34 protein-coding genes (1 of these 34 running past the window's edge) are annotated in these 57671 nt (G+C 64.0%); 24 read left to right on the forward strand and 10 right to left on the reverse strand.

The features are described 5' to 3' along the window. Window positions 1–75: 75 nt before the first annotated feature. Window positions 76–975 (reverse strand): SUMF1/EgtB/PvdO family nonheme iron enzyme, encoded by a 900-nt coding sequence (locus ABD210_RS18140; RefSeq protein WP_344112801.1) that lies wholly within the window; start codon window positions 973–975, stop codon window positions 76–78. Between the two features lie 536 nt (window positions 976–1511). Here ABD210_RS18140 and ABD210_RS18145 point away from each other — a divergent pair. Next, on the forward strand, window positions 1512–2837 hold the full coding sequence (locus tag ABD210_RS18145; RefSeq protein ID WP_344112802.1) for a hypothetical protein: 1326 nt from the start codon (window positions 1512–1514) through the stop codon (window positions 2835–2837). Continuing rightward, window positions 2834–3556, forward strand: a complete 723-nt coding sequence (locus ABD210_RS18150) for an MBL fold metallo-hydrolase (RefSeq protein ID WP_344112803.1) — start codon at window positions 2834–2836, stop codon at window positions 3554–3556. The genes ABD210_RS18145 and ABD210_RS18150 overlap by 4 nt, the downstream gene beginning before the upstream one ends. Before the next feature lie 599 nt (window positions 3557–4155). Here ABD210_RS18150 and ABD210_RS18155 read toward each other — a convergent pair. The 3 genes from ABD210_RS18155 to ABD210_RS18165 all read right to left on the reverse strand — a co-directional run bounded on the left by ABD210_RS18155 (window position 4156) and on the right by ABD210_RS18165 (window position 6313). Further along, on the reverse strand, window positions 4156–5034 hold the full coding sequence (locus tag ABD210_RS18155; RefSeq protein WP_344112805.1) for an SEC-C metal-binding domain-containing protein: 879 nt from the start codon (window positions 5032–5034) through the stop codon (window positions 4156–4158). Between the two features lie 286 nt (window positions 5035–5320). After that, on the reverse strand, window positions 5321–5827 hold the full coding sequence (locus ABD210_RS18160; RefSeq protein ID WP_344112806.1) for a hypothetical protein: 507 nt from the start codon (window positions 5825–5827) through the stop codon (window positions 5321–5323). 27 nt (window positions 5828–5854) lie between these two features. Continuing rightward, the gene (locus ABD210_RS18165) at window positions 5855–6313 is read right to left on the reverse strand and encodes a hypothetical protein (RefSeq protein ID WP_344112807.1); all 459 of its coding nucleotides are present in this window, start codon (window positions 6311–6313) and stop codon (window positions 5855–5857) included. 158 nt (window positions 6314–6471) lie between these two features. Between ABD210_RS18165 and ABD210_RS18170 the strand changes: the two genes are divergently transcribed. Further along, complete coding sequence (locus ABD210_RS18170) at window positions 6472–8466, forward strand: sensor histidine kinase (protein WP_344112808.1); 1995 nt, start codon at window positions 6472–6474, stop codon at window positions 8464–8466. Beyond that, window positions 8463–9128, forward strand: coding sequence for a response regulator (locus ABD210_RS18175; RefSeq protein WP_344112810.1), 666 nt, complete (start codon window positions 8463–8465; stop codon window positions 9126–9128). Before ABD210_RS18170 ends, ABD210_RS18175 begins: the two co-directional genes overlap by 4 nt. Before the next feature lie 67 nt (window positions 9129–9195). Here the strand turns inward: ABD210_RS18175 and ABD210_RS18180 are convergent, their stop codons facing one another. Continuing rightward, window positions 9196–10167, reverse strand: coding sequence for an aldo/keto reductase (locus tag ABD210_RS18180; RefSeq protein WP_344112811.1), 972 nt, complete (start codon window positions 10165–10167; stop codon window positions 9196–9198). Between the two features lie 266 nt (window positions 10168–10433). Here ABD210_RS18180 and ABD210_RS18185 point away from each other — a divergent pair, with 266 nt between their 5' ends. From ABD210_RS18185 to ABD210_RS18200, 4 genes are all read left to right on the forward strand, one after another. Then, on the forward strand, window positions 10434–10742 hold the full coding sequence (locus ABD210_RS18185) for a hypothetical protein (RefSeq protein WP_344112813.1): 309 nt from the start codon (window positions 10434–10436) through the stop codon (window positions 10740–10742). Between the two features lie 48 nt (window positions 10743–10790). Then, window positions 10791–13340, forward strand: coding sequence for an McrB family protein (locus ABD210_RS18190; protein ID WP_344112814.1), 2550 nt, complete (start codon window positions 10791–10793; stop codon window positions 13338–13340). 80 nt (window positions 13341–13420) lie between these two features. Beyond that, complete coding sequence (locus ABD210_RS18195; protein WP_344112815.1) at window positions 13421–14527, forward strand: McrC family protein; 1107 nt, start codon at window positions 13421–13423, stop codon at window positions 14525–14527. A gap of 63 nt (window positions 14528–14590) precedes the next feature. After that, the gene (locus tag ABD210_RS18200) at window positions 14591–15112 is read left to right on the forward strand and encodes an EVE domain-containing protein (RefSeq protein ID WP_344112816.1); all 522 of its coding nucleotides are present in this window, start codon (window positions 14591–14593) and stop codon (window positions 15110–15112) included. 297 nt (window positions 15113–15409) lie between these two features. On the opposite strand, the gene ABD210_RS18205 is transcribed toward ABD210_RS18200, so the two are convergent. The 3 genes from ABD210_RS18205 to ABD210_RS18215 all read right to left on the reverse strand — a co-directional run bounded on the left by ABD210_RS18205 (window position 15410) and on the right by ABD210_RS18215 (window position 17775). After that, complete coding sequence (locus ABD210_RS18205; protein ID WP_344112817.1) at window positions 15410–16489, reverse strand: EcsC family protein; 1080 nt, start codon at window positions 16487–16489, stop codon at window positions 15410–15412. Window positions 16490–16614: 125 nt separating this feature from the next. After that, on the reverse strand, window positions 16615–16980 hold the full coding sequence (locus ABD210_RS18210; RefSeq protein WP_344112818.1) for a hypothetical protein: 366 nt from the start codon (window positions 16978–16980) through the stop codon (window positions 16615–16617). A 393-nt stretch (window positions 16981–17373) separates the two neighbouring features. Then, on the reverse strand, window positions 17374–17775 hold the full coding sequence (locus ABD210_RS18215; RefSeq protein WP_344112819.1) for an FxLYD domain-containing protein: 402 nt from the start codon (window positions 17773–17775) through the stop codon (window positions 17374–17376). Between the two features lie 393 nt (window positions 17776–18168). On the opposite strand from ABD210_RS18215, the gene drmD reads away from it, so the two are divergent. From drmD to ABD210_RS18260, 9 genes are all read left to right on the forward strand, one after another. Beyond that, entirely contained in the window at window positions 18169–21309 is a 3141-nt protein-coding gene (gene drmD / locus ABD210_RS18220; RefSeq protein WP_344112820.1) for a DISARM system SNF2-like helicase DrmD, read from the forward strand. Further along, window positions 21306–25394: an Eco57I restriction-modification methylase domain-containing protein gene (locus ABD210_RS18225; protein WP_344112821.1), complete on the forward strand. Its 4089-nt coding sequence runs from the start codon at window positions 21306–21308 to the stop codon at window positions 25392–25394. The genes drmD and ABD210_RS18225 overlap by 4 nt, the downstream gene beginning before the upstream one ends. Before the next feature lie 17 nt (window positions 25395–25411). Then, window positions 25412–29179 carry a DISARM system helicase DrmA gene (drmA, locus tag ABD210_RS18230; protein WP_344114118.1) on the forward strand — a complete coding sequence of 1256 codons (3768 nt, stop codon included), beginning with the start codon at window positions 25412–25414 and terminating at the stop codon, window positions 29177–29179. Continuing rightward, a complete protein-coding gene (drmB, locus tag ABD210_RS18235) occupies window positions 29176–31080 on the forward strand; it encodes a DrmB family protein (RefSeq protein WP_344112822.1) in 1905 nt (634 codons plus the stop codon). Before drmA ends, drmB begins: the two co-directional genes overlap by 4 nt. A 23-nt stretch (window positions 31081–31103) precedes the next feature. Continuing rightward, window positions 31104–31907, forward strand: coding sequence for a DISARM system phospholipase D-like protein DrmC (drmC, locus tag ABD210_RS18240; RefSeq protein ID WP_344112824.1), 804 nt, complete (start codon window positions 31104–31106; stop codon window positions 31905–31907). Next, on the forward strand, window positions 31907–33859 hold the full coding sequence (locus ABD210_RS18245; protein WP_344112825.1) for an N-6 DNA methylase: 1953 nt from the start codon (window positions 31907–31909) through the stop codon (window positions 33857–33859). Before drmC ends, ABD210_RS18245 begins: the two co-directional genes overlap by 1 nt. Further along, a complete protein-coding gene (locus ABD210_RS18250; RefSeq protein ID WP_344112826.1) occupies window positions 33856–35421 on the forward strand; it encodes a serine/threonine-protein kinase in 1566 nt (521 codons plus the stop codon). The genes ABD210_RS18245 and ABD210_RS18250 overlap by 4 nt, the downstream gene beginning before the upstream one ends. A 1-nt stretch (window position 35422) precedes the next feature. After that, window positions 35423–37513 (forward strand): UvrD-helicase domain-containing protein, encoded by a 2091-nt coding sequence (locus ABD210_RS18255; protein ID WP_344112828.1) that lies wholly within the window; start codon window positions 35423–35425, stop codon window positions 37511–37513. A gap of 951 nt (window positions 37514–38464) precedes the next feature. Continuing rightward, window positions 38465–39664: a GmrSD restriction endonuclease domain-containing protein gene (locus ABD210_RS18260; RefSeq protein ID WP_344112829.1), complete on the forward strand. Its 1200-nt coding sequence runs from the start codon at window positions 38465–38467 to the stop codon at window positions 39662–39664. Window positions 39665–40342: 678 nt separating this feature from the next. Here the strand turns inward: ABD210_RS18260 and ABD210_RS18265 are convergent. Next, window positions 40343–41233: an HNH endonuclease gene (locus tag ABD210_RS18265; protein ID WP_344112831.1), complete on the reverse strand. Its 891-nt coding sequence runs from the start codon at window positions 41231–41233 to the stop codon at window positions 40343–40345. Between the two features lie 618 nt (window positions 41234–41851). On the opposite strand from ABD210_RS18265, the gene ABD210_RS18270 reads away from it, so the two are divergent. Next, window positions 41852–44038 (forward strand): HelD family protein, encoded by a 2187-nt coding sequence (locus ABD210_RS18270; protein ID WP_344112832.1) that lies wholly within the window; start codon window positions 41852–41854, stop codon window positions 44036–44038. After that, window positions 44035–49551 carry a DUF3320 domain-containing protein gene (locus ABD210_RS18275; protein WP_344112834.1) on the forward strand — a complete coding sequence of 1839 codons (5517 nt, stop codon included), beginning with the start codon at window positions 44035–44037 and terminating at the stop codon, window positions 49549–49551. The genes ABD210_RS18270 and ABD210_RS18275 overlap by 4 nt, the downstream gene beginning before the upstream one ends. Window positions 49552–49774: 223 nt before the next feature. On the opposite strand, the gene ABD210_RS18280 is transcribed toward ABD210_RS18275, so the two are convergent. Further along, window positions 49775–50713, reverse strand: a complete 939-nt coding sequence (locus ABD210_RS18280) for a hypothetical protein (protein ID WP_344112836.1) — start codon at window positions 50711–50713, stop codon at window positions 49775–49777. A gap of 163 nt (window positions 50714–50876) precedes the next feature. Here ABD210_RS18280 and ABD210_RS18285 point away from each other — a divergent pair, with 163 nt between their 5' ends. The 5 genes from ABD210_RS18285 to ABD210_RS18305 form a co-directional block, all read left to right on the forward strand. Then, complete coding sequence (locus tag ABD210_RS18285) at window positions 50877–51461, forward strand: OsmC family protein (protein WP_344112837.1); 585 nt, start codon at window positions 50877–50879, stop codon at window positions 51459–51461. Further along, window positions 51458–52687, forward strand: coding sequence for an NAD(P)/FAD-dependent oxidoreductase (locus ABD210_RS18290; RefSeq protein WP_344112838.1), 1230 nt, complete (start codon window positions 51458–51460; stop codon window positions 52685–52687). The genes ABD210_RS18285 and ABD210_RS18290 overlap by 4 nt, the downstream gene beginning before the upstream one ends. Before the next feature lie 38 nt (window positions 52688–52725). Then, window positions 52726–55941 carry an ATP-binding protein gene (locus tag ABD210_RS18295; RefSeq protein WP_344112839.1) on the forward strand — a complete coding sequence of 1072 codons (3216 nt, stop codon included), beginning with the start codon at window positions 52726–52728 and terminating at the stop codon, window positions 55939–55941. 202 nt (window positions 55942–56143) lie between these two features. Then, window positions 56144–57175 carry a LacI family DNA-binding transcriptional regulator gene (locus ABD210_RS18300; protein WP_344112840.1) on the forward strand — a complete coding sequence of 344 codons (1032 nt, stop codon included), beginning with the start codon at window positions 56144–56146 and terminating at the stop codon, window positions 57173–57175. A 139-nt stretch (window positions 57176–57314) separates the two neighbouring features. Further along, window positions 57315–57671, forward strand: the 5' portion of a protein-coding gene (locus tag ABD210_RS18305) for an extracellular solute-binding protein (protein ID WP_344112841.1). It continues 948 nt past the right edge of the window; only the first 357 of its 1305 coding nucleotides appear in the window; the start codon lies at window positions 57315–57317; the stop codon falls past the right edge of the window.

A 57671-nucleotide genomic window follows, 5' to 3' on the forward strand; every position in this document is an offset into this window, starting at 1 on the left:
CCATGACCACCAAGGGGTCAATTTTCAACTGCCGCAACGGGGTCAGTTTTCGGCTACCGTTGACAGAATCAGCTCTCAGAACTCCGGCGCCACACACCGGAATCCCGTGTCATCGTCAAGCATCTTCGATGATGCATCATTGAAGGCAGTTGGCGTCGCCCGAGCGAACGGGCTAGTGAAGGCACCGCCCTTCAGCTCGTACCGTCCAGGGGTGCTTGGGTGACTAGTCCACTCCCAGACGTTGCCGCAGAGGTCATAGACGCCGTACGGGCTGGTACCACTGGGGTAGCAATCCACAGCGGTCGTTTCGCCAGGACCGTTGTCTCGGCAGTTGCACTTGGCTGCACTGGCGCTGGTGCCCCACGGATAGGTCTTGCCGAGGGGACCGCGGGCAGCCTTCTCCCACTGAGCGCTGGTGGGCAACCCTTTGTGGGACCACTCGGCGTAGGCTGCGGCGTCGTGCCAGGTCACGAAGACCACCGGGTGATTACCGAGCCGGGCCGGATACGTTCCATCGGTCCAGCCCTGCGGTGCTGCGTGACCAGTGGCGGCGATGAAGCGGGCATAGTCGGCGTTGGTAGTCGGGTACACGTCGAGGTAGAACGCTGGCAGCCAATGCGGGTCGTTATTGGGGCCCTGCAGAAAGAGGCCCGCCTCAACGAGCACCATCTGCTTGCCGTCAACTGGATGCCGCACCGGCTGCGTCAGATGAATGGTGTCAATGGCCGCGGCATCGCCAGCCAGCAGTACTTCGAACCGACGCCGCACCTCGGCCGAGGATTGTGCCAGCGACGTGTCGAGCGCTGCCTGGTTCACCGGCCGGGGGTGAATCTGCTCCCCTGCAGCCTCCCATTTCGACACCATGCGATCGCTGATCCCAAGGTGGGCAGCAAACTCACGCAGGCTCATCCGCTTAGCATCGCGAAGGGCCCGAACCTCGCGTCCGGACCAACGTTGAACGCTAACGTAACTCATCCGCCGGCCATGGTTGCGGCTGAGACTCGATCTCCAAGTCCGTCGACATGCCGGATCCTTTCGATACCTCCTACTTGTTGGGTGTTGGAACGGCTGGCGCAGAGCGACCTCGCATCGCGGCCGCGCCAGCCGGCCTTTGGGTCCATGTCCGAACCCTCAGGGGATACAGAGTCGGGGAGCTCAGACAGGGACGTGTAATGACGGAACCGGTGCCAGGGCGATGAACTCATGCCGCCCCAGTGAGAGGTGAGGAGCTGCACGGTTCCGTTAGATCAAGGGAGAAGAAATTGCGAGTATGACGCGGGCGCCCGTGGCCCGCTCGAAGGTGCTTCAAGATGAAGCCGAGTAGCAGCGGCTGGGCGTAGTCCGTCACCGATCGCTCAGATCTGCCCGTTTGATTTCATGTGTTCAGTCAAGGCCCTTGCCGCCCAGCGAGCCATGCACTCTCGGTGCACCCAGCCTGCACCTACAGTGCGCGGTGGTTGCTCGGACGGTAGTCTCGACTCACCACATGCAGCGACTGGGGAGCAGCAACTATGGCGGTCGTAGGGACCTGGACCGGGCAGCAGGCCAGCATTCTGCAGGCTGCACTCCGCATGACCAACGAGTCCTTCGCGGATCACCTCGGAGTCGCGCTTCGCACCGTGTCCAAGTGGCGGGAGCAGCCTGGACTGGTCCAAACGGCAAACTTTCAGGCAATGCTTGACACCGCCCTGGAGCAGGCGGACGAGAGCTCGCAGGCTCGCTTCCTCAGCCTGCTAGAAATGAGCCATGTCGCGATCGCGCTGCCGAGCAGCAACAGGTCGGTGAGATTTTATGACCCACAGTCGCTGACCGAGAGAGCAATCGTCATGGCCACAGCCGAAGAGTCCTCCGATCACGGGCGGACCGCGGGCTCAAGCAACGTTGGCGACGCTGAGCTCGCCTGGCTCGAGGGTTCGCTGGATCGCGTGGCGGTCGACCTCATGACCGGGCCTCTGATTCCGTTGGTACTTGAGATGCGACAGATACGCGATCAAGCATTCACCGCGCTTGAAGGACGCCAGTATCCGAGGCAAAGTCGGCGGCTCTACGCCGTTGGTGCTCGGGCCTGCGGGCTTCTTGCGGTCGTCACATCAGACCGTTTCGGCATCTACGAGGCAGCGGCGCGGCACGCCCGCACCGCGTCGGTCGCCGCCAACCTGGCAGAAGAGCCGGCGGTGCATGCGTGGGCATCCTCGCTTGAGAGCACCATCGCGTTCTGGCAAGGTCGCTACCGCTCGGCCGCGATCATCGCCCAGGAAGCACGTATGAACGGACCAGACGGCGTCGAAGCGGCCCGGCTCGCAGCATTCGAGGCACGAGCGTGGGCGAAAGATGGTGACCGCGAGTCAATGATCTCGGCTCTCGAAGCTGCAAAGCGAGCGAGAGAGGCTGATGGTCCCTCTGCTGGAATTGGCGCCATGGCCTACCCCTTGTCCGACCAGGTCAGGATGGCTGGAACGGCTCATCTCTGGATAGGCGACACCGAGAAAGCAGAGGGCGAACTCACGGCAGCTCTGGGACTTCTCGTGGACGAGTACGACTCACTCCCGCATGTCGCTGTGACACGCGCTGACCTCGCTCTGGCGTACCTTAGGTCAGACTCGCTGGATGACGCAGCGGACGCCCTCTCGCCTCTGCTGTCCATGACAGACAGCTACCTTGCGGGGGCGGCACGGCGCGCGACCGATCTCACGGGCGCACTCCAGTCACCACGCTATGCGACCTCGCAGACTGCGCGTCAACTGGTATCCGATATTGAAGCCTTTGTCGCGGCACAGAAGCTTAACGGCGACGTAGCCCAGGCCGGCGCCAGAACTGATCGCGCTTTGCCACAATGACACTTACTATCACCGTGCTCGGCTGCAATACCCCCTATCCGGAGCCGGGCTCGCCGTGCTCGGGATACCTCGTCGACGCGTCCGGAACGTTGATCCTCCTCGAACTTGGCCTCGCCGTCTGGCCAGAGTTACTGCGCCACACAGACCCAGACAAACTTGCTGCGATCTGGATATCGCACCTGCATGCAGACCATTCGGGCGACCTATTGGCCGCCTACCAGTGGGCGGCGAACACCAAAGGTGTTCCACGCATCCCGATCTATGGTCCACCGGGGTGGGCTGCCCGAATCGGCGCCGCGCTGCCGGCGCCAGACGGTTCGGACCAGCTACGACGACTATTCGACGTACGCGAGCACACGACCAGAGAGCAAAAGGTCAACGATGTCACCATCAGGTCGATAGCTGTTCAGCATGGTGTGCCTGCATATGGGATTCGCCTTACCCACTTGGATCACACACTCGCGTACTCCGGTGACACCAAGCTCTGCCCCGAACTCGAGACAATTGCTGCCGAAGCGCACATCTTCCTCTGCGAAGTAGGCGCAACCGCTGTCGGCAGCAAGAACCACTGCACGCCGGAAGACGCAGCACACGCAGGCGCTTCCGCGAAACGCCTCGTGCTCACCCATTTGGCGCGTGACCTCACAACAACTGATGCGACCTGGCGAGCGAGCGGCGCCCAAGTCGCCCAGGCCGGCGCTGTGCTCCATTGTCCATAGCTCGGCCACCGAGGACGGCGTACCTCTGGTAGCTGAGTCGAAATCCGGATCGGAATCCCAGAGAGGGACTCTTCGCTGACCGGCGTGGGTCACGTCGACATGCATGGGACCAACCTCTCCTGGGGCAGCGGAGCGACACCGGGCTATGTCGCAGACTGGGATGCCTTACCCGAGTGGCACCGGGAGACGGACGCGAATATTTTCGAGTGCATCGAGCAAGCCGCGGTTTCTCCTCATTCGGGATGTTCAGCCTGATGGCGTGGAAGTTATCTGACGGTCTGAGCGCGATCGGGAACACCATCGGCAATCCTCGGCCGACCTCCACCGACGTGCAGGAGAAGAAAGACCATCCAGGAGAGGCCGCTCGCCGATGATCTCCTCGGTGCGACCGGTTAGATGGCTGGCCCGTACCCTTTGGCGGTGTCGAGGAGGTTGATGCCCCTCTCATGAGCCGCATCCATGATCGCGTGCGAGTCTTCCACGCTGTCCGGACCTCGACCGCGGCCAGCCAGCTTGGTTTCCCACCTCCGAATGCCTCGCCGGATCAGAGAGTCGGGAGCGACTGCTGCAGTCAGATGCGTCACCTGGTCATTGTGGAGTCAGCGGGTCGGCGCCCCGCAGCATTTCTTGTACTTCGTTCCCGATCCGCACCAGCAGGGCTGGTTCCGCGGTGGCGGCCACTGGCGGTAATGACCCTCGCTGTAGCGGGCATCGAGATAGTCACGTCGGGCGGCCGACGAGTCCAACGGACGTTCGCCGGCTGCGTCGAGGTACGCGGCGAAGCTTTCGACGCTGCAGGGCACGGCACTTACTCTGCGGGCTCCCTCGCTCGCCATGGCGTCCAGCTTGGTCTCGAGATTGCGGTAGTACTGCGCCTGGCTTGCTCCCTGATCGATCGCATCGGGCCATTGCTCGCAGGCCGCGTCGAACTCGGATCGCGGCCAGAACAAGATCCGGACCTCAGTTGGCACACCGCGGTGCGCACGCAGCGTGTCCATGGCCTCTTCGGTGGATGGGAACGGCCGACGGAAGAGTTCCTGGATCTCCTCCTCGGTTGGCACCAGCTGATCGGTGTCGTCGGGGGCCAAACCCATCCCCCTCCGCACGCCACGGCGGCTCCGCACCAACATGCCGGGTAGTGAGGCCCAGCCGGCGTCCTCGCCAAGGGTGGCCAGCTCCTCGGTCGTGAATCGTTCGGTTGCCATGGTGAACCAGACCAGCGCTTCGGCCAGCTCGCCACGTTCTTCGAGCAGCTCCGCCGCGAGCTGCCACCCGCCGCCCGAGGTTCGACGTGTCGCCTTCAACGCCGCCAACTCGGCGCGAGCATTCTCGTCCTGACCTACGCTGAACAGGTATTCCGCAAGGGCCACCCGCGCGTAGTCACTGTCCTCGCCGCCCTCGGCGATCAGGTCACGCCAGACGACGACCGCACGGTCCGGTTCGCCCAGCTCGACCCTGGCGGCGGCGATCTCGAGCAAAATCTCACCGCGCTGATCGGCGTACTCCTCGAGTTCAGCCTCCAACTCCCGGAGCCGCGCCTGTATCTCGTCCGTTGCCATCACAAGTTGGTCCGCCACAGGGCGACACTAATCAGCTGTCCGACTGGATCGCGTGAGCAGTCCCCGGCGTTTCGCGAGTCCGCATTACTCACCCATATCGTGTAGCCGGCGCGTGCGCAGATCGACCTGCTGACTGCTATGCGCTGAGTGGTCGACGAGTGGGGCGGCCACCCAGGCTTCGGTGGCCGCCCGGCGCGTCCTGGTGCTAATCGCAGGTGAAGGTGTCGCGGGAAACCACGACGACACCGTTGGCGTTCATCGTGAACTTCCCCGACAGCCGGAGGGTGATGGTCGAACCGTCGGTGCCTCGGAGCGTGCTTCGCAGCCGGTACTGCGACACGCGTGCGGGGTCGCCCTGCTCTGTAAATGAGGTCACCACCGCGTTCACCTTCTCGCGGTAGGTACCGGAGTACGTCGGCAGCGAGGCGGCGTCCGGGATCAGCTCGACCAGACCGTCGATGACGCCGTTGACGTGGAACTCTCCCGCGACCTGGCCGCCGGGCGCGGTGACCAAGCGGTACCCGCCGGAGCGGACCTCGTGGAACGTCCCCGCCCAGGAGACGCACGGACCGTCGCCAGGTGCGAAGTGTTCGTAGGCGTTGTAGTCCTCGAGGAGGAAGGCGTGTTCGGCCCCGCCCGCCGCGGACGCGGGGCCGGCAGTGACACCGACGAGGGCGAAGGCGCCGAGTAGGGTGGCCAGCTTTTGCTTCATGACATGACTCCTCTGACAACGATCTGTTCAGCCGAGCAGGGAGGTGATGGCGGCCGCGATGAAGGCGATCGCGCCGAGAATGAGTGCGGTCAGGGTGGCGCCGGAGAACGAGCCGATCCGCCGTCGGTGCTCGATGGCGAGTACGACAGCGACCGCGCCGAAGACCTGGGGCCAGCCCGACCAGAAGGCGACAAACGTGGCAGCCGATCCGATGGCCAGACCGAGCGCCGTCCCGGACAGCCGACTGGGCGAGCCTGCACGGGCACGAAGACCGAGCCAGACTGCGATGACGCTCGCCACGAGCACCAACGCGACGTACAGGGCGAATTCCCAAACGCTCGTTGCCGGTCCTGTGTCCGCGTCGGTGTTGAGGTCGAAGACGTCGCCGGCGATCATCGTGAGGCCGAAGGTCGCTGCGCCGGTCGCCGCGGCGATCAGCGGGTGAAGCATGTCGAGTCGGTGCGACGTGGTGCTGATGGCGCTCATGGGTGCCCCCTTATGGGTTGGAATTGAGGCTTCGAGGGCACCACGGTTTGCTGCCAGGACGGATCCATCACGGGACGGGGTTCGACCGGGAGGGCCTCCCGTACGCTCCGGGACGTCTGTCCCGGGACAGTCAGGTCGATCGGGCGCACACTTTGGGCATGGGAGCGGTGCGTGACTACGACCGGGTACGCCGGATCGGCGGCTGGTCGCTCGCTGCGCTCACGCTCGTCCTGTTCGCAACGATCCCGTTCTCGCTCGCGGGCGGTGTCACGTCCCGTCCCGGGGTCGTCGGCCCTGGCCCATCCTGGTGGATCGGCCTTATCGTCGCTGGCTTCGCGCTCTCCGGAGCCGCGCTGATCCAGTTGCGGCCACGGAACTGGATCGGCTGGCTCCTGGTCGCCTCTGGGCTGCTCCAGGCGACCAACGTGGCCGCCGACGCGTACGCCACGCGCACGCTCACCGACCCTGACCACTCCCTGCCGCTGGGCCTTGCGGCGGCCTGGCTCGCCTCGTGGACCTGGATCCCGTCGCTGCTCTTGCCGGTGATCGTGCTCCCGCCGCTCTACCCCACAGGCAGGCCGACGTCCGCCTTCTGGCGGTGGCATGTCCGGGCGGCGCTCGTCGGGATCGGGCTGATCGTACTGACGGCCGCGACCAGCCAGGGCGGCGTCGACGACACCGTTCCCGGGACCCGGCTGCCGTGGGACGCCCCCACCTGGTGGGTGTGGGCGGTCGGGTTGTCGGCGGCAGTCCTGCTGATTTCCACCGTGGCCGTCACCGTGATCGGCACGCTGGTCCGCGCGATTCGCGCCAAGGCCCCCGAGCGGCAGCAGCTGCTCTGGCTGCTCAGCGTTGTCGCGGCGATGTTGGCCACGGTCTTCACCGAGTACCGCCTGTTGTTCGCTCTTGCCTACGGTCTGGTGCCGGTCGCGGTCACGATCGGCGTACTGCGCTATCGGCTGCTCGGCATCGAGGTAGTGCTCCGGCGCACCCTCCTCTATGTCCCCATGACGTTGCTGGTCGCTCTCGTAATCGGCGGGCTCACTACCGTATTCGCCCGGCTGGTGCCCGAGGGACCGCTGCCGCTGCTGGTCGCGTCGGCTGTAGTGGCTGTGCTCGTGGTGCCCGTCGCTGGGCGGTTGCGGATTCTTGTGGATCGGCTGGTGTTGGGGGAGCGCGCCGATCCGCTTACCCTCGTGGACCGGGTCGGCGCCGGGCTCGAGGTCGAGGACGATGATCCGGTCGCCTCGATGCTTGAAGCCGTCGCCTCAGCTGCCGGTACGTCGTACGCCGTCGTTCGGGACGTCCAAGGTGGAGCGATTGCCAAGGTGGGTGATTCGGCCGGCGTGCCGCTCGATCTTCCGCTGCGCCACAGGGGAGTACAGCTTGGCACGTTGGCGATCGGACCGCGCCGCGGCGCAACGCGGGTCACCGAGCAGGACGCGCGGCTGGTGACAGCTCTCGCGCCGCACCTGGCTGTCGTCGTTGGGGCGGCAAGGCTCACTGAGGAGCTCGCACGTGAACGCACACGAGTCACCACAGCGACGCTCGCCGAACGGGATCGGCTCCGGAGAGACTTGCACGACGGGCTCGGCCCTTCACTCGCCGGCATCGCGCTAGGTCTGGAGGCCGCGAGCACCGCACATCGGATCGATCCCGATGCCGTGCCCATGCTGCTTGAGCGAACGCGTGCCGAAGCCGACGTGGCGGTACGCGAGGTCCGCCGAGTTCTGGACGGGTTGAGGCCGACCTCGCTCGACTTGCACGGCCTCGAAGGTGCAGTGCGAGACACTGCATCGTCGCTCGGCATGGGTCATCCCGGCGGTCCGGCCTTTGAGTTGCGGGCGGATGCGTTGCCGCTGCTGGCGCCCCAGGTCGAGGAGGCGGCGTTCCGGATCGTCGCGGAGTCGCTGACGAATGTCGCGCGACACTCGGCCGCCGACCATTGCGCCGTACGGCTCAATCGGGCGAACGGGGATCTTCGCGTCCGGGTGTTCGACGACGGTAGGGGACTGAGTCCCGACGCCGGCGCGGGACATGGCCTCGACTCGATGCGCAAGCGCGCCGCCGACATCGGAGGCAGCCTCCTTGTCGAGGTGGCCAGCCCGCACGGGACGCTCGTCACCGCAGTACTCCCGCTGGAGCTGTCATGACGATCCGCGTGGCGCTGGCCGACGACCACCCGATGTACCGCTACGGATTGACGGCGATCCTTCAGCAGGCCGAGGCCATCGAGGTCGTCGCCAGCGTGGGCGATGGGGCGGAGTTGGTGAGTGTGGTGCGGGAATTCGCGCCCGACGTCGTACTCACGGATCTGTCGATGCCTCGCTTCGATGGTGTCGTGGCGATCACGCAGCTCCTGCGCACGCAGCCCGAGCTGCCGATTCTCGTGCTCACCATGCACGAGGACGACGCGCACGTCTTCGCCGCACTCCGCGCTGGCGCCCGCGGCTATCTAGTCAAGGGTTCCGATGGCGAGGAGATTGTTCGCGCCGTCCATTCCGTCGCCTCTGGTGAGGCGGTTTACGGAGGTGCCGTCGCGCGGCGGATCGTCGCGTTCTACTCCGGCCGCCAGGTCGAGTCGCCCACCGCTCGGGCCTTCCCGGACCTGACCCCGCGCGAGCGAGAGGTCCTCGAACTACTCGCCGCCGGATGCCGCAACCACGAAATCGCACGACGCCTGGGCATGTCAGAGAAGACCGTCCGCAACCACGTCTCGCAGGTCCTGACCAAACTCCAGGTCCCAGACCGGACAGCAGCCGCCCTCAAGGCCAAGGAATCCGGCATCGGCAGTCCGCCAGCCAGCCTCGGCTGACCCGCTTGTGTGAACACGCATCGCCCGTACGACGCTGTGACGTCGTACGGGCGATGTGGTGTTTGCCTTACCAGGCGTAGTCCTCGGGGGAGGTCTTGTAGCCGGGGAAGATTTCGTCGAGTTTGGCGAGTGCCTTGTCGTCGAGCTTCACGTCGACAGCGCGGACCGCGGACTCGAGCTGCTCCATCGTGCGGGGGCCGACGATCGGGCCAGTAACGGCGGGCTGGTGGAGGAGCCACGCAAGCGCGACGTCGCCGGGCTCGTAGCCGAGCTCCTCAGCGAACGCCTCGTACTGCTCGATCTGCGGGCGTAGCTTCTCGAGTGCTTCCTTCGCGCGTCCTTCGGTACGGCGTACGCCTTCGTTTTCCTTGCGGATCACACCACCGAGGAGGCCGCCCTGCAGCGGCGACCAGGGGATGACGCCAAGGCCGTACTCCTGTGCAGCCGGCAGCACCTCGCGCTCAACGTCCCGCACAATGAGGTTGTAGATGGACTGCTCGCTGACGAGGCCCGTGAAGTGCCGTTCCTTGGCGGCCGCCTGTGCCTGGGCGATGTGCCAGCCAGCGAAGTTGCTGCTGCCGGCGTACAGGATCTTGCCTTGCTGTACGGCGACCTCCATGGCCTGCCAGATCTCGTCCCACGGGGTGGCGCGGTCGACGTGGTGGAACTGGTACAGGTCGATGTAGTCGGTCTGAAGGCGCTTGAGGCTCGCGTCGAGCGCGCGGCGGATGTTCAACGCGGACAGCTTGCCTTCGTTCGGCCACTCATCCATGTCGCCGTAGAGCTTGGTAGCGAGGACCGTCTTCTCACGGTTCGCGGGGCTCTTCGCGAACCACCGACCGACGATCTCCTCGGTCGCGCCCTTGCCAACGCTCCGACCGTAGACGTTCGCAGTGTCGAAGAAGTTGATGCCCTTCTCGTGCGCCGCGTCCATGATCGCGTGCGAGTCTTCCTCGCTCGTGAGCGGCCCGAAGTTCATCGTGCCCAGGCAGATACGGCTGACAGTCAGGCCAGTCCGACCAAGATGAGTGAATTCCATACCTCCACCTTCCGTCGCCGTCGCTCAGATTTCCAACAGGAGAATCCACTCAGTTCGATCGCCTGTGCTTCTGAGTCGTGTGCGTGACGTGTGCGCGCCAGTGTCCAAGGCCCTGGCGAGCGCGTCCGGGAGGGAGATGGATGATCCGGGTTCCGTGACGATGTGTAACGGCGCGCCTGCTGCCGCCGATTGACGAATCAAGCACACGCCTGGGCGGGTACTCTCCGTGCGAGATGTGTCGACAGGCCCAGCTGTGAGGGGGATCGGTGGCTGAAGGCACTGAGAAAGAATTTGATCGGCGCATGGTCGGGATCTACGAGCGTGCCAAAACCGAGACCGGCTATCACGCGACCTACTTCTTGCGGATGCTCAGCGAGCATGGTGGGTTGGAGACAGCGCGGCGACTGGTGGGCAGCGGTCAGCCATCGGAAGGCTTCACCTCGTTGTATCTCAAGCACCGCCTTGACCTGACTGTCGAACACCTGATGCTTGAAGAAGAATTCAGCGATTTGTTCTCCGTTGAGCTGACCGAGATCGCGAGGGATCGACTGCGGGACTACGGCATAGAGAAGTAGCGCTTGGGATTACCGTGAGAGTCCGAGCCACTCAACTGGGGATACGCAATGACTTCAGTATGGGATCAAGTCTTCGTCGCCACCCGCATCTTGCTTGCGGCAGACGGCAGACGGATGCATCGCAGCGATTTGTGGGAGATGGTGGCCGCCCAGCTGCCGACTGACGGGGACAACACCCGGAGGGATGCGCGGGGACGTCCTCCTGGTTTCGTGTCGTGGTCCTACATCTCTGCAGACCTTTCCAGAGCCGAGTGGTTACTCGCGATCGACGGCAACTGGATACTCACACGTGCCGGCCAGGCTGAGCTCCCTGAGATCGAGTCGGCCGAGGAGCTCAAGCGTCGAGCTTTGGCTCACACGGAACAGGTTCGTGAACTAGAGAGCAAGACAGATGACGTGGTCACGTTTCCCAGCGCAGTGATCGCCCCTCCGAGGCCAGACCTACTGGTTCGTCAGGTCAGTTCAGACATACTCCGCCTCGGGTTGGGCGGTGAGCCCTCAGCGCTCGATCCGTCGATCAACGCCTGGTCAGCTGAGACCGCAGACAAGCTGTATGCGGCCTACAACCTTCGGGTCGACACCTCGGCGGATTCGTTCATGGTCAAGCTGCGCCGGCAGTTCAGCGACCTCTCGGATGACGGACTTGTCCTCGCTGCAGAGCTGATGATGCTGCACGCATTGCCGCTGTCGAACCTGACGAGCATCACGAAGCAAGACCGGCTCGCCAAGGTGCTCTCCTGGATGGATAGCCCTGTCGCTATACCTCGTCAGGTTCGGGCAGCGTTCACCCAGTCGAGCTGGAACGGTGGACAAGGCGCGAATACGTTGGCGTGGCGCTGGCTCGCTGAAGCAGTCGAGATCGTCAGGGCTTGGTGGCACATCCCTGAGCAAGAGCGTCGGCAGATTCTCGGGGATCCGTGGCTGTGGCGAGATTTCGTGAACAGTCAGGACGCGATGCCATCTCTGAAGGAGTCGTGGCACTATCTCCTGCATCCAAACCACTTCCTGCCGATAGTCAACGTCAACCACAAGGCTCACATTCGCAGCGCCTTCTCCGCTCGCATCGGAGGCGTGAGCGAAGATTCCGACCGCGATCTGTTCGCCATCGCCATCGCGTTGCAGAACGACGCTGGAGCACCAGTCGATTTCTACCGCAGCCCCTACGAGGAGCAGTGGAAGCTGGCCGTACCGGCCGAGCGTAGGGCATGGCTCATTCGACCGCCGTCCAAGGCGTCGAGTCGACTCGATGACTGGCTGGCCGGTGGGTACGCCTCCCTTGATGCTGAACACTTCGGGCCGTTACCGGCCGATTCGTCGGAGTTGTCCATTCGCGAGACGGTTGAGCGCAACTATCAGCACGAGGACTACGTACATCGGCTTGCTTTGGGCAACGAGTTCACGGCATTCGTCAATCGGATGCGAACCGATGACGTCATTGCCTTCCTCAACGGTTCGGCTCTCGCAGTTGGCGTGGTTACGTCGAATGCCGAGAGCACCACTGACGCAAAGGAACTGGTTCGCTCAGTGGACTGGGCGGAAGAGCGTCGTCCTGTCACAGGGTTGCCAGCTGAGCTGACAGCAGATCTGGAGCAACAAGGCCGCCTGGTCGACATTACGCGATCTTTGCACCTGCTCACTGGACTGCTGCCACAGTCGGACACGCCCGACAGCGAGGCTGCCGAAGAACTCGTCCAGCCGCTCGAACACCCGGAACTCAGTGAGGCAACGGATGAGTTGGAAGGGCAGCTGCACCTCGACAGGTCCTGGATCCAGAGGCTGATCGATCTACTCCAGGACCGACAACAGGTGATCCTTTATGGCCCACCTGGAACTGGCAAGAGCTACCTAGCACAGCATCTCGCTAGGCATCTAACCAGCCCAGACGCCGTCAAACTGGTCCAGTTTCACCCGTCTTACGCCTACGAGGACTTCGTTGAGGGCTTCCGGCCGGTGGCTGCAAGTGGTGACCGGGTCGGCTTCGCGCTGACAGCGGGACCGCTCCGCCGGATCGCCGCGCTCGCCAACGACGAGCCAACCGTGCCGTTCTTCCTGATTATCGATGAGATCAACCGCGCCAACCTGGCCAAGGTGTTCGGTGAGCTCTACTTCTTGCTGGAGTACCGCGACTCGGCAATCAATCTGCAGTACTCGCCGGCGGAGTCGTTTTCCCTTCCGCGGAACCTGTTCGTGATCGGCACAATGAACACCGCCGATCGCAGCATCGCTCTGGTCGATGCCGCGATCAGCCGTCGGTTCGCGTTCGTGGAGATGCATCCAGAGATCGAGCCGGTGAAGTCGTTGCTGCGCCGGTGGTTAATCGCCGAGGGAAAACCCGACGACAGGAGGGTCGACCTCCTCCAAGCTCTGAATGCCGCCATCCATCCTGAGGACCGCGACATGCAAATCGGACCGTCGTACCTGATGAAGTCGGACGTCGATCGGCCTGGTGGGCTCGAGCGCGTGTGGACCTATTCGATACTTCCGTTGTTGGAGGAGCACTACTACGGTCGCTATAGCCGTGCTGAGCTCGAGGAGCGCTTTGGGCTTTCTGCTTTACAGAAATTTCTGGACTCCGCGCCGGAGGTCGCTGAGCAGTGACAGTGCAGTCGCGCGTTCAGCTCGACGAACTGGACCAGATCGGCCAGATCAGGGCCTTGGATGATGCGACTGCCATCGCGTTGCAGGCCTCAGGGCTGGTAGATGTCCGACCTGAGCGGGACGGGCGCTGGCGTATCGCGGCGAGAGGTCGTGTGGGGTCTGTTGTCGTCGGCGAGCTTGACGTGATGGTCAGCTCGAAGGCATCACCTGCGTCGCTGCTCTTCTACCTCGCCTATGCAAAGGACCCAGGCTTCCGGCCGGAGGAGGTGTCGGCCCACGCCGGCGACGATCTCTGGGCCACGGTGGCAGAAACATTGATCCGAACCTGTGAGCAGGCGATGCGTGGCGGCGTGCTCCAGGGTTACCGAACCGAGGACGACTCGCTTCACGTCGTACGGGGCCGCATTCGGGTCTCAGACCAGCTGGCCCGCCGGCCGGGCATCCCGCTTCCGTTGGAGGTTCGGTTTGACGAGTACACGGTCGACATTGCGGAGAACCAGATCATTCGGGCCGCCATCCGGCAGATGCTTCGCGTGCCCCGGCTCCGCGATCAGGCGCGCCGCCGGTTGTCTCACCTGGACGGCCGTCTGGACGGCGTGACTCCCGCCGTCATCCGGCGGAGGAGGCCGACCTGGCTGCCGACTCGGTTGAACCGCCGGTACGCACCTGCGCTTCGCGTTGCGGAGGTGGTGCTGGACAACCAGTCCAGTATTGCGGGGTCTGGGCGCGCAACTCTCGCCGCGTTCGTCGTCAACATGGCGACGGTCTTCGAAGACTTTGTGTCAACCGCGATCAGAGAGGCGTTCCGCGGCCAAGGGACGACGAGGGCGCAGTACAAGGTACATCTCGGGGAGGGGAGCAAAGTCCCTATGAAGCCAGATGTCGTTCAGCTGCGGGGGAACCAGCCAGTCGCGGTGTTCGATGCGAAGTACAAGCTGGAGGATCCGAAGGGCGGCTATCCGAATGCGGACGTCTATCAGATGCTGGCCTACTGCACCGCCCTACAGCTACCCACCGGCTGGCTGGTGTACGCGGTCGGTGACGCGGGCAAGGAACCGATCCGAGTAGCGCACACCGATGTGCAGGTCTTCCAATATGCCCTCGATCTGCGCGACCATCCCGTGGCCGTCCTCGCACAGATCCGTGAGCTGGTCAGCTCTGCAATCGGAACGGCGCTCCCGAAATAACACGATGGCAACGTAACAACCGAGCATTCGCGGTGAATTTGCTGGTCCGCGGGAAGGAGAACCATGGCTACTTCGAAGCAACAGCTCACCCGATCCAATGTCGGTGCATGGGTGTTCAAGGGAAATCCGCAAGACACGTGGGACTACTTCGCTGCGCTGGAGAACGAAAGCCGCGCACCGGGTGTCCTTGTCGGTGAGACGTGGACGGTGGGAACCACGTATCGTACTCATCTCATCCAGCCGGAAGATCTGATGGTGCTCTGGATAACCGGCACGAAGGATCCGGGGATCTACGAGATCGGCAAGGTCAGCGGCACGCCCAAGGAGATTGACGGCATCGACGAGAATTACCTCGTCAACCCTAATCTGGCCAAGAAGCGGACGTACGCCGTCCCCTACACATCCTTGTTGTTGGGACACGCGGTTCCGCGCGCCGATATGAAGGCGGACCCCATACTTGGGATGTGCGAGCAATTCGTCATTCCGGTGATTGGTAATCCGACGTACCTCACGCCCGAGCAGCGCGACGCACTGCTCGTCTTCATCTCGCCTGCCGAGCTGCGCATTGCGGGTTGGCCCTCGTAGAGGGTCAGGGTGCTTCCGCGCCCATCGAGTTGGCCGGCTACATCGGCAGCATCGGGGAGGCAGATTCGTTCTGGACATGCTGGTCGGTGACTGGCAACGCGTCATCAACTAGCGCTTGGGTCGCTGCCGAGCAACCTGTGGTCCGGACGACATGCGCGCCGCCTACACACGCCTGGTCGGTGGCGGCTACACCCGTCGCCTGATGACGTGACGCCAGCACTTCGGGATTGCTCGGATGCATGGCAGCACGGCGTGCGCGAACCGAACGCCAGCAGAGAACGCGACTAGGTGGTGGACTCAGGCGTCGGTGATGTCCGGTGGTGATTCGTCGGTCTTGGCATGGTCGACTGCTAGCTCCTCCTCGAGGAGCTGAAGTACGTTGATAGGTGGCTCGCTGTTGTCTGGGCCGTCGTCTGAGGGCGACTCGGTGGGCAACCCGGTGCTTGTGAAGTCATCTTGCTTCTCCGCGAGGAAGCGCTCACGATATGCCCAATATGCGGCATCCAGGACATCGTCGATCAGCTTGTAGTTGAGCGACGAATTCAGGAAGATGCCGGCGAGGGGCACGAACTGCCCCAGTTTCTGTTGTGTCAAACGAACGCTAAACTGAGCGGCGAACCGTTGCGCGACGCGCGTGAGTACGTGCTGGTTCAGCTGCTGCCAGGACGCGCGACGAGCGAGCTTCTGTGCCAGTGCCGAGAGTTCCCGGTACGCGGCCATCTTGCTTGCGGTGGTCTGAGCGCTACCTAGCCCGATAATCGAGAGAATAAAGAGTTCCTCGGATGGATCCATCGGGTCGTAGCCGTAATACAAAGCCAGATGAGCCACGCCGCGGCTCGCGGCTCCCAGGACGAAAACCGCGTCTGTCGCAACGGTAGCTGCGAGTAGCCCCACACCGGGAACCAGGCCGACTCCGGCTCCGGCAACAGTTCCAGCCGCAACCATCGCCTCCGCTCCGGCGATGATGCCGCCAGCGGCGAAACCTTCTGTGGCCGCGGCTGATGCATACAGGACCTTCATCCGCTTCGGCACGACATGCTGCTCGACAATGTCCAGATCGAGCTGGCGAACGTCGCTGATGTTATCGATGTCGATGCCGCGTCGCTGATAAGCCCGCACGAGTCGCTGCTCGGAGAGTGTCACCCTGCTGACTTGCGATGTTGCCTTGCCCATGCCCTGGGCAGCTTTGAGCAACGCATCGGTGACATGCGGCCGCACAAACTTGACGGGCGGCAGCATGTTAATTCGACCCGCCGCTCTCTGTGCGGATCTGCGAGCAGCCGGTGGTATGAGGCGCTTTGGCGACGCCTCGAGCTTGCGTCGCTTGTGTTCGGCGATCTCGCGCAAGACACGACGTTCGTACTCGGAAAGTTCCATCTGGTGCTCCCCACCTATAGATCCCGCAGACACGTCGCCGTCGCAGCGCTCCTTGCTCGGACCGCTACCGCCTCCGCCCGCTCCCTTTGTCTTGATCGCAATCATCTGATGACGCGTTACAGAAGTCAGTCGGCGACCGAGCCGGTGACTGTGATTGACGTGACTCGGAGGGACGGGACGGTGGTCTCGCCGCCGATCTGAGTGTCGTATGACAGCGAGCCGCTGACGGTGACCTTCGCGGTGAACAAATCGTCTTCCACCAGGTCAGCCAGCTCGAGTACATCGCCCGCCAGGACGGTGTTCGTCGGGTAATCGACGTATCCATACGACGGCCGGTGACGCACGCCGTCCACGTCGGCTCGGAATGAGTCGGTGCCGGTCGCGGCGTCGAACTGTGCGACTCGTCCGTAGATGATGATGGCCTCGCCGATGTGGGCATCGGGGCTCTTGGCGATCAGCTTCCACTGGCGTGACGTGATCTTCTTGTACACAACGGGTTTCGGCTTGGCCGACACTGTCGGCGGAGCTTTGGACGTTGGCAGGGTTGAGGATGGTGCCGGTGGCGGCGTAGTACGGGCTACGACGGGGGCCTCAGGAGTCGTGGTTGTCGATGTCGCCCGAGTCGCCGACACCGCGGGGGAGTCGGCCGGATCTGTGGTCGCCACTACGATCGCCGAGCATCCTCCGACTACCGTGATGAAGCCGGCCAGGCAGATCAGCAGAACATTGCGGACGGTATGAGGCTTCGGTGGTTGCTGGGGCGTGAACGGCGGCGGCCGGAACGGTTGGTTCGGATTGTGGAAGGACATGGCAGACTCCCCCTGCTGCAAAGGATTGTGGTGGCGTCGCCCCAACGCTTCAGCCGAAGCGACGCCAGGCCGAGATCAGAACGTCGCCTCGGCGGTGACCTTCTGGTACTTGCCGAACTTCCCGTCCGGCAGGCAGTTCAAGTCTTCGGTCTGTCCGGGCTCGAGGTCGCTGCCATTGCAATCCACGTTCCCGAGTACCTCCCCCGTGGCGGACAGGAACTTCAGGTGGAAAAACGCGGTGGAGGTGGCATCACTGACGTTCTTCACCTTGCCGACGACGCTGAACATGCCGGTCTCGTTGACGACCTTCCAGCCGGACAGCGTCTGGTGCTTGCCGATCGTGAAGGCCGTGCCGACGGCGACATCGCGTGGAGCGCTGCGATCATCCTGCTTCTGCACCTCGTTGCTCGCTGAATTCAGGAGCGCGGCGCAACCGCCGATGCCGACGACGAACAGGACTCCCAGGATCAGGAGCACAATCGGCCACTTCCGACGCTTCCTTGGCGAGGGAGCGTACTGCGGATACGGCTGAGCCATTGGATTCCCCTTGATGTGATGGTGTGCGGCCAAGCCGCGGCGATGACGGCGTGACGGATTGCGCAGCCGGGCCGGATCCCCCAGATGCCGGCCCGGCTGGCTCCTCCCCCAACCGAGATGATCGAAGCACATGTGAACTAAGTTCACAAGACTTTCGTCGGATATGATGCTGTCGTAGAGTTTCGTTCGAGCGGGAGTGTCAGATCACGACACGAGGACACAATGCGTAGCCGCCGTGCACCGGCTGCCCATGCCTGAGAGACTGCGCAGGGGTACAGACGGTCGCGGAATCGGCGACACGGAGGGGATGAAATGGGGAACGACACTGCTTCGGTGACGAGGCAGCAGGAGAGGCCGGAAGGGTTGTCGATCGGCGCTCTGGTGGAGGTTCGAGGTCAGCGCTGGATCGTGGGAGAGGTGGACGCGGGGGAGTCGTCCACTTTGGTCACCTTGCAGAGCACCGAGGACGGCCGGTACGGCGATACGCTCGAGGTGATCTGGGAGGTTGAGCCTGGTCGCCGAGTGCTGCCGAGTGGCTCCCTCCCTGAAGTGGCGACGCGGCGTTTCGATCCGCCGGAGCGGTTGGCCGCCTTCCTCGATGCGGTCCGTTGGTCAGCGGTAACTTCGGCGGATGCTCGGTTGCTGCAGGCGCCGTTCCGATCAGGCGTTGACATCGAGGACTACCAGCTCGAGCCAGTCGCTCGCTCGGTCGAAGCGCCTCGAGTGAACCTGCTCCTGGCCGATGACGTCGGCCTCGGTAAGACCATCGAAGCCGGACTTGTCGCGCTGGAGCTGCTGCTTCGGCACCGCGCTCGGCGAGTGATGATCGTGTGCCCGGCCGGCTTGACCCTCAAGTGGCACGACGAGATGTCGGAGAAGTTCGGCCTCGATTTCACGATCGTGGACTCTGAGCGATGCGCCGAAGTTCGCCGTACTTATGGAAGCGCCGCGAATCCGTTCCAGATCTACCCGCTGACCATCGTCAGTCTGCCGTGGTTGCGCGGACAGAAGGCCGAGCGCCTCCTGCGAGAGGTGGTGCCGGCCGAAGGACCGTCGTACCCGCGCACCTTCGATCTGTTGATCCTGGACGAGGCGCATCACGTCGCCCCCGCGGCGCCCAAGCAGCGGTATGCCGTCGACTCCCAGCAGACCAAGCTGATTCGCTGGTTGGGACCTCATTTCACCCACCGGCTGTTCCTGTCGGCAACGCCGCACAACGGATACCAGGAGTCGTTCACCGCGCTGCTCGAGATCCTCGACGATCAGCGTTTCGCCCGCGGCGTCGAGCCTGACCGCAGCGCTGTGAAGGACACCGTCGTACGGCGGTTGAAGCGGGACATCGTCAGCGCGGATGGCACTCCTCGATTCGTCGAGCGTGTCGCCACGGCGATCCCGGTGAGCTATCCCGAGAGCGAACGCGAGATCCACGCTCTGCTGACTGAGTTCGCGCGCATCCGGCGGACCCGGGTGGCAACAAAGGGAGGCCGTAAGGCGACCGACCTCGTCACGTTGCTCCTCAAGAAGCGGATGTTCTCGAGTCCTGCCGCTCTGGCCCACACGGTCGGCGTCTACATCGAAACCCTGAGCGCGAAGCGTGGCACGCGGCGTACTGCGGCCCAAGACGAAGTACCTGACTGGTTGGAAGACTTCTTCGAGGACACGGCAACGTACGACGACGAGCAGCTCGCCGACGCCGAGGACGACGCCATTGGGCGCACCGAGAACCTCCAGCCCACAGCGGATGACGCAGAAGCCGCACTGCTGAAACGGATAGAGACCTGGGCCCTTGCGCAGGAGGCAAAGCCAGACGCGAAGGCGCGCGAGCTGGTCACCTATCTGAGGGCGATCTGCCGCCCGGATAGGGACTGGACGAACGAGCGGGTGGTGATCTTCACCGAGTACCGCGACACACAGCGGTGGCTCGCTGACATCCTTCGTCAGGAGGGACTGGGCGGGGAGCGGCTCGAGCTGCTCCACGGTGGCATACCGACCGATGAGCGGGAGCGGCTGCGGCTGGCCTTCCAGAAGGAGCCGGCCGAGCATGCAGTCCGGATTCTGCTGGCGACCGACGCCGCGAGCGAAGGCATCGACCTGCAGAACTACTGCCACCGGTTGGTGAACTACGACATCCCCTTCAACCCCAACAAGCTTGAGCAGCGAATCGGTCGCGTCGATCGCTACGGCCAGACCAAGGCGCCCGACATCCGCCACTTCGTCGGTACCGGCTGGGATCACGCGGTCGACTCCTACGAAGCGGATCTCGAGTTCTTGTCGCGAGTGGCGAACAAGGTCGCAAAGATGGAAGAAGACCTCGGCGCGGTCAACAGCGTCCTGGCCGATGCTGTCCAGCGCCGGATGCTTGGTCAGCGGGTCGATATCGAGGTCGAGAAGATCCGCAAGCCCACCGCACGCGACCTTCCGGCCGAGGCGACCTCTGGTGTCCGGGACCAGGTGCGTCGACTCCGCGATCGCATCGATCAGACCACCCACGAGCTGAACATCACGCCGTCGAGCGTCAAGCGAGTCGTCGACACTGCACTTGAGCTCGCTCGGCAGCAGCCGTTGATCTCGCATCTCGACGAGCGCGATCTTGCCGAGGGTCTGTACGACGTGCCGCCGCTGACCGGGTCTTGGCAGCGGGCCGCAGTCGGGCTGTTCGAGAAGCTCGATCGGCCAGACGAGGATCCGCGTCAGCTTCCGGTGACCTTCGACGGCGATGTTGCTCGCGGTCGCGACGACGTAGTACTTGCCCACCTCAACCACCCGTTGGTCGCAATGTCGACCCGGTTGCTGCGCGCAGGCGTTTCCAATCCGGAGATCGGACTCCATCGAGTGGCTGCGGTCGTCAGCGACGATCCGGCGCTCGAAGACGTTCTGGTTGGTGCCTACTCGCGGTTTGTCTTGGTCGGATCGGACGGTGTGCGCCTGCACGAAGAGGTCCTGTACGCCGGTGGGTGGGCGCCTGAAGCCGGGCGATTCCGACGGCTTGAGAATCTGGGCGTTCTCGGTGAGCTGCTCGATCGGGCACTGACAGACGGCAAGCCGGCCTCGGATGTAGTCGAGGCGCGCCTCGCGGATCGATGGACGCGCATCAACGACGGTCTGCTCTCTGCAATCGACTGGCGATCCCGTACTCGCCAGGAATCGTTGGAGCGCCAGCTCGCGCAACGGCAGGAGGCTGAGCAGGCACGCATCACCGCGAACCTTGACCAGTTCGCCGCGACCCTGCGCAACAAGCTGGCCGATGAGGACGATGACGAGGACACCTTATTCAGTACGTTCGAATTGAAGAACCCCGATGAGGTCGCGCAGTACCGCCGGGACCGGGCGTCCTGGGAGACCAAACTCGCGGGCATCACCGAGACCAGAGAACGCGAACTTGCGCTAGTCGCCGAACGCTATCGAGATCCACAGGCGCATCAGTTCCCGGTCGCGATCGTGTTTGTTGTGCCGCGGCGCGAGGCGATCCGATGAGCGCGGCGTATCGGCGGGGCAGGCAGGCGCCTGACTCCGCACAGGAACACCGCAACTGGTTGGCGCTTGTGGAGGTGTCTGGTCCGTTCCTTAGCTTGCCTGTACTGCGCAAGACGTGGCCGAGCCTGGACGCGCTCGACGGGAAGCAGCGGGAGCGGTTGCGGTTGGAGCATGCCCGTTGGCAGGAGATTGTCGCACCTGGCGATGCTCAATCGGAGGTCGCCGAGCAAGGCTGGATCGACTACGTGCTGCGTGAGTTGCTCGGTTGGGCAGATGACCTGCATACCTCGCAGTTGGAGGCATTCCGCGTTGAGGTCGGCGAGCATGACGCGCTGCTCGTCCCGTCGTTTGTGCTGTCAGGGTCGGGGGAGGAGCCGAGGCCTGACAGCGCACGATTGCTCGGCCTGGTTGTCGATCCGGCGCAACACCCGACGGCCCGTGTTGCCGAGTCCGAGTGGTCTGCGACGCCCGTGGATCGAATGGCGATGCTTTGCCGGCGGCATGGGGTCGAGCTCGGCCTGGTGACGAACGGACGTTGGTGGGCGCTGGTCTATGCGCCGAAGGGCAAGGCCACTGGTTCTGCTGTATTCGACGCTGTCGCATGGCAAGAGGCGGCTGAGCGCGATGTGGTTCGGGCATTCCGCTCGCTGCTCAACCGCGAGCGGTTCTTCGGAGTGCCTGACGACGAGAGTTTGACCGCTCTGTTCCAGGCGAGCGAAGCGGCCGGCGAGGAGATCACCGAGCGGCTCGGCGTCCAGGTGCGACAGGCTGTCGAGCTGTTGGTGGCGGCGATGGGTCGCTCAGATCTGCAGGCTCGCGAACGTGATGAGCCCGGCCTGACCGGTGTGGCGGCGCACGACGTGTACCGAGGCGCGGTCTCGGTGATGATGCGGATCGTGTTCCTGCTCTTCGCCGAGGAGCGCAAGCTCCTGCCGTCTGACAATGAGCTGTATGCCACCTCCTACTCGGCGGGCCGGCTATGCGCTGAGCTCGAAGAGCGCGCCCTCCAGGGCACAGAGGAAGAGCTTGAGAACACGCACGGTGCGTGGCATCGATTGCTGGCCTTGTTTGCTGCTGTGTATAGCGGGTTCGAGCATCCGAGGTTGGTCATGCATGGGCATGACGGCTCGCTGTTCAACCCAGACGAGTACCCATGGATGCCGCACACTATCGACGACCGGACCGTGCTGCACATGCTGCGAGCTGTCCAGTACGTAGAGATTGGCAGCGGACGCTCAAAGGAGCGGCGTGCACTGAGCTTCCGATCGCTTGATGTCGAACAGATCGGCTACGTGTACGAGGGTCTCCTGTCGTTCGACGCCTATCACGCCGACGATGTCGTAGTGGGCTTGATCGGCAAGGAGGGTCTTGAAGACGAGGTACTGCTGCGAGATTTGGAGTCGCTCGCCTCCGGCCACGCCGACGTGCCGGCACTGGCTTCAGCACTTGCGGATAAGTACAAGGACTCCAAGGTCGGATCGACGGCTGCACTTCAGAAGCGCCTAACGCCGCTGACTGGTCTGGAACGTGAGGAGGCCAGAAAGCGGCTGCTCGCGGTCACGCGAGGGAACTACCCACTTGCCGAACGGCTGTTGCCGTTTGCCGAACTCATCCGCGCCGATCTGCGTGGCCTGCCCATCGTCGTTCTTTCGGGCGGGCTCTACATAACCGAGTCGTCGTTGCGCAAGACAACCGGCACGCACTACACGCCGCGTTCGCTCGCGGAGCAGGTCGTTGATGGCGCGCTGGAGCCGCTGGTGTACTCGCCCGGCCCACTGGAGACGTCGGACAAAAAGCTATGGAAGCCGAAGTCGAGCGACGAGATCCTGTCACTCAAGGTCGCGGACATCGCGATGGGCTCAGCGGCGTTCCTGGTCGCTGCAGCTCGCTACCTGGGCAAGCATCTAGTCGAAGCGTGGTCTCGTGAAGGCGACTCCCGCGCCGGCGAGTGCCTTGCGCGCGAACGCGACATCGATGCCGAAGATGATCCCTTGGTCATCGAGGCTCGACGCCAGATCATCGAGCACTGCCTTTACGGAACTGACATCAACCCGATGGCCGTCGAGATGGCGAAGCTCTCGCTTTGGCTGGTTTCGATGGATCCGAAGAGGCCCTTCACCTTCCTAGACGACCGGCTGATCTCTGGCGACACGCTCTTGGGGATCACCTCGGTAGAGCAGTTGGAATACATGCACCTCGATCCCAAGCGTGGACGTGTGTTGCGTGAGGACGCCATGTTCGACTGGACGTCGGGAGTGCTAGCTCTGGTGGCCGACGTGGCCGCGGATCGGCGGGAACTTACAGAGATCGACGTGTGGGGGCCTGATCCGCTCGCTGCGCTGAACGCCAAGCGCGCGATGCTTGGCGACTCCAAAGCACGAATGAGCGAGCTGGGCTTGTTCGCCGACTTGCTTATCGGTGCGTCGCTGGCGAATGCGAAGCGCGGGGTATCCGGCTTCGACGTCGCAGCCCTGGAGTCCTCTCGGCTAATAGCTGAGTCCCGCCAGTCGAAGGAGGTCGATTTGGTGGATCGACGGCAGCGGTGGCTGGCCACGGACCAGGGGGACAGCGGCTTCAGTCGCGCACCGCTGCACTGGCCTCTCGAGTTTCCCGAGGTTTTTGAGGCTGGTGGGTTCGACGCGATTATCGGCAACCCGCCCTTCCTTGGGGGTACGAAGATCAGTGCTCCCCTTGGCGCCGCTTATCGAGACTATCTAGCGGAGGGGATCGCTGAGGGAGTGCGCGCGGGCGGCCGCTGTGACCTAGTTGCCTACTTTGTGCTCAGGGCACAGTCACTTCTTAGGGCGGGCGGTCAGCTAGGGCTCATCGCGACCAACTCGCTGGCGCAGGGGGACACCCGGGAAGTGGGCCTCGACCAGATTGTGTCCAAAGGGGCGACGATTCGGTCGGCCATAAAAAGCGCCCGCTGGCCGTCGCGCTCCGCGATGCTTGAATATTGTGTCGTGTGGGTAACATCCTTGGCGCCTTCGCGCGACGCCGCTATCTCGCTGGATGGTATTCGAGTTGTTGGAATCACCTCATCCCTGGATGTACTATCCAGGGCCGAAGGTTCCCCGCACCGCCTGTTTGCGAATAAGGGAGTGGCGCACCAGGGCTCGAAGCTAGATGGTATGGGCTTCACGATGGATGCCGATCGAGCGAAAGCCTTGCTGGCTAGCGAATTGAGGAACTCCGAGGTTCTGTTCCCATTCTTGGTTGGCGATGATATTAACTCGCGACCGGATTTTTCGGCATCTAGATGGGTAGTGAATTTCTATGATTGGCCCAAGGACCGTGCTGCGACTTATGTCGACTGCTTCGCTCACGTGGAGGCACTGGTCCGTCCAGGGCGACAGAGCCACAGCGAAGCGCGGGCACGCGAATATTGGTGGCGCTATCAGCGTTCACGGGGGGAGCTCTATGCGGTAATGAAGTCAGTCGACCGGGTTATTGCGCTGACTCGTCATACGAAGACGGTTACTCCCGTGTTCATTCGAACTGGTCAAGTTCTCAGTGATGCGATTGTCGTGTTCGGGTCGGATGACGCGGCGATGTTGGCGGAATTATCCAGTGAGCTTCATTTCTGGTGGACTGCGACGCGAGGCTCAAGCTTGGGTGCAACTATTCGATACACGCCATCGGACGTTTTTGAGACCTTTCCGCTCTCTCGGTTGACTGACGAGATGCGAGTGCTTGGTGATCGGCTGGACACATTTCGGCGCGATGTAATGTTGCACCGGCGAATCGGACTCACCAACTTATACAACGCTGTTTTCGACGAGGGCGTGCGCGACGGTGAGATCGACGAGCTGCGACAGATCCACCGTCAGATCGACGTGGCGACGATACGTGCCTACGGCTGGGATGACATGGTGGAGCAGGGGCTTGATCACGGATTCCACCAGGCCGGTGCTTACACGCGCTACACCATCGGACCTGCCGTGCGGCAGGAGATCCTTGATCGGTTGTTGGAGTTGAATCATGCTCGTTATGCCGAGGAAGTCGCAGCCGGCCTGCATGACAAGAAGGGCAAGGGCAGCAAGCGCAAACCTAAGCCGGTTTCGGATGACGAGGTGTTGTTCTGATGGGGACAGGGGACACGATGGTCAAGCCCGGCGACGAATCAAGCTCAGTGCTGGACGACGACCAGCACCTTGAGAGCGGGACGTCATACCAGGTCCGGGATGAGATCGAGGAACTACTGCGGCGCGACCTGCTTGGCCCCTGGGGTGAGGAGGACGAGGCGCTTCCGAATGGGACGAACCCGCGTGAGCGCTATCTCATCGGGATGCTCGGTCCGCGGCACGAAGCGCGGTCGGCCGTCGCAGACGCGAGCGACGTACCGGACACGCAGATCGGCGTGGAGGCTGACGCAAGGGACCCCGAACTCCCGGAGATTCTGACCCCGCAGAGCCTGGGGCGGATCTGGGCTTCGTCGATGGGGATGTCGTTCGCAGTACCGGACGAAGTCGACGTACTGAACGTGCGCTACCAGTGGGCCAGTTACGAGCGGCGGCAAGTCACCGAAGAGGACGGCAAGCCCAAACGAAAGTGGCAGCGCGAGGCACACCAAGACGAGAAGGCCATCCGCCTCGATGACGAATCGCAATATCGTCTAGCGCTTACCGCGACCGAAGAGGCTGAGCCTGGTGTACAGCTGGCTGTCACGATCAGACCGCGGGACGGGCGTCGTGTGGTCGAGCTGGCATTGATCAACGGGCAGCCGGAGCCGGCCGGTGGTGACAAGGACACTGCCTGGTTGTTCCAGACCGGTCTCACGATCACGGCGATCGATGGTGAAGCGGCGATCTTTCTTCCGGTCGAGCCGGCCGCCACCGTCAGCCAGGCAAGCGGCGCTCCGCTAGAGGATCCCGAGGATCTGCATCTGCAGCTGCTCTATCGACATCAGCACCGATACGCCAACGGCCGCAATGTCGCCGTCGACGCTCAGGTCAGGGACGGCCAGACGGCTGCGTATCAGTTGCAGACCACCTGGCTGCCGTCGTACGAAGTGCCGGCGACGGTCGCACCAACTGACGAGATCTTTGATGATCTAGAGCTGTCGATGGACGCGCTTGGCGAGGCGGGACCTGAGCAGCTTCGTGGTGGTCTAAGCCCTCTTGTCGACGAGTACCGCAATTGGATCGGTGAACGCGAGAGCGAGGTCGAGGCTCTCCCCGATCGCCTACAGCCGGCCGCACGAGCGGCGATCGAGGCAGCCCGCACAGCAGCAACACGGATCCAAGCTGGCGTAAGCCTCCTCACCGATGAGACGGCGCTCGGACACGAAGACGCGCTGAATGCATTCAGGTTCGCCAACCAGGCGATGGCGATGCAGCGTCGACACACGACGCTCGCCCGCAAGCGGCAGGACGAGGGCCTCACCTACCGGGAGGCACTCACGAAGGTCGAGGGTGAGGGTGTCAAGGCAGCCTCCTGGCGGCCGTTCCAGCTCGCCTTCGTCCTGCTCAACCTCCCGTCGCTGACTGATCCGGCACACCCTGAGCGTGCCTCGGATCCGACCGCGATTGTCGACCTGCTGTTCTTCCCGACCGGTGGTGGCAAGACCGAGGCGTACCTCGGCCTTACGGCGTACACGCTCGGGATCCGACGCCTGCAGGGGGTCGTCGGTACAGGCGACGCAAAGCGCGACGGCAACGGCGGAACAGCGGTCCTGATGCGCTACACCCTCAGACTCCTTACCGCACAGCAGTTCCAGCGCGCGTCGGCACTCATCTGCGCAACTGAGGTACTTCGTCGCAAGGACGACAAGACCTGGGGAAGTGAGCCGTTCCGGATCGGCCTGTGGGTTGGCTCGGCTGTTTCACCCAACTGGTACGACGACGCGGCGACGCAGATCTCCGAGGCACGAGCATCCGGGGATGGTCGACACACCAATGTTCTGCAGGTACTGACCTGCCCTTGGTGCGGAACCCAGCTTCGAACCGAGCGTGACCTCAAGCCGGACGACGAGGCACGCCGCGTGTACCTCTACTGCTCCAACGGTGAGGGCACGGATGCCTGCCCGTTCTCTCGCCGCCAAAGCAGTGAGGGCCTTCCGATCCTCACGGTCGATGAAGAGGTCTACCGCTACGCGCCGAGCCTGGTCATCGCTACCGTGGACAAGCTGGCCCAGCTTCCCTGGCGTGGGTTCGCCGGGCACTTGTTCGGTCATGTCACGGACTACTGCGAGAGGCATGGATACCGGCATACGGATCTGGACGCCCGAACGAAATGCGGAAGCCGGCATAACAAGAGCAAGAACGGACTGCCGGCTGTCACAAGTCGTCCAGTCGCCATGCTGCGTCCGCCGGACCTCATCATCCAGGATGAGCTGCACCTGATCTCAGGAGCACTCGGTACGACGGTTGGCCTGTTCGAAGCAGCTATCGATCAGCTGTGCACGTGGAAGTTCCAGGACAAGGACGGCAGGATCCACAACACGGCGCCGAAGATCGTTGCGTCGACGGCGACCACGAAGCGAGCCCGTGCGCAGGTGCTCGGCATCTTCGCTCGAGAGCTCGCGGTCTTCCCACCACAGGTGAACGATGTCAGGGACACGTTCTTCTCGCGCCAGGTTGAGGTGACACCCAAGCAGCCCGGTCGGCGGTACCTCGGAGTGTGCGCCCACGGCGTGCGTATGAAGGCGGCGGAGATTCGGCTCGCCGAGATTCTCCTGCTCGCCGGGCAGACGATGTTCGACCGCTTCGGTGAGCCGGTCGACCCCTACATGACGATTGTCGGCTACTTCAACGCAATTCGTGAACTCGCCGGCATGCGCCGCTACCTGGATGACGACGTCACGACTCGCGTACGAAGCGCCGGACGCCGCATGCGGGGCATCTCCAATCGCATCGTGACCAGGACCGGCATGCTCGGCATCCAGGAGCTGACCTCGCGAATCTCGTCCGCCGACATTAGTGAGGTACTGGCGCGCCTTGAGATCGGGTTCGAGGACAGCCTGGACACCAGCGATCGTCGTACCGCGATCGCCAACGAGTTTCGTGAGGCGTTGAGTAGCAGCGGCAAGGGGCGACGCAGTCCGCATGACGTCGCTCAGCGCTGGGGCGATCGCCGCCGTAACAGCCGCGACCCGGTCGATGTCGTGCTTGCCACGTCCATGCTGCAAGTTGGGGTCGACGTATCCCGCTTCGGCCTGATGGTCGTCACTGGTCAGCCAAAGAACACGGCTGAATACATCCAGGCCACCTCTCGGGTCGGACGTGATGCCGCGAGGCCGGGCCTCGTCGTCACTCTGTACAACTGGGCTCGACCACGCGATCTTGCGCATTTCGAGGACTTCGCGCACTACCACTCGACGTTCTACCAGCAGGTCGAGGCGCTGTCGGTCACGCCCTATACGAGGCGGGCACTGGACCGTGGTGCCGCGGCGACCTTCGTCACTGCGGTGCGGCACGCGGATCCAACCTTCTCGCATGACATCGATGCACACGATGTGCCGCTTGATTCGCCAGTGGTTCAGGAAGTGATCGAGCGGCTGGCCGCGCGGGCAGAGCATGTCGATGGAACCCGTGGTCGGGCTCATCTCGAGGAGAGGATCAAAGCGGTCATCGACCGCTGGAAAGAGAAGAAGAACCGGCCCGCAAGGCTCGCCTACGAAGCAGCACGCAAAGACAAGTCCAACTTGCAGCCGTTGCTGGAGCGAGCAGGCGCAGGGAAGTGGGACGTCCTGACCGTGGGCCTCTCCATGCGCGAGACGGAGCCCGACATCAACCTACTCATCCCCGGAGGTGAGCAGCTCTTCACGCCGATGTATGCCGCACCCTCTTGGTCATTTGTCGCATCGGATGGAGCGGACGACGACGACCACGCAGTGGGCGACGATGACGGTGACGAGGGGGAGCGATGAACGGCAGACATATCCGCCGCGTAGGTTCGGTTCGCCCAAGCCATTTGATGTTCACCAGCGGGGTTGGCGCGTTGGTCGACCTGCCGAACTTCTCGGTCCTGGTTCAAGGGCTCGACGAGTGGCGCGACATCGGCGTACCGACTGACTCGTTGACGCTGGCTGAGGTCCCACCACATCTGATGCGAGCCGTGCGCAAACTGGCCGGCCGCTCGGTGAAGGAACTTCGGCCCGCACCATGGGCTCCTGAGACCGACCAGATGCGCGGCGAAGACCCGTCGCTGCGGATCGGCGTACCCGTCATACCGTTCCCAGGGTGGCTGCGCTGCACCGCTTGCAACGAGCTGGCAGCGATCGCGTCGGGCGCGTTCCAGTTCGAGAACAGCCGGGTACGACGCCCGCACGATGCCCGCTTCTTCCACGGCAACTGTGGACGTAAGAGCGGCGGACGCGCGCCTCTCGCTGTTGCCGCCCGATTCGTATTGGCCTGCCAGTCCGGCCATCTGGACGACTTCCCGTACGCCGTGTTCGTCCACAAGGGGGCTGGGTGTCCTGCGGGAGAACACTCGAGGCTGCGAATGGAGGACCGCGGCGGAATGCTTGGAGCGAACGTGCAGATCACCTGCCTGGCATGCGACGCGAACCGGAACATTCGCGAGGCGCTCGGCGAGCGGGGCAAGGAGAACCTGCCGCTGTGCCGAGGTCGCCATCCTCACCTGGGCAACAACTTCGAGAAGTGCGACAACGAAACCAAGCTTCTCGTCGTGGGTGCGTCAAATCAGTGGTTTGCCCAGACATTGAGTGCGCTGGCGGTGCCGAAGCCGGGCGAGAACGAACTTCAATCCAAGGTCGAGGCTCATTGGGGCACATTGGAGGGCTTGCCAGGTCTGGCGATGATGCCGTACATGCGGACCGTCGTACCGGCCCTCCGAGAGTTCGAGAAATGGACGGACGGTGAGATCTGGGACGCGATCGAGAGCCAGCGTGGGGCAGTCGAACAGGCTGGCATAGAGGACGCCTATGCTGACCTACTTGCTCCGGAGTGGGCCGTCTTCACGGCTGACCGCGCACCGGAACCGTCTGACGATTTCACGATCGCGCGGTTGCCCAACGGCGTACCGGCAATGCTCAAGGACGTGCTTGCCGATGTAGTACAGGTCGAGCGCCTTCGTGAGGTTCGTGCATTGGTCGGTTTCACCAGGCTCGATGCGCCGGACCCGGAGGATCCTGATCTCGTCACCAGAGCGCCGCTATCTCGTGGAGAGCCGACCTGGCTTCCAGGTTCCGAGGTACGCGGAGAGGGCATCTTCCTTCGCCTGCCGGAGGATCTGGTGGCCGATTGGCAGGCGCGAGTCGGATCATCGACTGAGCTTGGTCTGCACCTGGATGCCTATGGTCGCTTCCGTGAGAATCGATACTCCGATCGGCTGCCGCACGGCTTTGACCCGCTCGAGCATTGGCCAGGGGCGCGCTACATCGCGCTGCATACGTTCTCTCACCTCCTGATTCGGACGATCGCGCTTGAGTGCGGCTACAACTCCGCGAGCCTGTCAGAGCGGATCTACACGACCACGGAAACCGGTGAAGCGCGTGCCGGAATCCTGATCTACACCGCGGTTCCGGACGCGGAGGGGACGCTGGGCGGATTGGTCTCGCAGGCCGAGCCGGGCACTCTGGAGCGGCTCGTTCGGCAGGCTCTCCACGGGGCGATGCATTGCTCGTCGGACCCACTCTGCGCCGAGCGTCTTCCCCACAAACCGGCTGACTTTCTGCACGGCGCCGCGTGCCATGTGTGCCTGTTCCTGTCCGAGACCACCTGCGAACGCGGTAACCGGTTCCTCGACCGCCGATTCGTTGTACCGATTGATAACTCGGATCTGGCGCTGTTCCGGGACCTGCCGTGAATCGATCAGTGGGGGAGGGGGAGATGTCGCCGCCGGGTGACGTCTCCGACCGGGTCGCGTTGATCGGTTTGGCGTTCGCCGAGAGGTGGGGATCGAATCGGCTGCTCGGGGTCCTGGATCGGATCGCGGCCGGCATGTCGCGTGACATCCTCCTGGCTACAGCCCACAGCGGGGAGTATGCCGACTCGGTGGGCGCGCTGGACGCCGCCATCGAATCGTCAGGAAGCCCGCAGAGCGAGTCTCTTGCGCTGCTCCGAGGCGTCGCCGCCGGCTATATCCGGGGGGCGAATAGTGTGCGAGTAGAGCTCGTGTGGAGTGGCCCGAGCAGCCACCGCGTGCCCGTGCGTTCAACTGCACAGGTACTCACAGATGTCGTGGCTGCTGCCGAGAACAACCTTCTGTTGATGACGTACTCCGCCAGGGAGTATCCGCCGCTGGTCGCCGCATTACGGGGCGCGTACGGACGCGGCGTCACTGTGACGGTTGTGGTGGAGACCCTGCAGGGCGCAGGTGGCGCGATCGTCGGCAGAGAGCCCGCTACCGCTTTTCTCGGCGTCCCAGGCATCGAGCTGTGGCACTGGCCGACCAGCGAGCGGACGGAGCCAGGTGCCAAGATGCACGCGAAACTCGCTGTTGCGGATCGTCGGATCCTCTTCGTATCGAGTGCGAATCTCACCCAGGCAGGGGTGGCGAAGAACGTGGAGGCCGGCCTTCTGGTCACTGGCGGTACGGCGCCAGAGCGCGCGGCCGAGCATGTCACTCAGCTGCAGTCATCGGGAACTCTGTGCCGTCTTCAGGTCGGCGAGCCGGGAACGGCGGTCGGCTGATGGCATCGGACGTCACAATCGCGGCCCTAGACATAGCGCGTGTCGCCGGTGTCGGACGCGCAGCGGTTAGCAATTGGCGACGTAGGTACTCGGACTTCCCCCAGCCTGTCGGTGGCACGACCAGCAGCCCGCTCTTCTCACTCGATCAGGTTGAAACCTGGCTCGACGCGCACGGCAAGTCGTTTCGTCTCTCGCCGGCCGATCGCTTCTGGCAACGAGTCCGTACGACGGTGGACGACATTCGCCTAGGCGAATTCGTCGGCCACATCGGCGCGTGTCTCGTGGTGGCGAAGCGTCAGCCGGAGGTGTGGGCGCGATCGACCGTTGGGACCGATAAGAAGGTGGCTGCCGCGCTCGAGAGCGCAATCGCTCGAAATCCGGACCTCCCAAGGACGGACCTCGACGGCTTCCCTGACAGCTGGGTGGGGCTCTTCAAGGAAGCGGCCAAGCTTGCCTCGACGGATGGTGCGTCGGCGACGTATGAGCGCCTTTGCGAGCAATACCAAGAGACGCGTGCACGTCGTGGAGTGACTGCAGGCTCAGAAGTCATCGACTTGATAGCGAAGATTGCTTCGACCGCCATCGGCTCCGGTGGATCGGTATTGGATCCGTCCTGCGGCATCGGCACACTCCTGAAGGCCCTTCGCGAAGCTGGGGGTAGCCGCCTACTGGGCCAGGATGCTGACGAATTCGCGGCCCGTATCTGTGCAAGCAGACTCATCCTTGATGGTCACCCGCAGGTCGAGGTTTCGGTCGGTGATGCGGTCAGGGCGGATGCATTCCACGGTGAGCTCGTTGATCTTGTGGCGTGCGAGCCGGCTGTCGATCGGGCATGGGGCTACGACGATCTGATCGCTGACTCGAGATGGGCGTTTGGTCTGCCTCCACGTTCCGAGCCCGAGCTGGCCTGGCTGCAGCACTGCATTGCTCATCTGCGTCCAGGTGGGGTGGGTGCTCTCGTACTCCCGGCCGCGGTGGCGAGTCGCCGAGCCGGTCGTCGAATCCGGGGGAACTTGCTCAGGGGCGGACTCTTGCGGGCAGTCATCGGGCTGCCGGTGTCTGGGTCTGGTGTTGTCGGGCCAAGGGATCTCTGGATCCTGGTCAAGCCCGATGGCGGTGAGATCCCACAGAGCGTGCTGATGGTCGATGGATCACATGAGTCCATCGACCTGCCGGCGACATGGCAGGCGTTCTTATCCGACCAGGTGCTCGGTGACGGTGCTCGCGCCGTACGAGTGATCGATCTGCTGGACGATGAGATCGACCTCAGCCCGGCGCGTCAGGTCGAGATGTCGAAGCCGTCCGATGCCGGCGCGTATGTGGAGTCCGAGGCGGCTTGGCGCAAAATCGTCGAGACTCTGGAGGATGCCCTACCGCGGTTGTCTCAGGGACAAGCCGCCGAGCAGCTCAACCTGACGACGGTCGGTGAGTTGTCGAAGGCCGGCGTGATAGAAATTCACCAGGCACCGATGAAGATGGATACCGGCCACGACGGTCGACCAGTATTGACGGCTCGAGATCTCAGGCATAGTCAGCCCCCGTCGGAACATGCCGGGTCGGTGCCGGGTGCTGTCGAGCTCCGCCCCGGTGACGTCGTTGCGCCCCTACTGCGGGCGGGTCGAGTGCGGGTGATCGCCGAGGGCGGCGCCTTGCTAGGGCCGAACCTGGTCATGCTTCGGCCGGATCCCAGCCGCATGGATTCAGAGTTTCTGGCCGGCTGCCTGCGCGCGGCTGAGCATGCGACATCTGCGCGGGCGTCGAGTGTCTCGGGACGATTTGATACACGGAGGGTACGTGTGCCCCGCCTGGCCATTGACGACCAGCGTCGGCTGGGCGCGGCCTTCAAGGACCTGGCGGCGGTCGAGTCGAGGTTGGCGGAGCTACAAGAGATGAGCACCAAGCTCATTCGGACTGCACGGCTGGGCTTGATTCAGGGGGTCCTCGAGGCATGACCAACCGCGTGCTCGGCGGACGATACGAACTGCAGGCCTTGCCGCTCGCCCGTGGTGGGATGGGGGAGGTGTGGGTCGGCCGGGATGTCCGACTGGAGCGAGAGGTCGCGGTCAAGTTCCTGCGATTCCCTGATGGCACTCGCGATGAGGAATTGGTGCGCCGATTCGTGCGCGAATCGCGGATCACTGCGCGGCTCGAGCATCCCGGCATTCCGGCTGTGTACGACGTGGGCACCGACGACGATCGGCCGTACCTCGTAATGCAACGAATCAACGGTACGACGATAGCCGACGTTGTCGCGGAGAACGGGCCGCTGCCGATCGGCTGGGCAGCCACCATCGCTGCCCAGATCTGTGCCGTACTCACGATCGCCCATCGAGCGTCACTTGTGCATCGTGACCTCAAGCCGGGCAACGTGATGCTGTGTCCGGATGGCACGGTGAAGGTCCTCGACTTCGGACTCGCCGTCGCGTTGGATCTCCGAGACGTCTCCCAGATCACGCGGACCGGTCAGACGATCGGAACGCCCGCATATATGGCACCCGAGCAGGTCATGGCGGCGCTCAGCGGCCCACAGAGCGACCTGTACGCGTTGGGGTGCACCCTGCATGAGATGTTGACTGGGCGGCAGCCGTTCACCGGTCCAACGCCCTACTCGATCATGAACAAGCAAGTCAGCGAACGCCCTCTCGCCGTCCGGCGTCGTCGTACGGAGGTTCCGCAGGCTCTCGATGAACTGGTCCTCGAGCTGATGGAGAAGAAGTCGGACGATCGCCCCGTGAGCGCAGAGATAGTTTTCGATCGGCTCAGCCCCTTCATTGCCGACCTTGGGCCTCTGCCACCGGTGCTGCGCTCATTGGACGGTCACGATGCAGTGCGCATGTACGCGGCTGCCCTCAGCCAAGCGCGACGTCGTTCAGACGCACCCGATACTGCGCCAACATCGACCACGGCGACCGCTGGTGAACCTAAGCCGGAGGTCAACCTCGGTGCCTTCAGCCGTGGGCAGCTAGCGAGGGCGCGTGTGGAGGCGACGGAACTGATTAATCAGTCCCGCTTTAGTCAAGCCGCGGAAGTGTTGGATGCTCTCGCCGAGCCGGCGACGCGGGCACTCGGCGCCGTTGATTCGGATGTGGTGAGCTTGCGTCTCGAGTTGGCTGATGTGCTCTTCGAAGGTGGGAACTATCGTGCCGCCGGGCCGATCTATCACCAGCTTGGAACAGACCTGGTCGACGTACGGGGTCCTCATGACGACCTCGTCTTTAGGTGCCGGCTGCAGGAGGCTACCTGCCAGGCGCTGATCGGGCAGTCCGGCATGGCCATCGAACAGCTGAAAGGCTTGCTGCATGACGAAAATCAGGTCTTGGGCGCCAACGACTCGAGGACTCTCGAACTGCGACGACAGATAGGACTTCTGCAGCTCGGTGCCGGTCGCACCGAGGAGTCTGCCGAACTGCTCGGCGAGCTGCTAGCAGATCTCGAACAGCTCCGTGGCGTAGACGACCCGCTGACGATCAAGGTGCGCGACCTGCTTCACGGGATTCCACGGACGGAGGGCTGAGATGCCAAGACTGGCGATCGACAGGGAATTCCTGCGTGACTTCGCGCGATTGGACCGCAAGCTTCAGGATCGGGTCTCCGATGTGTTCTCGAAGTTCGATGAGGCCACTCATGCGGGGATCCATCTGGAGAAGGTCGGCAACGCGCGCGACGACCGACTGCGGTCGATCCGGATCGACAAGTTCTGGCGCGGCGTAGTACTGGCTCCGGAGTCCGGCGATACCTACACGTTGCTGAAAGTTCTGGCGCATGACGACGCCTATGTCTGGGCGCAGCGCCGCCAGGTGTCGGTCAACACCGTGACCGGGCGAATCGAGATCAGGGATGTCGAGGCGATCGACGCGACGTTACCCGAGCTGAGTCGAGCGGCCGGCGGCAAGGACGAGCGACTCTTCTCCCACATTGGCGACGGGGATCTACGTCGTTTGGGCGTGGATGACCAGACCCGGGAGTTCGCCGGAGTCTTAACCGACATCGTGCAGCTCGAGGCGGCGAGGGCATTCCTTCCACAACATCAGTGGGAGGCTCTCTATGGACTCGCCGCGGGGTTGACGCCCGAAGAAGTCTGGAGCGAGCTAGGCGCTCCGCAAGCCGATGAGCAGATCGATCCGGATGACGTTGACGCCGCGGTCCAACGTACGGCGGAGCGCGTACTACTGGTGTCTGGGTCAGCAGAGCTGCTTGAAGTGTTTCGGCGCCCGCTGGAACTGTGGCGCGTCTACCTGCATCCCTCCCAGTGCAAGGTCGCGAACGCGTCGTACCGCGGTCCTGCTCGTGTGACCGGTGGCCCAGGCACGGGCAAGACGGTGGTGGCGATGCATCGCGCGCATCATCTTGCCCGTGAAGGTGAAGGTCGTGTTCTCGTCACCACTTTCACGTCGACACTCGCCACGTCCCTCCAGCTCGGACTCGACCTCCTGGTGAATGATCCGAGAGTTCGGAACAGAATCACGGTGCAGCACGTTGACCAGCTGGCGCACCAGGTCCTCCGACAGCGGCTGGGGCAGCCTAAGATGCTTTCCGCGACGGACGAGACGCGGCGTTGGCGTCAGATCCGTCGAAGCTTGAGGCTGCCCCTCAGCGAGATATTCTTGGCTGAGGAGTGGCGACAGGTCGTGCTTGCCCAGCAGCTGTCGGACTGCGATGCGTATCTAGAAGCCGAGCGCACAGGACGCGGGCGGGCACTGGGCAGCCGCCAACGTTCTCAAGTCTGGGAGGCCATCGACATCTTCCAGCGCGGACTCCTGGACGCTGGACTCTGGACGCACGAGACTGTGCAGGCTGAAGCCGCCGCTATGTTGAGCGAAGCGGACGACAAACCGTTCCGCCATGTCGTTGTCGACGAGGCGCAAGATCTCAGCCCGAGTCAATGGCGCCTCTTGCGCGCAACAGTCCCGCACGCACCGGATGACGTGTTTATCGCCGGCGATACTCACCAACGGATCTACCAACATCGCATCAGCCTTAAGAATGTGGGCATGAACATCGCGGGACGGTCGGTTCGGCTGACCGTCAACTACCGCACTACGGCCGAGATCCTTGCCTGGAGTCTCAACATGCTGCATGGTCAGGCAATCGACGACATGGACGGCGGCTCGGAGACGGTCGCCGGATACCGCTGCGAGACACACGGCGTGCCGCCGCAACTCAATGGGTTCCTTGGCCGAACCGATGAACAGCGTGCACTCGTGGAACAGGTCCGGGCCTGGATGGATGCGGGAGTGGAGCCCAGCGAAATTGGCATCGCAGCTCGGTCGAACGGCGCTGTGGACACGGTGGTAATGGAGCTGAGGCGGTCGGAGATCGAGGCCCATGCACTTACGGATTCGCATGCAGGCGTGAATGCTGTCTCAGTGGGAACCATGCATCGAATGAAAGGGCTGGAGTTCCGCTGCATGGCAGTCGTCGGTGTGACGGCGCAGCAGGTTCCGCCGCCAAGTGCTGTCGCTCCGATTGAGGAGGACCGGGCGACTCACCTACAGGGTCTGCAACGCGAGCGCTGTCTCCTCTTCGTGGCCTGTACTCGTGCCCGAGAACAGCTGTACGTCTCCTGGCACGGCATGCCCAGCGAATTCATCGAGCGCGTTCTCTGATTTGGAGTCATACATAGTGTCCATGGCCGTGAGGGTCCCCCGCTAGTGGAGGTCAACGCTGGTGGCCAGGCAGAAGCCCCCATCGCCCGTTCGTCGTGTTGGCCGGAAGCTTCCATTGAAGACTGCGAGGGAACGGATGGACCACATTTCGGCCTATCGAGAGGTGTGCCCTTTCTGTGGTGCCGCTGTGATCAGTGGCATCACCGCGAAGGCGGTGAAGCGGGTGATCGAGCCGCACGAGTCCGGCGGTGGTGCGCCCGGGGGGGTTGCGGGACATAGCCACGACCTGGTCATGGGCTTGGTGGCCGAGCGCGTCGCCAAGACGCAGGGCCGGATCACCGCGGAGCGGCATTGCCGGTCGCGCGGGCCCCTGGCGATGCCGGTCGGCGCGGAACTTCCGCCGAGTGATCGCGGAGGAGACAGGCTTTGTGGCGTAGGGAGAACCACCGTGGAGGCAGGCGGTATGGTCGCCGTGGGAGCATCTCCTGATCGACTGGCGCAGTCTGGGCGGCTTACGCGTTCTGCGCGGTGATGGCCTGGCGCCGGGTCCGGTTCGTGCCGTTCGCGCTGCACGAGCGGGCCGAGACGACGCTGCCTGGCTGACGGAGTGTTTCGAGACCCTCGGCCGGGGTGCTGGCCGACCGGATGGGCTGCCTCAAGCGCAGGGTGGTCGCGAACAAGGTCGTCAGGCCTCTGCACTACGTGCGGTTCGCCGCACACCACGGGGTTCCAGCCCGACTTTTGTGGGCGAACGACGCGCAGAGCGGGGGGATCGTGGAGAGCCTGGTGGGTTGCGCCAGGCTCTATCTGAGTAGCCGCCGGCACCGTTCGGTGACCTCAGTAACGTTCCCCGCGCTGATGCGATATACGTGCGTATGCTCGCCATGACATGGCTCATACACTCAATTAATGTAGTGCCTTCTAGTCGCAACTGATTATATGGAGCGTGCCTTGAGTCTATCCGACGGTGACACTTTTGAAATCGACCCGAGTGATGAGTCTGAGGATGACTCCAATGCTCGAGCAGAGGATGCTTCAAATGCGGTAGTTGCGGCGACTGATTGGACTGCAGAGACCATTCTGAATCAGTTGCGACGTGGCAACATCGAGCTCAACCCGAGCTTCCAGCGCCGCGATGCGTGGACTGTCGATCGGAAAAGCAGATTCATCGAGAGCCTAATGATGGGAATTCCAATTCCTCAGCTTGTACTGGCGGAGCGGCCGGGGCAGCGTGGTCGTTACATCGTCATTGATGGGAAGCAGCGGCTACTATCGCTAGCCCAGTATGCTGGCTTCTTGGACGGTTCGGCACGCAATAGCTTTACCCTCAGTCGCCTGACGCTTCGGCCGGATCTCAATGGCGTGAATTTTGCTAAGCTCCAGGATGAGCCCGTTTGGAACAACGATCTCAATGCGCTCGAAAATTCGACAATCAGGACCGTTGTCATTAGGAACTGGCCGTCGGAAGAATATCTCTATTTGGTCTTCCATAGACTTAATACTGGTAGCGTTCCGCTAAGCCCCCAGGAGCTGCGTCAGGCTCTGCATCCAGGCCCATTCACCGATTTCGTAGACAAGTACTCTTTCGAGAGCATGTCGTTCCGTGCCGCCTTGGGTCTTCGCGGTCCCGATTTTCGGATGCGTGATGCGGAGCTGATGACAAGAGCATTCTCATTCCTCTACTTTCTCGAAGACTACTCGGGTAATCTTAAGCAATTCTTGGATTTGACCTGCAAGAGTCTCAATGCTCGCTGGGATGCCGAGTCGGACCGGATCGTCGACTCGGCGCACAGTTTGGATAAAGCCATCGATGCGTGTATCGAAATATTTGGGCAGAATGTATTTCGCAGGTATGTGGGATCGAGCTACGAGAATCGGTTTAATCGGGCGATCTTCGACGTGCAGGTCCTCTTCCTCGCGGATCCCAAGGTACGGGTAAAAGCGCTCAAGCAGGCCGCTGCAACTCGTTCAGCCTTCGAGAAGCTATCCGCCAGCTCAGCATTCGCTGAAGCGACGACATCAACGACGAAGAGTATCACTGCAACATATACGCGTCTTGCGCTCTGGTCGAAATCCCTGACCGAGGTGCTGGGCCCGGTCGCTCCTCGCGTGGAATTGATAAACAATCGAATTGTACGCCGGGGGGTTTGATGGCAAGTCAGCGATATCGAAGCTTGAAGCTTCGAATTTCAGTTCTCAAGCGCCGACTCCCTCGCCCTGATCCAACTGGGAACTATACGAATCGTCAGCTAGATGCCACTCTTGGCTTTCGCTTGCTTGCTCATGCAGAGTTGGAATCTTGTCTGGAGGATCTGGCCAGCAATACACTCAAGCGTGGGCTGGATACCTACCGATCGAAGGGAATAGTTACCCGACCAGTGGCAGCAGCATGTTCGGTTTATGGGCGTCAGTTCAAGAAGTATGCGATTGGTGAAGTGGGGGATCTCGATTCTCAAGTCGAGATCGCGGTCACTGAGCACTACCGGATTATAAATTCAAGCCACGGTATACGAGAGCGTAATGTGCTTCAGTTGCTATTGCCAGTTGGAGTTCGACTTAGCGATCTCGATCACAAATGGCTGGCCGACATGGACAGCTTCGGGCGACGGCGCGGGGATACCGCGCATCGAAGCGTCGGAAGCCAATTGCTTCCTGATCCAGTCCAGGAAAGGAGGGATGTGACCTCGTTGGTTGATGGACTCGCGCCCGTGGACAAGCTGTTAGCCCGATTGGCGTAGGGTCCTGACGACAGCCTGAGGGCAGGCAATCGGGATTACCCGGCCCGGGCGCGCTGACCACGCAGAGTCGGCAGGAATCATGTCCCTTAGGTTAACCTGCTTTGAACTGTTCATATCGCCACTCAAGAGCCTTGGCGCTCGGCTGCTCGACCTTTCGGCGGGGCAACGAAATAGTTGCGCCGTGCATCTGCTGGAGGCCGTATTTCAGCATCGGGCCATCGGTCTCCGCTAACAGGGCTTTGTTGATCTGGACCACGCGGTCGGGGCGGATGCCGAGCAGGTTTTGGTCGTAGGCCGCGTGGTGGATCTTGCAGAGGCTGAGGCCGTTGCTAACAAGTGGAAGGCCGGCCTCTTCGGAGTCTGGCACGATGTGCGCGGCATCGAGGAGTTCGCCATGCTGGAGACGACAGACGGCGCATCGAGTCTGGTAGGCCCTGATGACTGAGCCGCGGAAGACTTCCTGGTGGAGGCGCCGGCGTGTGACCTGCTCGGCGTAGCGCTTGACTGGCTCGGACAGATTCTGCGGGTGCTCGATGAATCGGAGTGACTCGTCCAGAGCGATCATGAACTGCCGGGCCGTGTCGTCGTGGGCGATCGCGAACACCGGAAAGATCGGTACGAAGACGCCGGCCTCCAGCTTGTGTAGCAGGATTAGCGGCGCACCGAGGCCGATCGCTTGTCGCAGCTTGCGGTTATCGCCATCGGTCGAGCCGGCCCTGTATGCATAGAGGAAGAAGCCGCGGTCGACCTGGCGGTCGTCGTACGGACCGGTCGGCGAACTGACGATGGACAGGGTTGCGTTGAGGTCGCGAGGATTCCAGATTCCCCGGGACGCATCGATCAGGCGTCGCCGCTCGCCATTGATCTCGAAGTTGGTCAGTTGGTCGCGGGTAACCGTGCCGCCTGATTGATCACGGAGGTGCGCCAGCCGAACCATGATTTGGTTGCGGAGGGCGAAGTCGGCGGAAAGGTCCAAACCCATTACTTGGCCTCCGTTGAGACGCGGCTCTTGTCGACGTGATCCTACGGAATGACGGGGAGCCAACTGTCGGGGCATACTGACCGCCAAGTCGGAGCCGCAGCCAGCCTGTGACGCGGTTGACTAAGACGGCAACCTCGGTGGGCCGTAACCATGAACACCCTGAACCGATGATCCACGCGTGCTGCGGACTGGGGTGAACTTCAGATTCTGGGCTACGAGGTGCCCGACGACCGCTGGCGCACCCGTCTGCCAGCAGATGGGATTCGTCAATTTCATCGCGCGATCTTCGGCGACGGACCCACAGGAGCCGACTCCTCCGGTCGAGTGGCTCCGGGGTGGCCTGCGATCCTCAACCGCTCGCAGAGATGACGGCTGCTTGAGACTGTGCGCCGGTTTCGCCAACGATGTAACGGATGGGCTTCGACTGACGATCTCCCTCTTGGAGACTACCGGCAGTGACGCGGACGTGAGATGCTACCGCGATCTCGCCTAAGGGGGAGCTGGGGAGGGGCGGGTGGTAGTTGATCTGTGGTCGAGCAGGGTGGAGCTCGGCGAATTGTCGGTGCTGCCTTCTAGCCTCAACTTCACGCTGACCATGTCGGTCACTGAGGGGGGCTCATGACGATTCAGCATCCGGAGTTTGTGCAGGAGCAGCAGTACGTCGAGCATGCCTACGATCTGCTCGATAGGGGGCTGGCCGAGGCCGAGCAGAACATCGTGAACTTCGAGGCTCTGCATCGGTCGACCGCGCACGCCATGAACAGGGCGCTCGCGATCCTCCAGAATTCACGAGGTTCTGGTCAGCTCGTGTTCGGGCGGATGGATCGCAACGACGAGAAGCTGTACATCGGGCGCCGGCGGGTTTACGACGAGGAGCGAAACCTCGTTGTCGTGGGTTGGCACGCCCCGGCGGCAGCTGCCTTCTACGATGCAACACCGCAGGAGCCGGGTGATCTGACTCTGAAGCGGGTCTTCATCGAGCAGGATCGCCGGCTGCAGCGGATCGTGGATGAGGTCGTTCGCGCCACTGCCCATTCAATCGCGACGAGCGAAGGTGACGCGACCATCAGCGACGCCCTCCTGCAGGAGCTCGACCGCTCCCGGGATGGTGCAATGCGCGAGGTCGTCGCGACGATCCAGGCCGAGCAGTTTCGAGTCATCCGGCACCAGAGCGACGGTATCGTGGTCGTGCAGGGCGGTCCTGGCACGGGCAAGACCGTGGTCGGTTTGCATCGCGCTGCGTGGCTGGCCTTCAACAAGCCCGAAATCCGCCGACGCGGCATGCTGGTGGTGGCGCCCAGCTCGGCCTTGTTGACGTACTTCAGCGGAGTCCTGCCATCGCTCGATGTCTCCGATATCGACCAGATGGATCTCGATTCCCTGTACGGCGGCGAGGCCCGCGTGACGGCCACCGAGTCGGCCGAGACTGCGCGCGTCAAAGGGAGCGCTGCAATGAGCGTTCTGCTGGAGCGGGCGCTGCGTCAGCGCATCGGCTGGGACGAGGATGAACTCGTGCTACCACTCGGTGCCGACCGGATACGCATCCAAGGCGACGAGATTCGCCAGATCGTGGATGACGTGCAAGAGCGGGATCTGCCGCACAACGAGGCCCGAGATGTCCTTCGCCAAGCACTGTCGGCGCTTGCATCCAAGCGTCACTCGGAGGACCAACGGCTGCAGAACCGTCCTGTCCGGGCGAACGAGGCCACCATTCGAAGGTTGTCGGCGTTCAACAACGCGCTCGATCGGTTGTGGCCGACGTTCGCGCCGGAAGAGTTCGTCAGAAGCCTCTACTCGACACAGAGTTGGCTGACCGTGGCCGCTGATGGCGTGCTGACCGCGGATGAGCGAGCACGATTGTTCCGATCTGCGCTGGACGGTGAGGCCTGGACTCGAGCGGACCTCTTCTGCCTGGACGAGGTTTCATACCTCCTCAACGGTGATGTCATGACCTACGGCCACATCGTTCTCGACGAGGCTCAGGATCTCTCGCCGATGGAGGCGCGTGCGCTTGCTAGACGATGCCCTTCAGGGTCCTTCACTGTGCTGGGGGATCTCGCCCAGGCCACCGGCGTCTGGGTACGCGACAGCTGGGACGAACTGACCCAGCACCTGTCAGTCACCGAGACCTCGGTCAACACATTGACGATCGGCTACCGGGTCCCGGCGCCGGCGCTCGACCTGGCGGCTCGGCAGTTGCCGTTGGTCTCATCTGATCTGACGCCGCCACTGTCGATCAGGCCAGGTCGTGGTGAGCCGCACATTTGGCACACCTCCGGAGAGGACCTTCTCGACGACGCATTGGTACTCGCAGAGCGTTATCGAGAAGAAGGCCTGACCTCTGCGCTGATCGTGCCGGACGATCTTTACGACCGCGTTCTCAGTGCGGCAGCTGATCAGGAGATCAAGCTCGGAGACGGGCGCGACGGCGACTTCTCGTTGGAAACGACGGTCGTACCGGCGAGTCTCTGCAAAGGCCTTGAGTTCGACGTAGTGATCCTGGTGGAGCCTGCGCTCGTCGCCGCGCAGAGCGTCCAAGGCGCCCGACAGCTGTATGTCGCAATGACGCGCTGCACTCAGCAGCTCGACATCATCCATAGCGAGCCCTTGCCGCCAGGATTTGGGGAAGTCAGTGCGATCGACGACGTAATCGAGATCGATGCCGGATCGCCAACTCTCAGCGAGTTGATCGGCCTTCTGAACGAGGACGACCTTGCTCTCGTCGAGGATCTGGTACGGCGTCTGGTCGTCCCAGCGCAGGAACGTGAGGATGTAGCAGTGATCGACGAGGAGCCGGTTCGATGACAACAACGGAAACCGGCGATGGGCTGAACGACGCCCAGCGGGACAGGCTCACCAAGCAGATCAACCGCTGGCGGGAAGATCTCCTGAACCTTGATCGTCGCCAGCGCCTTGTCTACTTCACTCACACCCGCAGCGCCTCGCTGGAAATCATCGACTCAGAGCTCGATGAGGTCTTGGCCCGGCTGTTCGACGGGGTACGCCTGCACGCTGCTGACGTCGAGTCGACGGCAGATGGGCTGGAGGATTCTCTGTCGCTCCCGTTGGCTTCCGGCGGGTTGCTGGTGAAGGACAAGACGCCGACCAAACTCCGGGCAGCCTGCCGCCGCCTCGATCAGGTCTCGAACCAGGTCTATGCGGACCGAGGTTTCTGGACTCTGTACGCCGGCGTCGGCATGCTCCAATGGGTCGACCCCGAGACCCAGGCGGTTGTCGAAAGCCCGATCCTCCTCTGTCCGGTCCGGCTCCAACGGAACGGGAGCCAGTCGCCGTACTCGGTGGAGCGGACAGACGAAGAGATCGTGGTCAACCCCGCACTCAAACTAAAGCTGGAGAAGGATTTCGGAATCCATCTGGACGACCTCGACCCAGAGGAGTTCGATGTGTTCGAGGTGATCGAAGACGTTCGGAGCCGGGTCGCCAGCAAGGACGGATGGGGCGTACAGCACCGTGCGGTCCTGACAACCTTCAGCTTCCACAAAGAGGCCATCTACCGCGACCTCATGGATCACCAGGACCTCCTGGTCGCCCACCCGATGGTGCAGATGATGGCTCTCGGCGGTTCAGCACCGAGTGCCGGCAACTACTCCTTCGAGACGATCGACGACGCGGACCTCGACCGGGTAGCCGAGCCCGAGCGGCTGATGAGCATCCTCGATGCCGATAGCACCCAGCGGCAGTGCATCATCGCCGCGCGAGATGGCCGGAGTTTTGTCGTCGACGGGCCGCCCGGAACCGGCAAGAGCCAGACCATCGCGAACATCATCTGCGAGCTGATGGCAACGGGCAAGACCGTTCTGTTCGTCAGTGAGAAGGTCGCCGCGCTCGATGTCGTCCGTAACAGACTCGCCCATGTCGGACTCGGCGACTTCCTCCTTGAGCTGCACAGCCACGCGGCCACGCGGAAGGAGGTGGTGGGCCAGCTCGGCCGCGCCCTGGTACAGCGCGCGAAGCTCAAGGGCCAGATGCCGGAGGCAGAGCGGCAGTCATTGAAGGCCGTCAGAGAAAGGTTGACAAGCTTCGCTGCTGCGATGAGCGAGGACCGCGAACCGCTGCATCAAAGCGTGTATGGAGCACTCGGCCGGTTGATGCAACTGAGAGAGCACCAGGTCGGATCGCTAACCAGGTCGGATGGGTGGTCTAGTCTCAGCGCGGTTCGTCTCGACCAGTTGCTCGAGCATGCAGGCAGGCTTGCACGGGCCTGGCGGCCGGTCGTGCAGGGAGCGGACTTCCTTTGGCGCGAGCTTGTCAACGACGCGCCGACTCCGGCGCAGGCAGAGTCCATGCGGAGAGCTGCCGAAGCGGCGAGCGATGCGGCCCAGGCCTTGTCTGACCGCATGCACGCCGTCGATGAGAGCCTCGCACTCTCTCTGCCACAGACGATCGCTGCCGCTGATGACCGAGTGCGGTTGCTCGAGCTCCTCGAATCCAACCCGTCGGCACCGTCATCATGGTTGCAGTTGTCAGAACTCTCGCTGCTGCGAGAGCGCATCGAGCAGCGACAGAAACTATCGGCCGATTACGGAGTGGCCCGAGACAAGATTCAAACTCTCGTCGGCGCCCGTTGGCAGGAGGTCGACGCAGATCTGCTGCAGAACGCGCGAAGCCTGCTCGACGTTCAGCCTGCGCCATTGGACGCCTGGGTGCCCGCGGCGGCTACGACGGTTCAGCAGCTGCAAGCACTACAGGCATTCGAGAATGCAACACCGGAGACCCTTGAATCCATCGCCAACGACGCACGCCAGTTGGGTGCGCTGCTGGGCGTGCGGACCGAGGACGTCAGCTTCAACCGCGCGATGCAATTAGCGGATCTTGCCGCGCTTGGCGGCCAGACGGCGCGTCCTGAGCGGGAGTGGCTCAACCCGGCGGTCCAGTCGGCGCTCGACGAGTCAAGCAGAGTCCTCGCCGAGCTTGTGGACGTCGTCAATCAACGGCGTACAGTCATCGAGCAGGTGTTCACGCCAGATGCGCTGAATCTCGATCTGGCAGGACTCAACGTGCGCTTCTCACAGACCCACCTTGGCCTGCGCAAGTTCAGCAAGGCCGCCCGAGCGGATCGCAAGGTCCTACGCAGTGCTGTCGTTACCGGCAAGGTCGACAAGGGTGTGCTGGCGCGCCTCGACGAGGCCGTCGCGTGGCAGCAGGCTGAGCTGCGCCTGGCGCGCGACGAAGAGACCTATGCGCCTCGACTCGGCCGCTACTACAGGCGTACTGAGACCGACTTCAGTCGTCTGTCCGAGGCGATTTCGACCGCCCATCGAGCAGTACAGCTGGCGGCGGGAGATCTGAACAACGACGCAATGGCGCAGCAGTTGACGGCCGACGGTATGCCAGACCCACAGCTACTTGTGGTCGCTCAGCGACTGATGAAAGCAGGCACTGAGTGGGTCAACCAGCTACGTGCGCACACGGGTGACGCCGCTGCGGCCAGGCTCGGTCAGCTGCCGCTGCGCATCATCGCCGAATCGGCGGTTGCCGCTGCGAATCGTGTGAGTGAAGGATATGAGGCGGCCGCGGCGGTAGCTCAGCAGGCCGGCCGAGATCTCGCGCTGCGGGAGGTCGTCCGCGCTCTTGAGCAGGCGAGCATTGTCGCCGAGCGCTCTGCTGGTCTCTTGGACACGTTCGACCAGGACCGTGCCGACATCGGTCAGCTGTACGACGGCGTGGAGACAGACTGGGCGGCGTTGGTGGCCGCCCTCGCTTGGGCTGATCGGGTTCGTGATCGCGTGGGCGGTGCAGTCAGTGAGCTCTCGGCCGAGCGGATGAGTAGTCCGACGGTTGGCCCTGCTGAACTCGCCGAGCCGCTCGAACATTGGAAGAGCGCTTCTCATACGCTGGCGACGTGCTTCAAGAACGGCTACGGCAAGGATCTCCAGACTGAGCTGGACGAGAACATCGGCGCCGCGGCTGACCTCCTAACCGAGATGACGGCGTCCGCCATGGTGGACATCAATGAATGGGCCGCGTACACGCACGAGCTCCAGGAGCTCGATAGCGCTGGACTGGGCGAGATAGTTGGGGCCCTGCACGTACGGCGGGTCCCCGCGTCAACGGTCGAACCGGGTGTTGAGCACGCACTTCTTCAAGCCTGGGTCGAATCTGTTATGGCCTCGGATTCACGGCTGGCTGAGTTCCGGTCAGCTGACCGTGATGCCCTGGTCGAGCGCTTCAAGAGTCTCGACAAGCAACTCGTCCACTCGACACATGTTGCCGTCGCGGAGGCTTGCAACCGCCGTAGACCGAAGACGGTGGGCGGTTCTGCGGCTGGTGTGATTCGGCGGGAAGCGCAGAAGAAGAGCCGGCACCTACCGATTCGGGATCTCCTGTCCAAGACGGAGGACCTCGTTCAGGAGCTCAAGCCGTGCTTCATGATGAGTCCACTCTCCGTCTCGCAGTTCCTGCCCGGATCGTTCGGCTTCGACGTAGTCATCTTCGATGAGGCTTCGCAGGTCCTGCCTTCCGATGCGGTCAACTGCATCTATCGTGCGCGCCAGCTCATCGTTGCGGGTGACGAGAAGCAGCTGCCACCAACGGCTTTCTTCACTCAGGCGATCGATGAGTCCGAGGATGATGAGGACCTCGACGACTTCGAGTCGGTGCTGAAGCTCTGCAAGACGAGCCTCGCCTCGTTGCCGTTGACCTGGCACTACCGAAGCCAACACGAGAACCTCATCGCGTACTCGAACTACAAGTTCTATTCGCCAGACGACTCCGCTCTCCAGATGGGTGGTGCCCTTCAGACCTTCCCAGGCGCCCGTTTCGAAGCACCGGATCTCGGTGTCGAGTCATTCGTCGTCAACGGCGTCTACCGTCGCGGCTCGACGCGTGATAACCCCGTCGAGGCTGAGGCCGTGGTCGACAGGGTGCTGCATCATCGGCAACACCACCCCAAGCTGTCGATCGGCGTAGTTACCTTCAGCAGCGCTCAGGAAGACACGATCACAGCCGCTATCGATCGGCGCTCCGTCAACGAGCCGCTGCTGCGGGGTCTGCTCGAGAAACACGATCGCTTGACCGGCTTCTTCGTGAAGAACCTGGAGAACGTCCAGGGGGACGAGCGAGACATCATCATCTTCAGCGTTGGCTACGGTCCGGACGAAGACGGCAAGTTCACGATGTCTTTCGGGCCGCTCAACCCAAAGGGTGGATGGCGCCGACTCAATGTCGCGATCACCAGAGCCCGGATGCGTGTCGAGGTGGTCAGCTCCTTCCGTGCCGGCGAGATGCACGACACCACGAGCGAGGGCGTTCGCCACCTGCGCGGCTATTTGGACTTCGCGCAAAGAGGGCTGCCGGCCCTTGCCCTTGAGCTGGAGCCGAGCGGGATGGACGTCGAGAGCCCCTTCGAAGCGGACGTGCTCGAGGTGATCCGCGGGTGGGGGTACGAGGTCGTCCCCCAGGTCGGTACAGCCGGCTATCGCATCGACCTCGGCGTACGGCATCCCGACCGGCCAGGTGAGTACATTCTGGGCGTCGAGTGTGACGGCGCTGCCTACCACTCGGCGAAGGCTGCGCGAGACCGAGACCGCTTGCGAGCCGCAGTCTTGGAAGGTCTCGGTTGGCACCTGCACAGGATCTGGGGCCTCAGCTGGTACCGCGATCGGGATGGGCAGATCAATCGGCTGCGGCTGGCAATCGAGCACGCGCTGTCGGGCGTCGAGCCGAAGAAGGACGTAGTCCATACTCCAGCGGTGCCGGTGGAGATGGAGGAGATCGATCTTGATCGGCCACCTGAGTGGGCGGTTACGTACGGCGAATACGCCAAGGCCGCGCCGTACACTCCTTACGAGCTGGGCAGCGTCGAGGCGCGCGAACCGCTCAGGAACTACCTCATCGCCCTTCTACGACACGAGGCTCCGATTCACCGCGATCTCGTCAACAGGCGGATCAGGAACGCATTCGATGTCGGACGGATTGGTCAGGTCATTCGCGACAACATCGACTTCGTCGCGAATCGCTCGCATGTCGACGGTAACCGCATCTATGTCGATCCTCAGGGCTTCTACCGGCTTGAGAAGGTCACTGCGACCTCGGTGCGTGTGCCCGGAGACGAGGACAGTATTCGAGCCGTTCAGCACGTACCGACCGATGAGCTGGACTTGGCCGTGATCGGCACAGTCAGGGACGCCATCAGCGTTGGTGAGGCCGAGATTGTCACCGCAGTTCGTCGTATGTTCGGCTGGCGTCGCAGCGGTGGCGACATAGTCGCGGCTGTACAGGCGTCAATTGAGCGCTGTTTGAGCGGCGGCACGATCGAACAGACAAGTTCAGGATCACTCCGCATCGCCTCGACCTGAGACATGACATCAGTGGCCGATCCAGGGGGGTGCTTTTGGATCGGCTGGGCGCAGTGGCTAATCACCTCATCGACCATTACTCCGCAGTACCGCCGCGCCGGCGGTCGGTCGCACGGGTTTCCGTTTGAGGTGGCCAGAAGGAAGCTCGAGAACTCTGTCGAGCGGTTTCCGGCTGCGGAGGCGAGGCGCCCGAGAAGACTTGATGGTGTGCGAGTGACGAAGGTCAGCTGCCGGGGCGGAGGGCTGTTATGGCGAAGCGGTCGATGGGGTGAAGTTGGCCGGCGGTTGAGGCGACCACGGTTAGGGCTGTGGCGGTTGCGCCCTGGAACTTGACTTGGGCTGACCAGGGTTGGCGGTCGCCGCCGGCAGGTTGGCAGCAGAAGGTTCCGATCGGCTGCTCGGATGAGGGCTGGCGGACCTCCACCCGGATGGATTCGTCTACGCCGCTGAGCTGGCCGCCGACGGTCAGTGGTGAGGCGGCCGTGGCGCCGTAGCGGGGCTGGGTCAGCGTCAGTGTGGTGTCGATGGTGCCGACTACCTCCCAGGGGGCATCCGGACCCTCGCCGAGCCGTACCAGGTGGAGGACGGCGGCGACGGTCAGGGGACCAGTGCCGGTCTGGTAGCCGACGGCGATCCGGGCGTCGTCGTCACGGAGTGAACGCGATGCGGCCTTGTTGATTTCAGTGAAGCCGAGGAAGCCGGTGGTGAAGGACAGCGCGGTCTGCTCCGCGTCCAGATGCCATGGCTGCTGGCCGCCGGCGCGGTACGTGCGCTGCCACGCGGCGGCCTCAGCTGCCGAGCTGAACGGCCATAGCGGCTGGTACGCGAACGGCTTTACCGCGGCCGAGGTGGAAGGCGTCGGTGATGCGGTGCCTGCCGGCGTGCTTGGGTTCGGCGTGCTGGGGGTCGCCGTGGTGGGCTTCGGCGTGGGGGTGGCTGTCGTCGGCGGCCGGGTCGGCGTCGTGCTGGGGAGTGGAAGGGGAACAGCGAGCTGGCCAGAGTCTGACTGGCCGCCGAGAAGAATAACCCCGAGCGCGGTCAGTAGCGCGGACAGCAGGGCAATGCTTGCGGCCGCAGCGACGATGATCGCCGCGCGCGTCCGCCGAGTCGTACGCTGCAGCGGCTCCGGTTGGCGGCCGGGATCTGGGTCGGTCTGTGCCATGCATGTCTCCCTCTGAATCGAGGAAACACCACAAGCAGCCGCAATGGCAGACCACCCCGGCAACGATTCGCCGTGAGCGCGGGAAGTCGTGGGGAAGGTTGGGGGAAGGCGGTGTTTCTAGCGTCGGCGGTGTCGTGGTCCACCAACCGAACGGAGTACTGCCATGACTGCAACGGTTCAACGGTCCCCACGCAACGGCGTTGACGTCCCTACGCTGTTCGCCACCCTCGACGCGGTGAAGGGGGCGCCGGAGATCGCCCAGTTCCAGTTCCGGGCGCACAACGAATGGGTCAGCGGCACCCACAGCCGCTCTGTCATCCAGGGCTTCTACGGGGCCGGACAGGAGGACACGTCGCGTACTGACCCGTTCGCATTCGACGCTGACCATCCCGCCGTGCTCGTGGGGTCGAATCAAGGCCCGACTCCAGTGGAGTTCCTGCTGCATGCCATCGCGACGTGCCTGACCGCGGGCCTGGCGAACATCGCCGCCGCCCGGGGGATCACGCTGCGGCGGGTCTCCTCGACCGTCGAGGGCGATATCGACCTGCTCGGCGTCTTCGGGCTGTCCGAGGTGGCCCGTAACGGCTACCGGCAGATCCGCGTGCACTTCGACGTCGAGGGCGACGCGTCGCCCGAGGAGCTGGCTGCGCTCGTGGAGCAGTCCCGCCGCCGCTCCGCGGTGTATGACGTGCTCGTCAATGGCACCGATGTGCAGATCGACGTCAGCACCCCCGTGAAGCCATCGTGAATCCGCACCGGCCCGACACAGCGCAGGCCGCCAACGGCCGCTGGCCCGGCTCCCAGGTCAACTGGGACGCCATCGTCGTTGGCGGTCGCGTCGCCGGCGCCTCGACCGCGCTGCTGCTCGCGCGCGCGGGCCTGCGGGTGTTGGTCGTGGACCGCGCCCGCCGAGGCTCAGACACCGTGTCTACGCATGCGCTCATGCGCGGCGGCGTCCTGCAACTGCGACGCTGGGGCTTGCTGGACCGCGTGGCGGCGAGCGGCGCGCCGGCGGTGCGCCGGGCGACGTTCCATTACGGCACGGATTCCATGGCGGTCTCACTCAAGCCGTATGCCGGTGTGGACGCCCTGTACGCACCGCGTCGTACCGTTCTCGACGCCATACTCGTCGACGCCGGGGAGGAGGCCGGCGCGCGGTTCCGATTCGGGCCGGCCGTCACAGACCTGGCCCGCGACGACACCGGCCGAGTCGTCGGTGCGATCCTGCGCGACCATGGCGGGGCTACCTGGACTGAGCGCGCGCGACTCGTTGTCGGCGCCGACGGACGCGGCTCCGTGGTGGCCGGTCGGGTGGACGCGCCGACCATTGCGGCGGGCGCCCACGCCGCGGCGTACGCCTACGGGTACTGGCCGGCTGCGGACCTGGACGGCTACCACTGGTACTACGGCGACGCGTTGTCCGGCGGGGCCATCCCCACGAACGACGGCCTCGCGTGCGTGTTCGTCGGCGGCCCGCCGGCCGTACTCGCCAAGGCGGCGCGAGACCGCCGTCCCGCCGCTGCGCATCGCGGACTGCTGGCGCGGCTCGACGGAGGGCTTGCCGACCTCACAGCGGCGCCGCCGCAGGGCGCTGTGCGGTTCTTCCGCGGGATGCCTGCGCGGCTGCGTCGTCCGTATGGGCCTGGCTGGGCGCTGGTCGGGGACGCGGGCTGCTGGGTAGATCCGCTGTCCACTCACGGGATCACCGACGCCCTGCGGGACGCGGAGCTGCTAGCCGCCGCCGTTGTCGCCGGGTCGGCATCGGAGGGCAGAGATGCCGGGATCGAGCTGGCCGGCTACCAGGCGCAGCGGGACCGCATGGCTCTGCCGATGCAACCGATCGTCGACCGTCTCGCCTCCCACGAGTGGGACTTCGCTGAGGCCCGCCGATTGCTGCGCGGGCTGTCCTCGGTGATGGCCGACGAGGTCGAGGCGATCCGTGATTTCGACCCTGCGCCCTCGCGCATCGCTTGATCGGGCGGGCGCGATTACAGTTGCCTGTGGGAGAAGCGATGCGCGTCGAGATTGATCTGTTGGACGGCTTCGCCGTCCGGGTCGATGGGCGGTCCGTCCCCGCGGAGGAGTGGCGTCGCCGCAAGGCGGCCGCGCTGATCAAACTCCTCGCGCTGTCCCCGCGCCGGGTGATGCACCGCGAGCAGGTCATCGACGCGCTCTGGCCCGGCACCGGGATCGACAACGCGGCGCCACGGCTGCACAAGGCCGCGCACTACGCCCGGCGCTCGCTCGGCGATCCCCGGGCGCTGGTCCTGACCGGAGACACCGTGTCTCTGTTCCCCGACGCCGAGGTGGCTGTGGACGTCGAGGTGTTCGAGCGGTGCGCCCGGCGATCCCTCGCAGCGCCGGGCGCACCCGGCAACGCGGAGATGCTTGGCGGCAATGCAGAGGTGCGCGGCACTGCAGACGGACCCGCCAATACAGACGGACCCGCCGATACAGACGTTGCCGCCGCGGCGGCTACCGCGGCCGACCTGTGGGCCGGAGACCTGCTGCCCGAGGACCCGTACGAGGCGTGGCTGGAGGGACCGCGGGAGCGGTTGCACCAGTTGCACCAGGAGGTACTGCGCCGCGCCGGCCGATGGGAGGATCTCGCCCGCGCCGAGCCGGCCGACGAGGATGCGAGCCTAGCCATCGCGCGAAAGCTCGCCGATCACGGCGATCGCCGTGGAGCGCTTCGACAGTTGGAGCGACTGGAGCGAGCTCTGCGCAGCGAGCTCGGCGTCACCCCGAGCCCCGCTGTCGCGACGTTGCGCGCCGAGCTGCTCGCCATCGACGTCCCGCAGTCTGAGGGCCAGCGGCGGCAGGCGCGGCCGCCGCTGGGCCGCGACCCCGAGCTCGGCCGGATCGACCGGCTGATCGTTGCGGCGGGCGCCGGCCAGGGCCGGACGCTGTTCGTGTCCGGGCCCGCGGGCATCGGCAAGACAGTCGTACTGCGTTGGCTCGACCGGCGAGCAGAAGAGCGTGGGCTTCGCGTCGGCTTCGGCACGGCCGCCGCTATCGAGGGGGCCTGGCCGTACGCGCCGGTGCTCGAGGCGCTCGCTGATCTGTGCCGGCGCCATCCTGCCCTGCTCGACGGCCTGGCCGACGAGTACCGCGTCGAGATCGAGGGTGCCCTGCGCGGCGCCTCCCCGGACTGGGACGGCGAGAGCCGGCACCAGCGACTGTTCGTCAGCGCCGCCGAACTGCTGCGGCTCGCTTCCTCGAGCGGCGGCGCGTTGCTCGTCGTCGACGATGCACATGACGCTGACGAGGCCAGCCTGCGCCTGTTGCACTATCTGTCCCGCGCCGCGGTCGGGGAGCGGATCGTGATCGTGGTCGCGCACCGACCCTGGCCGCTCAGGCCGGCGATGGACGCGATGCGCCGCAGCTTGATCGGCCGCGGCACGTCCGTGCCGTTGGACCTCGGCCCGCTAGCCGACGAGGACATCCGCCGGCTGGCCGGCCGGGCCGTCGGCGAGGATCAGGTGCTGCTCGAACGGGTGGTCAAGCTCGCCGGTGGAAACCCGTTCGCTGCTGTAGAACTTGCGCGCACGGCTGGGGCGGGCGACGACCGCGCTGGTCCGATGGGCGCGCTGGTACTGCGCGGCCTCGGCGGCGAGGCGACCGCAGCTCTGACCAGAGTCGCGGTGCTGGGTGGTGCGTTCGACACCGACGAGTACGTCGCAATGTCAGGCGTTGGGGAGGCGCGCGCCTATGCGCTCCTCGACGACACGCTCGCAGCGGGTGCAATCGAGCGGACCACGTCCGGCTACCGCTTCCGACACTCGCTCGTGCGCGACGTCGTGCTGGACGGGCTACCCCCGCACCGGCTGCTCCCGCTGCACCGCCAGGCCGCCGAGGCACTGCGGGGCCTCGGCGCGTCCCCTGCGCGGATCGGCTACCAGCTGCTGCAGGCCGGCGACGTTGGTGCTGCCGCACCGTTCCTGCTGCAGGCCGCCCGCACCGACGCGGCCATCGGGGCTTACCGCGACGCGCTTGCGCTGATCGACACGGTGCGCCAGGAGGTCCGTGATCCGGAGCGCGGGCCGATGCTCGCCCTGCGCGCGGACATGTTGATGGCCACTGGCGACGCAGGCGCCATCCTCGCTTACAGGGAGGCGCTAGGTGCCACCCACGACGAGGCCGCGCAGCGACGACTGCTGCCCCGGCTGGCCCGCGCCGCCACCTTCGCCGGCGATTACGCGACTGCGGCCGAGGCGCTCGACGGCCTGGAGCTGGACGGATCCGCCGATGACGCCGCGCTGCTACTCCAGCGCGGGATCCTGTCGTACCTGACCGGCGATCTGCCGGCGGCCGAGGCTGCCGCCGACGAAGCGCGCCGCCGGATCGGAGTAGCAGACGCTGGCGACTGGCGGATGTACGACCTGATCTCACTGCAGGGCCTGGTCGCGCACCTGCGCGGGGAGTGGTTCGGCCGGCTCGCCGTGGAGCTGCGTGCCGGCGCGCAACGGCCGGACCTGGCGCGGTCGATGTTCGACAGCCATCTCTGTGTGGCGGAGTTCCTGCTGTACGGACCTACGCCGCACGCGGAGGTGCTGGCGCTCGCCGCCGCCCTGCGCGAGTCGGCGCGGCGATCCGGCGTACTGCGGGCCGTCGCGTTCGCCACCGCGCTACGCGGCGAAGCAGCCTTGCTCTCGGGCGATCTGGCCCTCGCCGAATCGGAGCTCACCGAGGCCGCACAACTGCACCACGACATCGGCTCGACCGCGGGGGAGGCCCACAGTCTGCAGCGGCTGGCCGAGGTGCGCCTCGAGCAGGGGGATCGTGCCGAGGCGATGCGACTCTTACACCGAGCGCTTCCGCTGGCCCGCTGGTCGTCGATCGCGCTGCACCTGCTGCAGCGCGTGTACGGGACGATGATCCGCGCCGCGTCGGACGTAGACAGCGCCCGCGCCGTCGTGGACCAGGCCACGGCCGCCCTCGGCCAGGAAGACGCGTGCACCTTCTGCGCCATCATGCTCGCAGTGCCCGCCGCGGCGGCCTGCGCCGACGCCGGCGATCTCGACGATGCTCGCCGGCACCTCGCCGCCGCCGAGAAGTCTGCCGCGCTGTGGAAGGGCACGGCGTGGCAGGCAGCGATTGCCGAGGCCCGGGCGCATCTGCAGAGCGCCGAAGGCGACCGGGACGGCGCGCGCCGCGGGCTGCTTGAAGCCGCCGAGCTCTTTGCCGCCGCCGGCCAGCCGCTGGACGCCGACCGCTGCCTCACCTGACGACCGCTGCCTCGCATGACGACCGCAGCCTCGCTGGCGCTGGTCAAAGGTCCCGCCGCCGTACTCATCCCGCGTCGCCTGGTGGCCGCCCGCCGCAGGCGTGGTCCGAGGTTGGAAAAACGATTGGGCACGACCTCTTGACACCTCGATAGACCCGGCGCACAGTATTGCCCACGAGTTGGAAAAACGATTGGGCAGACGGATGTCGCAGAAGGTGTCGATCAAGGATGTGGCGGCGCGGGCGGGGGTGTCCGTGACGACGGTTTCGCATGTCTTGAACGAGGTACCGGGGAAGCGGATCACTGACGCCACTCGGGACCGGGTACGCCGGGCCGCAGGGGAGCTCGGCTACTCACCCAGCAGTGTCGCGCGCAACCTGAGACTGCAGCGGTCGCAGATGCTGGCGCTGATCAGTGACGAGATCGCGACGACCCCGTACGCCGGGCAGATGATCCTCGGGGCGCAGGAGGCTGCGTCGAAGGCCGGGTGGCTGTTGATGTTGGTCAACACCGGGTCGGACAGCGAGTTCGAGGCGGCCGAGATCCAGGCCCTGAGGCAGCGGCAGGTGGACGGGTTCCTCTACGCGACGATGTACCACCGCGAGGTCACGCTGCCGGAGGCAATCGCCGGGGTACCGACTGTGTTGCTCGACGCACGGTCGTCGGACCGCACACTGCCCTCGGTGGTGCCGGATGAAGTGGCCGGTGGGCGGGTTGCTACCGAGGAGCTCATTCGGCACGGGCACTCCAAGATCGGCTTCCTCAACAACGCCGATGACATCCCAGCCACGCACGGGCGGCTCAAGGGATACCGGGCGGCATTGGAAGATGCCGGCCTGACCTACGACGAGCGGCTGGTGATCGCTCGACCGTCGGATACCGAAGGTGGATTGCAAGGCGCGCGACAGTTGCTGGGGGCAACTGATCGGCCGACTGCATTGTTCTGCTTCAACGACCGGATGGCTATGGGCGCGTACCACGCGGCCGGCGAACTCGGTCTGCGGATACCTCAGGACCTGTCGGTCGTGGGGTTCGATAACCAGGAGCTCATCGCTGATGGACTCCGCCCCGGGCTGACCACGGTCGCGCTGCCGCACTACGAGATGGGCGCGTGGGCAGTAGAAGCCCTGATCGCACGAATAGAAGGACAAGACAGCGAAGGTCCGCAGCACGCGGCCCTGACCTGTCCGCTGGTGATCCGCAACTCCGTGGATCGACCCGCACCCATCAGCTGAGGCCCGCAACCACCAGCTGACCGAAACAGCGTGGGCATCGACGCCCACCGCTGCCACAGACACGCAGTACCGGCAGTCCATGCCTTGCTTCGGCCTGTCCAAAAACTATCGGCCTGTCCAAAACTAAGGGAGAACGATCATGCAACACACAACGAAGCGAGGCGTTGGAGCCATCGCCCTGGTCCTGGCCGCGGCCGTCGGTCTGCCGGCTTGCTCGTCGGGTTCGTCCGACAGCGGCGCGAGCAGCCAGGGCGGTGTCACCACGCTCGAGCTCTGGACGCACAACGGTGGTAACGCCACCGAACTGGCGGTCAACAAGAAGGTGGTCGACGCCTTCAACGCCAGCCAGTCGAAGTACAAGGTGAAGCTGCAGTCCTTCCCGCAGGCCGCCTACAACGATGCGGTCACTGCCGCGGCGGCCGCGAAGAAGTTGCCCTGCGTCATGGACATCGATGGTCCGAACGTTCCGAACTGGGCGTGGGCGGGTTACCTTCAG

The sequence above is a fragment of the Kribbella alba genome, from assembly GCF_039529635.1.
Lineage (GTDB): Bacteria > Actinomycetota > Actinomycetes > Propionibacteriales > Kribbellaceae > Kribbella > Kribbella alba.

What these genes read in the sequence shown, in the direction of transcription:
- ABD210_RS18140 (WP_344112801.1), bottom strand. Translation starts at nt 975, where the DNA reads ATGAGTTACGTTAGCGTTCAACGTTGGTCCGGACGCGAGGTTCGGGCC.
- ABD210_RS18145 (WP_344112802.1), top strand. Translation starts at nt 1,512, where the DNA reads ATGGCGGTCGTAGGGACCTGGACCGGGCAGCAGGCCAGCATTCTGCAG.
- ABD210_RS18150 (WP_344112803.1), top strand. Translation starts at nt 2,834, where the DNA reads ATGACACTTACTATCACCGTGCTCGGCTGCAATACCCCCTATCCGGAG.
- ABD210_RS18160 (WP_344112806.1), bottom strand. Translation starts at nt 5,827, where the DNA reads ATGAAGCAAAAGCTGGCCACCCTACTCGGCGCCTTCGCCCTCGTCGGT.
- ABD210_RS18165 (WP_344112807.1), bottom strand. Translation starts at nt 6,313, where the DNA reads ATGAGCGCCATCAGCACCACGTCGCACCGACTCGACATGCTTCACCCG.
- ABD210_RS18170 (WP_344112808.1), top strand. Translation starts at nt 6,472, where the DNA reads ATGGGAGCGGTGCGTGACTACGACCGGGTACGCCGGATCGGCGGCTGG.
- ABD210_RS18175 (WP_344112810.1), top strand. Translation starts at nt 8,463, where the DNA reads ATGACGATCCGCGTGGCGCTGGCCGACGACCACCCGATGTACCGCTAC.
- ABD210_RS18180 (WP_344112811.1), bottom strand. Translation starts at nt 10,167, where the DNA reads ATGGAATTCACTCATCTTGGTCGGACTGGCCTGACTGTCAGCCGTATC.
- ABD210_RS18190 (WP_344112814.1), top strand. Translation starts at nt 10,791, where the DNA reads ATGACTTCAGTATGGGATCAAGTCTTCGTCGCCACCCGCATCTTGCTT.
- ABD210_RS18200 (WP_344112816.1), top strand. Translation starts at nt 14,591, where the DNA reads ATGGCTACTTCGAAGCAACAGCTCACCCGATCCAATGTCGGTGCATGG.
- ABD210_RS18205 (WP_344112817.1), bottom strand. Translation starts at nt 16,489, where the DNA reads ATGGAACTTTCCGAGTACGAACGTCGTGTCTTGCGCGAGATCGCCGAA.
- ABD210_RS18225 (WP_344112821.1), top strand. Translation starts at nt 21,306, where the DNA reads ATGAGCGCGGCGTATCGGCGGGGCAGGCAGGCGCCTGACTCCGCACAG.
- drmA (WP_344114118.1), top strand. Translation starts at nt 25,412, where the DNA reads ATGGTCAAGCCCGGCGACGAATCAAGCTCAGTGCTGGACGACGACCAG.
- drmB (WP_344112822.1), top strand. Translation starts at nt 29,176, where the DNA reads ATGAACGGCAGACATATCCGCCGCGTAGGTTCGGTTCGCCCAAGCCAT.
- drmC (WP_344112824.1), top strand. Translation starts at nt 31,104, where the DNA reads ATGTCGCCGCCGGGTGACGTCTCCGACCGGGTCGCGTTGATCGGTTTG.
- ABD210_RS18245 (WP_344112825.1), top strand. Translation starts at nt 31,907, where the DNA reads ATGGCATCGGACGTCACAATCGCGGCCCTAGACATAGCGCGTGTCGCC.
- ABD210_RS18250 (WP_344112826.1), top strand. Translation starts at nt 33,856, where the DNA reads ATGACCAACCGCGTGCTCGGCGGACGATACGAACTGCAGGCCTTGCCG.
- ABD210_RS18255 (WP_344112828.1), top strand. Translation starts at nt 35,423, where the DNA reads ATGCCAAGACTGGCGATCGACAGGGAATTCCTGCGTGACTTCGCGCGA.
- ABD210_RS18265 (WP_344112831.1), bottom strand. Translation starts at nt 41,233, where the DNA reads ATGGGTTTGGACCTTTCCGCCGACTTCGCCCTCCGCAACCAAATCATG.
- ABD210_RS18270 (WP_344112832.1), top strand. Translation starts at nt 41,852, where the DNA reads ATGACGATTCAGCATCCGGAGTTTGTGCAGGAGCAGCAGTACGTCGAG.
- ABD210_RS18275 (WP_344112834.1), top strand. Translation starts at nt 44,035, where the DNA reads ATGACAACAACGGAAACCGGCGATGGGCTGAACGACGCCCAGCGGGAC.
- ABD210_RS18280 (WP_344112836.1), bottom strand. Translation starts at nt 50,713, where the DNA reads ATGGCACAGACCGACCCAGATCCCGGCCGCCAACCGGAGCCGCTGCAG.
- ABD210_RS18285 (WP_344112837.1), top strand. Translation starts at nt 50,877, where the DNA reads ATGACTGCAACGGTTCAACGGTCCCCACGCAACGGCGTTGACGTCCCT.
- ABD210_RS18295 (WP_344112839.1), top strand. Translation starts at nt 52,726, where the DNA reads ATGCGCGTCGAGATTGATCTGTTGGACGGCTTCGCCGTCCGGGTCGAT.
- ABD210_RS18300 (WP_344112840.1), top strand. Translation starts at nt 56,144, where the DNA reads ATGTCGCAGAAGGTGTCGATCAAGGATGTGGCGGCGCGGGCGGGGGTG.